The 57,671-nt window shown below is 48.9% G+C and carries 45 protein-coding genes and 9 tRNA genes; 31 read left to right on the top strand and 23 right to left on the bottom strand.

The features are described 5' to 3' along the window. Positions 1-175, bottom strand: a 175-nt coding sequence (locus tag F566_RS32565; RefSeq protein ID WP_033416103.1) for a transposase, incomplete at its 3' end; no start/stop codon positions are given. A 39-nt stretch (positions 176-214) separates the two neighbouring features. On the opposite strand from F566_RS32565, the gene F566_RS32570 reads away from it, so the two are divergent. Then, positions 215-847: an ADP-ribosylglycohydrolase family protein gene (locus F566_RS32570; RefSeq protein WP_083921056.1), complete on the top strand. Its 633-nt coding sequence runs from the start codon at positions 215-217 to the stop codon at positions 845-847. A gap of 24 nt (positions 848-871) precedes the next feature. Here the strand turns inward: F566_RS32570 and F566_RS0110680 are convergent, their stop codons facing one another. Then, positions 872-2,491 (bottom strand): RNA repair transcriptional activator RtcR family protein, encoded by a 1,620-nt coding sequence (locus F566_RS0110680; RefSeq protein ID WP_020406984.1) that lies wholly within the window; start codon positions 2,489-2,491, stop codon positions 872-874. 621 nt (positions 2,492-3,112) lie between these two features. Between F566_RS0110680 and F566_RS0110685 the strand changes: the two genes are divergently transcribed. From F566_RS0110685 to F566_RS0110735, 10 genes are all read left to right on the top strand, one after another. After that, a tRNA-Tyr gene (locus F566_RS0110685) sits at positions 3,113-3,195 on the top strand. 16 nt (positions 3,196-3,211) lie between these two features. Continuing rightward, positions 3,212-3,298 (top strand) — tRNA-Ser (locus tag F566_RS0110690). Positions 3,299-3,313: 15 nt separating this feature from the next. Then, a tRNA-Ile gene (locus tag F566_RS0110695) sits at positions 3,314-3,390 on the top strand. A gap of 9 nt (positions 3,391-3,399) precedes the next feature. Then, positions 3,400-3,475: transfer RNA gene (locus F566_RS0110700), tRNA-Lys, on the top strand. 6 nt (positions 3,476-3,481) lie between these two features. Beyond that, positions 3,482-3,557, top strand: a tRNA-Asn gene (locus F566_RS0110705). Positions 3,558-3,562: 5 nt separating this feature from the next. Further along, positions 3,563-3,638 (top strand) — tRNA-Cys (locus tag F566_RS0110710). Positions 3,639-3,674: 36 nt separating this feature from the next. Continuing rightward, positions 3,675-3,750 (top strand) — tRNA-Arg (locus F566_RS0110715). 13 nt (positions 3,751-3,763) lie between these two features. Further along, positions 3,764-3,840: transfer RNA gene (locus tag F566_RS0110720), tRNA-Leu, on the top strand. 54 nt (positions 3,841-3,894) lie between these two features. Beyond that, positions 3,895-3,970: transfer RNA gene (locus tag F566_RS0110725), tRNA-Gln, on the top strand. Between the two features lie 412 nt (positions 3,971-4,382). Next, positions 4,383-4,937, top strand: coding sequence for an HNH endonuclease (locus F566_RS0110735; protein WP_020406986.1), 555 nt, complete (start codon positions 4,383-4,385; stop codon positions 4,935-4,937). 177 nt (positions 4,938-5,114) lie between these two features. On the opposite strand, the gene F566_RS0110740 is transcribed toward F566_RS0110735, so the two are convergent. The 11 genes from F566_RS0110740 to F566_RS0110790 all read right to left on the bottom strand — a co-directional run bounded on the left by F566_RS0110740 (position 5,115) and on the right by F566_RS0110790 (position 16,011). Continuing rightward, complete coding sequence (locus F566_RS0110740) at positions 5,115-6,530, bottom strand: PepSY-associated TM helix domain-containing protein (protein WP_020406987.1); 1,416 nt, start codon at positions 6,528-6,530, stop codon at positions 5,115-5,117. A gap of 164 nt (positions 6,531-6,694) precedes the next feature. Next, the gene (gene slmA / locus F566_RS0110745) at positions 6,695-7,297 is read right to left on the bottom strand and encodes a nucleoid occlusion factor SlmA (RefSeq protein ID WP_020406988.1); all 603 of its coding nucleotides are present in this window, start codon (positions 7,295-7,297) and stop codon (positions 6,695-6,697) included. A gap of 189 nt (positions 7,298-7,486) precedes the next feature. Continuing rightward, positions 7,487-8,287: a thiazole synthase gene (locus F566_RS0110750; protein ID WP_020406989.1), complete on the bottom strand. Its 801-nt coding sequence runs from the start codon at positions 8,285-8,287 to the stop codon at positions 7,487-7,489. A 53-nt stretch (positions 8,288-8,340) separates the two neighbouring features. Next, complete coding sequence (gene thiS, locus F566_RS0110755; protein ID WP_020406990.1) at positions 8,341-8,544, bottom strand: sulfur carrier protein ThiS; 204 nt, start codon at positions 8,542-8,544, stop codon at positions 8,341-8,343. Positions 8,545-8,654: 110 nt separating this feature from the next. After that, a complete protein-coding gene (locus F566_RS0110760; protein ID WP_020406991.1) occupies positions 8,655-9,098 on the bottom strand; it encodes a DUF423 domain-containing protein in 444 nt (147 codons plus the stop codon). Positions 9,099-9,136: 38 nt separating this feature from the next. Further along, a complete protein-coding gene (locus tag F566_RS0110765) occupies positions 9,137-9,943 on the bottom strand; it encodes a symmetrical bis(5'-nucleosyl)-tetraphosphatase (RefSeq protein WP_020406992.1) in 807 nt (268 codons plus the stop codon). A 12-nt stretch (positions 9,944-9,955) separates the two neighbouring features. Continuing rightward, the gene (gene apaG / locus F566_RS0110770) at positions 9,956-10,342 is read right to left on the bottom strand and encodes a Co2+/Mg2+ efflux protein ApaG (protein WP_020406993.1); all 387 of its coding nucleotides are present in this window, start codon (positions 10,340-10,342) and stop codon (positions 9,956-9,958) included. 9 nt (positions 10,343-10,351) lie between these two features. Continuing rightward, the gene (rsmA, locus tag F566_RS32575; protein WP_020406994.1) at positions 10,352-11,185 is read right to left on the bottom strand and encodes a 16S rRNA (adenine(1518)-N(6)/adenine(1519)-N(6))-dimethyltransferase RsmA; all 834 of its coding nucleotides are present in this window, start codon (positions 11,183-11,185) and stop codon (positions 10,352-10,354) included. After that, positions 11,178-12,206, bottom strand: a complete 1,029-nt coding sequence (gene pdxA / locus F566_RS0110780; protein WP_020406995.1) for a 4-hydroxythreonine-4-phosphate dehydrogenase PdxA — start codon at positions 12,204-12,206, stop codon at positions 11,178-11,180. The genes rsmA and pdxA overlap by 8 nt, the downstream gene beginning before the upstream one ends. A 39-nt stretch (positions 12,207-12,245) precedes the next feature. Further along, positions 12,246-13,610 (bottom strand): peptidylprolyl isomerase, encoded by a 1,365-nt coding sequence (locus F566_RS0110785; RefSeq protein WP_020406996.1) that lies wholly within the window; start codon positions 13,608-13,610, stop codon positions 12,246-12,248. Continuing rightward, on the bottom strand, positions 13,591-16,011 hold the full coding sequence (locus F566_RS0110790; protein WP_033416107.1) for an LPS-assembly protein LptD: 2,421 nt from the start codon (positions 16,009-16,011) through the stop codon (positions 13,591-13,593). The genes F566_RS0110785 and F566_RS0110790 overlap by 20 nt, the downstream gene beginning before the upstream one ends. 410 nt (positions 16,012-16,421) lie before the next feature. On the opposite strand from F566_RS0110790, the gene F566_RS0110800 reads away from it, so the two are divergent. The 6 genes from F566_RS0110800 to hutH all read left to right on the top strand — a co-directional run bounded on the left by F566_RS0110800 (position 16,422) and on the right by hutH (position 24,213). Beyond that, positions 16,422-17,591 carry a patatin-like phospholipase family protein gene (locus F566_RS0110800; RefSeq protein ID WP_051085304.1) on the top strand — a complete coding sequence of 390 codons (1,170 nt, stop codon included), beginning with the start codon at positions 16,422-16,424 and terminating at the stop codon, positions 17,589-17,591. Positions 17,592-17,653: 62 nt separating this feature from the next. After that, positions 17,654-18,361, top strand: a complete 708-nt coding sequence (hutC, locus tag F566_RS0110805; RefSeq protein WP_020407000.1) for a histidine utilization transcriptional repressor HutC — start codon at positions 17,654-17,656, stop codon at positions 18,359-18,361. Between the two features lie 278 nt (positions 18,362-18,639). Beyond that, complete coding sequence (gene hutI, locus F566_RS0110810) at positions 18,640-19,857, top strand: imidazolonepropionase (RefSeq protein ID WP_020407001.1); 1,218 nt, start codon at positions 18,640-18,642, stop codon at positions 19,855-19,857. Continuing rightward, positions 19,847-20,938, top strand: coding sequence for a formimidoylglutamase (hutG, locus tag F566_RS0110815; RefSeq protein ID WP_020407002.1), 1,092 nt, complete (start codon positions 19,847-19,849; stop codon positions 20,936-20,938). Before hutI ends, hutG begins: the two co-directional genes overlap by 11 nt. Before the next feature lie 13 nt (positions 20,939-20,951). After that, positions 20,952-22,673 carry a urocanate hydratase gene (gene hutU, locus F566_RS0110820; protein WP_020407003.1) on the top strand — a complete coding sequence of 574 codons (1,722 nt, stop codon included), beginning with the start codon at positions 20,952-20,954 and terminating at the stop codon, positions 22,671-22,673. Next, a complete protein-coding gene (hutH, locus tag F566_RS0110825) occupies positions 22,666-24,213 on the top strand; it encodes a histidine ammonia-lyase (RefSeq protein ID WP_020407004.1) in 1,548 nt (515 codons plus the stop codon). Before hutU ends, hutH begins: the two co-directional genes overlap by 8 nt. 207 nt (positions 24,214-24,420) lie before the next feature. Here the strand turns inward: hutH and F566_RS0110830 are convergent, their stop codons facing one another. Beyond that, positions 24,421-25,125: a substrate-binding periplasmic protein gene (locus F566_RS0110830; protein ID WP_157496736.1), complete on the bottom strand. Its 705-nt coding sequence runs from the start codon at positions 25,123-25,125 to the stop codon at positions 24,421-24,423. A gap of 434 nt (positions 25,126-25,559) precedes the next feature. On the opposite strand from F566_RS0110830, the gene F566_RS0110835 reads away from it, so the two are divergent. Further along, positions 25,560-26,756, top strand: a complete 1,197-nt coding sequence (locus tag F566_RS0110835; RefSeq protein WP_020407006.1) for a hypothetical protein — start codon at positions 25,560-25,562, stop codon at positions 26,754-26,756. Positions 26,757-26,827: 71 nt separating this feature from the next. Here the strand turns inward: F566_RS0110835 and F566_RS0110840 are convergent, their stop codons facing one another. Continuing rightward, positions 26,828-27,043: a hypothetical protein gene (locus F566_RS0110840; protein ID WP_020407007.1), complete on the bottom strand. Its 216-nt coding sequence runs from the start codon at positions 27,041-27,043 to the stop codon at positions 26,828-26,830. Positions 27,044-27,319: 276 nt separating this feature from the next. Between F566_RS0110840 and nosR the strand changes: the two genes are divergently transcribed. The 6 genes from nosR (at position 27,320) to F566_RS0110870 (ending at position 35,119) form a co-directional block, all read left to right on the top strand. Then, the gene (gene nosR / locus F566_RS0110845) at positions 27,320-29,464 is read left to right on the top strand and encodes a transcriptional regulator NosR (protein ID WP_211210645.1); all 2,145 of its coding nucleotides are present in this window, start codon (positions 27,320-27,322) and stop codon (positions 29,462-29,464) included. 27 nt (positions 29,465-29,491) lie between these two features. Further along, positions 29,492-31,387 (top strand): TAT-dependent nitrous-oxide reductase, encoded by a 1,896-nt coding sequence (nosZ, locus tag F566_RS0110850; protein WP_020407009.1) that lies wholly within the window; start codon positions 29,492-29,494, stop codon positions 31,385-31,387. 2 nt (positions 31,388-31,389) lie between these two features. Beyond that, a complete protein-coding gene (locus F566_RS0110855; protein ID WP_020407010.1) occupies positions 31,390-32,736 on the top strand; it encodes a nitrous oxide reductase family maturation protein NosD in 1,347 nt (448 codons plus the stop codon). Between the two features lies 1 nt (position 32,737). After that, on the top strand, positions 32,738-33,721 hold the full coding sequence (locus F566_RS32580) for an ABC transporter ATP-binding protein (protein ID WP_020407011.1): 984 nt from the start codon (positions 32,738-32,740) through the stop codon (positions 33,719-33,721). Beyond that, entirely contained in the window at positions 33,718-34,545 is an 828-nt protein-coding gene (locus F566_RS0110865; protein ID WP_020407012.1) for an ABC transporter permease, read from the top strand. Before F566_RS32580 ends, F566_RS0110865 begins: the two co-directional genes overlap by 4 nt. A 64-nt stretch (positions 34,546-34,609) precedes the next feature. Further along, positions 34,610-35,119, top strand: coding sequence for a nitrous oxide reductase accessory protein NosL (locus F566_RS0110870; protein WP_026179918.1), 510 nt, complete (start codon positions 34,610-34,612; stop codon positions 35,117-35,119). A gap of 399 nt (positions 35,120-35,518) precedes the next feature. Here the strand turns inward: F566_RS0110870 and F566_RS0110875 are convergent, their stop codons facing one another. After that, the gene (locus F566_RS0110875) at positions 35,519-36,919 is read right to left on the bottom strand and encodes a S28 family serine protease (RefSeq protein WP_245555221.1); all 1,401 of its coding nucleotides are present in this window, start codon (positions 36,917-36,919) and stop codon (positions 35,519-35,521) included. 703 nt (positions 36,920-37,622) lie between these two features. On the opposite strand from F566_RS0110875, the gene F566_RS0110880 reads away from it, so the two are divergent. Then, the gene (locus tag F566_RS0110880; RefSeq protein ID WP_020407015.1) at positions 37,623-38,546 is read left to right on the top strand and encodes a leukocidin family pore-forming toxin; all 924 of its coding nucleotides are present in this window, start codon (positions 37,623-37,625) and stop codon (positions 38,544-38,546) included. A gap of 70 nt (positions 38,547-38,616) precedes the next feature. Next, on the top strand, positions 38,617-39,249 hold the full coding sequence (locus F566_RS0110885) for a hypothetical protein (protein WP_020407016.1): 633 nt from the start codon (positions 38,617-38,619) through the stop codon (positions 39,247-39,249). Between the two features lie 123 nt (positions 39,250-39,372). Here the strand turns inward: F566_RS0110885 and F566_RS0110890 are convergent, their stop codons facing one another. Then, complete coding sequence (locus tag F566_RS0110890) at positions 39,373-39,834, bottom strand: MarR family winged helix-turn-helix transcriptional regulator (RefSeq protein ID WP_020407017.1); 462 nt, start codon at positions 39,832-39,834, stop codon at positions 39,373-39,375. A gap of 186 nt (positions 39,835-40,020) precedes the next feature. Between F566_RS0110890 and F566_RS0110895 the strand changes: the two genes are divergently transcribed. The 5 genes from F566_RS0110895 (at position 40,021) to F566_RS0110915 (ending at position 45,656) form a co-directional block, all read left to right on the top strand. Continuing rightward, positions 40,021-40,854, top strand: coding sequence for an enoyl-CoA hydratase/isomerase family protein (locus F566_RS0110895; RefSeq protein WP_020407018.1), 834 nt, complete (start codon positions 40,021-40,023; stop codon positions 40,852-40,854). A 334-nt stretch (positions 40,855-41,188) separates the two neighbouring features. Then, positions 41,189-42,751 carry a M20/M25/M40 family metallo-hydrolase gene (locus tag F566_RS0110900; protein ID WP_020407019.1) on the top strand — a complete coding sequence of 521 codons (1,563 nt, stop codon included), beginning with the start codon at positions 41,189-41,191 and terminating at the stop codon, positions 42,749-42,751. 357 nt (positions 42,752-43,108) lie between these two features. After that, positions 43,109-43,942: a carbohydrate-binding protein gene (locus F566_RS0110905; protein WP_020407020.1), complete on the top strand. Its 834-nt coding sequence runs from the start codon at positions 43,109-43,111 to the stop codon at positions 43,940-43,942. Positions 43,943-44,231: 289 nt separating this feature from the next. Continuing rightward, entirely contained in the window at positions 44,232-44,609 is a 378-nt protein-coding gene (locus F566_RS0110910) for a hypothetical protein (RefSeq protein WP_020407022.1), read from the top strand. Positions 44,610-44,885: 276 nt separating this feature from the next. Beyond that, positions 44,886-45,656, top strand: a complete 771-nt coding sequence (locus F566_RS0110915) for a hypothetical protein (protein ID WP_020407023.1) — start codon at positions 44,886-44,888, stop codon at positions 45,654-45,656. Here F566_RS0110915 and F566_RS0110920 read toward each other — a convergent pair. The 6 genes from F566_RS0110920 to F566_RS0110945 all read right to left on the bottom strand — a co-directional run bounded on the left by F566_RS0110920 (position 45,653) and on the right by F566_RS0110945 (position 56,771). Then, positions 45,653-46,936 carry a glycosyltransferase gene (locus F566_RS0110920; RefSeq protein ID WP_020407024.1) on the bottom strand — a complete coding sequence of 428 codons (1,284 nt, stop codon included), beginning with the start codon at positions 46,934-46,936 and terminating at the stop codon, positions 45,653-45,655. The genes F566_RS0110915 and F566_RS0110920 overlap by 4 nt on opposite strands. Before the next feature lie 68 nt (positions 46,937-47,004). Further along, positions 47,005-48,141, bottom strand: a complete 1,137-nt coding sequence (locus F566_RS0110925; protein ID WP_083921058.1) for a twitch domain-containing radical SAM protein — start codon at positions 48,139-48,141, stop codon at positions 47,005-47,007. A 72-nt stretch (positions 48,142-48,213) separates the two neighbouring features. Further along, on the bottom strand, positions 48,214-49,293 hold the full coding sequence (locus F566_RS0110930) for a methyltransferase domain-containing protein (RefSeq protein ID WP_157496737.1): 1,080 nt from the start codon (positions 49,291-49,293) through the stop codon (positions 48,214-48,216). Positions 49,294-49,625: 332 nt separating this feature from the next. Beyond that, entirely contained in the window at positions 49,626-49,985 is a 360-nt protein-coding gene (locus tag F566_RS0110935; protein WP_020407027.1) for a hypothetical protein, read from the bottom strand. 12 nt (positions 49,986-49,997) lie between these two features. Next, entirely contained in the window at positions 49,998-52,688 is a 2,691-nt protein-coding gene (locus tag F566_RS35400) for a LysM peptidoglycan-binding domain-containing protein (RefSeq protein ID WP_157496738.1), read from the bottom strand. A 126-nt stretch (positions 52,689-52,814) separates the two neighbouring features. Further along, entirely contained in the window at positions 52,815-56,771 is a 3,957-nt protein-coding gene (locus tag F566_RS0110945; protein ID WP_083921059.1) for an RHS repeat protein, read from the bottom strand. Between the last annotated feature and the right edge of the window lie 900 nt (positions 56,772-57,671).

Genomic DNA, 57,671 nt, shown 5'->3' on the forward strand with positions numbered 1-57,671 from the left:
CATTGCCTCGAAAAGCCTGGCCGTCATCTCTGCGATGTTCCCTTATCCAGCGGCCCAGCATATTGGGGGTAATCCCAAGGCTTCGAGCAGCATCGGTTTGACTGTAGCCTTGATCCAGAACCAGGCTGATGGCATCCAATTTAAATTCTTTTGAGTACTTCTTTCGTGTGGTCAATTTCTTCATCTCCAGTTAGGGGTATTATCCTTAACTGGGTTGGTCTGTTCTATTAGGCCACGTCATAAGGATCCTAAAGCGACAATAGCGTCCCTGGCAATTGCACAGGCCGCGTATATGGCAGCCCAGGGTGAGGTTGTAACAATCCAGAACTATCGTAATCAATTAGCGGCACTGATTAACGATGAAGATAACAATTCTGTCAGAGAGTTCCACTCACTTATTGATTTGATCAATCAAAATTTATCTCTGAATGAAACAGAGTTTGCCAAAATATTGAAACAAGAGAATGGTATTAGCGGGTACATATACCACACCGTGCCAATGGTCTTATTTATCTGGTTAAGACACCAAAGAGACTTTGAAGGCGCGATGACCTCAATGATTCGATTAGGAGGGGACACTGATACTACCGCTGCCATCCTAGGCGGCGTGGTTGGAGCAGGCACCGACAAATCCGACATTCCAAGGGACTGGTTGGATAACATCATGGACTGGCCCATATCTGTTAACTATGTCAAAGCTTTGTCGGCGCAACTGGTACAGTGTAAACAATCCAATACCAAAGCTTCCGTAGCCCTCCTGCCCGGGCCATTGATTTTTTTACGCAACATGATCTTTTTAGTGATTGTACTATTGCATGGTTTTAGGAGATTGCTGCCTCCTTATTAACACTCTCCATAACATTTTCCCAGGCTATGGCTTTCCCTTTAGCGGTATATCCTTCAGCTCAATATCAAATCGCTGCAACCAGGACTTAATTCGATGCGTATCATTCATCTGTTTACGGCGTAGCCGGGACTTCTCGAAAAGTTTTCGGCTGGCTTCCGCATAGGAAGATGATTGCCTAATGGTATCAACGACCAACTTCAAGGCATGCAGATCGATTGAATCCATATGACCAAGGATGTCTCGGCCGAGACAATCCAAAGAATCCTTTTCAGATGAGTCTTTCCACTCTCCAACATCCCCATACCATATGGCTTTCAGCCTGGAAATTTCCCTCTCTACATCATCCGTTCGAATCACGCCACCATCAGACAATGTGGTCATTCGCCTGACACTGGCGATCAAATCCCGAAAATTTCCAGTCCATAAGGATTCAGGCCGAGAAGCAAATTCGACAAAGCGTTTCCGTGCATCAGGAGCAATTCGAAATCGTTGCTCAAGCGTCCGGCTAACCTGATCGAGCTCATAATCCAGGTTAGGTTCCAAGTCTTCCAGTCGCTCCTTTAATCCTGGCAACGTGAAAGTCCATAAATTGATCCTCGCCAGCAAATCTTCCCTAAATACGCCTTGTCGACATGACTCACGAAGGTCACGATTAGTCCCCGCAATCAACTGGAAACGACTCTCCTGTAACCGGTCACTCCCCATAGGATAAAACGACTGATTTTCGATCGCAGACAGCAGCATGGCCTGCTCCTCCAAACCTAATTCCCCTATTTCATCCAGAAACAGCAGTCCATTATCCGCTCTCTGCAGTAACCCTTCCCGGCTTTCCAAAGCTCCGGTAAATGCCCCCTTCCTATGCCCAAACAATGCTGACATAGCATTGTCCCCCATCAGGGTGGCGCAATTGACTTCTACATAGTCGCCGCTGATTTGCGCAGTTTTGTGTTTTAACGCATAAATTCGCCGGGCAAGGTCTGATTTTCCTGCACCAGTGGGCCCCATTAGCAAAATGGGATAAGGGCTACGCCGGCTGATAATCTCCAATTCCTCGATCATCTGATTAAACTTCAGATTTAGCGTTGGAATTCCCCTTTTAAGATCGTTTTCTTCTGCTTCTTTCTGCCGACGTACCCGTTCTGCAACGGCATCGTATTTGGAAAGATCCAGATCAATCACCTGAAACCTGGCCACCCCGCCTTTTTCCCCCGGCGCGGTTTGAAGAATTTTTCCCGGAAAATAACGTCCTTCCACCAACTTATAGATACAGATCTGCTGAATATGCGTGCCAGTGGTGATGTGGAACAGATATTCATAGTCCGATCTGAAGGTTGCGGCTTCCTTCTCAACGAAATCCACCAGCGTCAAATGTACCTCGGCCAGCTCCCAGGGATCTCCGAACTTCACCTGATGAAGGCTGACACTGATATCGCTATTCAATTGCTCTATATCCTCTTTGACTTCCTCCGCCAGCAACTGCTCGTTGTCATAAAGAAGATGAATCTGTGTAACCCCAGCCATCTGCGCCAGCGACACCGTTGGCCGCCAACGTCGTTCAAACCGCTTCTCATAAGCTCCGCGACGCTTGGAAGCTCGATCCAGTCGCTGACCGACAATCGAATAGATAACTTTGGGGAATGTCATTGAAATTTACACCTGCAGATAAACAGTTATCGAAAATTTGTCCCATTAATCACACATGACAGATTTCAGCATGATACTCATCCAATTAAAAACTATCAAAATATATAGTGAAAACCATTAATTCTATTTAAAAAGATAAATAACTTTGCTTTCGTATTATAAAATCATCCGCCAATCTCTTTTATTTAGACGTTTCCACAAAGCTGGCACGGTGCATGCATACTTATATAACAACTAATACAGAAAGGCTGCTATTCAGCAAAGAGATATAGCCGACTGTTTTTCATTATTTTGGGATTCAACATGAGACACGATCTTTCTACAACATATTGGCCAGCAGACAATAAAGGTGAACATCGCCTCTATGCCTACGGCCTGCGTGCGCTCAATAAGAGCACCGAACAATCGTGTCATCTGAACCTCATTGCCAACCATGGCATACAGAGCAAATTTATAGGACCTTCCTGAATTAACGTCTGGAGGGTCAACATGCCCTCCAGGATATCTGCATATAACCGGAAACCTGGTGGGCTTTAACAGACACCAGGTTTTTTTGTGCCCGAACAACCGTGATAGGAAGGTCACGGATTTGGGCACACCCCGAATAACTAAACTAGATTTGGATGGGCTGTCGATGGTGAGACAAGCAGACTGTAAATCTGTGGCCGAAAACTGCGGCGGTTCGAATCCGCCCCCATCCACCAAATAAATGATGCACAAGGTAGGTTGACAGAGTGGTAATGCACCGGATTGCTAATCCGGCGTCTTATAGGAGGCGCGTTGGTTCGAATCCAACACCTACCGCCAAAATTGATTAATCGTGGTCCTGTCGCTTAACAGGTTAAAGCACCGGCCTCATAAGCCGGCAGATGCAGGTTCGAATCCCGCCGGGACCACCAACAATTTTTGGGTCGATAGCTCAAATGGCAGAGCAAGGGCCTTTTAAGCCCGAGGTTGAGGGTTCAATCCCCTCTCGACCCACCAGATTGTTCCGGAATAGCTCAGTAGGTAGAGCGGACGGCTGTTAACCGCCAGGTCACAGGTTCGACCCCTGTTTCCGGAGCCAGAATCGAGGGTTTGGCCGAAAGGTGAAGGCGCAAGACTGCAACTCTTGTATTTGCCAGTTCGAATCTGGCAACCCTCTCCAATTTTTATTGGAGCAAGTGTAAAGAACCAAGGATTTACCCGTGTAGCTCAGCGAACAGAGCGTAGGTCTACGAAACCTGAGGTCGATGGTTTGAATCCATCCATGGGTACCAGATTGATATTAACGCGCAAGTGACGGAACAGGCATACGTACTGGTCTTAGAAACCAGGTTTTAAGGGTTCGACTCCCTTCTTGCGCACCATTTTAAAAACAGTAACGCTTTTAACTATACAAGAAAGTTTACAAAAGTGTTTATTGGCCGCTGGCGCAATTGGCAGCGCATCTGACTTTGACTCAGAGGGTTTCCGGTTCAAATCCGGAGCGGCCAGCCATTAAGTGGTGATCATTAGGGCCTGCTGACACTTCGTGTGACGATCATGTTGAGCCTGAGAATAGGTCAATCGCGGCACAAGGAGAGACGTTTAGTTATTCTAAACGAACGACGAGTAACAAAGAGTGCCCTATTCTCAGGCTCAACCCGCAGGGCTGGGCCTCATTTTGCCCTCTACGGCATTGTCGGTCGCTTATGTAGATGACTACACCGCGCTCCCTCCTCTTTGCAGAAGGTAAAATGAGACTCCAGCATGATTGTCACACGAAGTGTCAGCAGGCCCGTGGCAGAGCGCCAGGTTGTGGCCCTGGAGATACGAGTTCGATCCTCGTTGATCACCCCAAATTTTATTTTCCATCAACTAACACGATTCACTTATATACTTATAGAAACAGCCATTCGAGGGCTTGGCTATGATGATGAAACACCCCTTAATTTTAAAAATCACTGCTGGAGGGCAACCTCAGAGCTGGCTGACCGTCCATCAAGCGGCACAGCATCTGGTTGCCGGTAGGGTCGCCTGGTCATTTGGCGACACCGGCATCATTCTGAAAGGGGGCTTCAATAAAGTCGGCCTTCAATCCAGCCTGGGCATACCCGCCATACTGGCCAGTAAAAGTGACCACGCCCGTATCGCTCACTCAGTGCCATTCACCCGGCAAAACCTGTTCGCCAGGGACCGCTTTACCTGCATGTATTGTGGAAATAAACCATCTGAACGAGCTTTAACGATCGACCATATCATCCCGACCAGCCGGGGTGGTCGGCACTCCTGGATGAACACTTGCGCCTGTTGTTTTGGCTGTAACCAGCGTAAGGCTGCATTAACACCAGAAGAGGCTGGAATGGCATTATTGTCGGTGCCTTATGTGCCTAACAGGTACGAATACATGTACCTGCGCAATAGATATGTTCTGACAGATCAGATGGATTACTTATCCAAGGGTTTTCGAAACTTCGTTGCCTGACCATCAACACTTGCAAGACCAACAACATTTGCAAAACCAGCAATATCAGTAAAACCAAACCAGTAAGTGACAAAGTCTTCCTTGAATCTTACTGGCTTTCCATTTTCTCGGCTTACTGAAAAAATTCAATCGCCTGTTGCCCCCCCTTCTATCGAGAGACCTTCCGCTTAGAGCAGATTACGAAAACGCCTTTTTCAACACGGGAATATTCTGGAGGACCAAAACGTCAAGTGCCAACAGTATGAGCAAAGCGACTCCAACAAGGGGAAACGCCAGACATAATGCCAGCCCAATACAAATAGCCCCTTTCCACAGTGGCATATCTACCGGGGCTGGTGGTGCAACCAACCTTCCCGCCTTGGCCGGACGGCGCATCCACCACATAATCACACCACTGACCGAGACAAATATCACCGACAGGCAAAAGATCGTATTTAAAGCAATATTCCATATCCCCATATCACCTTCATGAAAGGCAATAGACACTGCCATCGCCTTCCCTCCCAGCGAATAGTCTTCATATTTCACATCTGCCAGTATTTTACCGGTGTGCTGATCAACATGTACGGTCCGATCTGAAGTGGGGCTTGTCGTGTCATTACTCATCGAGTCCTGAGACAATGTCCAGACACCTTCCTTTCCCTGAGGCAGGTTCACCTGAAAGCGGCGATCTCCCATACCCAGTGCATAACCAAAGGCGACAACCGTATCAATATTGATTGGCGTCCCCGGAGCGAGTCCAGTAATACCAGCATCAGATCCGGATTCCGGCATGGCAGTCTGCTCCAGAGCCCAGGGAACATCTTTCATTGCACCATGATTCATGGAGGCATGGATATCATCAGACAATGGAACCTTATCCCACTTTTCCGCAGGAAAAGTACTCCAGGCCTGAATAAAGCGTTCTCCCCATATCCCCGACCATGATAAGCCGGATAAGAAAAAAATAATCAACAGAGCGGAAATATAGAAGCCGATACTTTGGTGCAGAGATTTCCAGAGCGGCCGGCCACTTAATCGCAAATTCGGTATCAGAACATCTGCTAATCGCGTACTGCTCCGGGGCCACCATAGATACAGACCTGTCACAATCAACACCATTCCCAGCCCGGCCGCAATTTCAATCAGACGATCACCGGCATCGCCGATCAGCAGAGTGCCATGAATATCGTTAGCCAGGTCATACCAACCAGCCCTCCGAGACCAGGAGCCTAGTACACTTGCGTCATATGGATTAACGGCAACCATAAGCGCCTCACCTTGAAGATCTACCCGAAACAGTGCCGCACCATCAGAGCCTAATGGACCAATATATTGCTTCAACACCCCACCAGGGATAGAAAACAAGGCAGCATCTGCCTGGTTTGATATCGGGACAGCCCCGCCTGCAGGTGCAACAGTATAAGCCTTTTCACCCTCACGCCCGTCGATGACACCAGCCCAAAGCATAATAAGGCCAGTTACAGCCAGCATGCACAGGAACGGAATTACATAAAGGCCTGCATAAAAATGCCAGCGCCAGACTGCTCGGTAAAATTTTTCGCTTAACTTGAGATCTTTGGAAGGTAAAGATGAGTCATAATCCATTGCCATTTTTATTTTCCATTCAATGAAAAGTCATTATGAAAGCCAACTGACTTTGAGCTGGAGAATAATAAGCAACCTTATCTGGCAAGACCAGAGCCCCTTTGGCTTATGCGTGACTCATCTTAACCGCTGGATCAAGCAGGCCAAATGACCTGCTTGAAAAAGAAGGATCAGGCCATTCCCTGTCCGTTAACTATCCCGCCCCACAATAGGTCCCACTGCACCGGCCATGCGGAAGTTGGGTCGTAGCGGAACTGAGACCGGACAAACCGTTGCAGAGTTCCCTCGATAACACTGACTAACAACTGCGCAGCGACGGTACTGGATACTTTCAGAGTCACCTCATTCTGGATTTCCGCATTTCGCATCAATGAGCGCAGTTCGGTCTCCAGCCTTTCAGTCAATGCCCTGGCACGCTGCTGAGTCCTGGGGTTTTCACCTACCAGTGCTTCACCATTCAACAGACACCCCAACCCAGGATTACGCTTGGCAAAAGTTAACCAAAGCATCGCCACTTTATTGACCTTATCTCGCAGTTCTTCTTGTTCTCCTGCAATAGTTTTAATGCGACTGAACAGCGCATCTTCCATAAATTCCAACAACGCTTCGAACATTTTCGCCTTACTGGGAAAATGACGGTAAAGCGCTGCTTCTGATACTCCGACTGCCTCGGCTAACTTGGCTGTCGTTATCCTGGCTCCACTTTGTTCCTGTAGCATTATTGCCAGGCATTCAAGTATCTGCTGTTTTCGCTGACCACGTTCGGCTTTCACTATATTCTCCAGATATACTGCTTCGAGAGAGGGGTTTATTCATTATTAATTCGGGCCCCTGAATAACGTCATAAAAAACTGCCAGCACAAAAAAATGCTGGCGATCAAATGTAACTTATTCTGAGTAAGTCATCATTTTAAGCCAACATTTCATTGCGCCATGGCGACGCTGATAGTTTTTTGAATCCCTTAAAAGAAGGTTCCATCTATCGGCGACGATGCACTGGCGTACAACTTACGAGGCATCCTTCCCGCCAGGTAAGCATCGCGACCGCTTTCCACTGCAAGACGCATCGCCCGGGCCATTCTCACGGGATCCTGTGCAGCGGCAATTGCTGTATTCATCAATACGCCGTCACAACCCATTTCCATAGCAACAGTGGCATCTGATGCCGTACCCACTCCGGCATCCACCAGTATCGGCACCTTTGCATTTTCCAGAATGATACGGATGTTGTAGGGGTTTCGAATCCCCAACCCGGAGCCAATCGGCGCTCCCAGAGGCATAACGGCGATGCATCCAATCTCTTCCAGTTGGCGGGCAACCAGAGGGTCATCACTAGTGTAGACCATGACCTGAAATTCTTCTTTAACCAATTGTTCCGCCGCCTTAAGCGTTTGCACGACATCCGGGTAAAGTGTCTTCTGATCCCCCAGCACTTCCAGCTTTACCAGGTTATGACCATCCAAAAGCTCTCTCGCCAAACGGCAAGTTCGAACAGCATCATCGGCCGTGTAACAGCCAGCCGTATTTGGGAGTAGCGTATACCGCTCAGGCGAGATAACGTCCAACAAGTTAGGCTCGTCTGGATTCTGTCCCAGGTTAGTGCGACGAACCGCCATCGTCACAATATCCGCACCACTGGCCTCTATGGCTCTGGCGGTTTCATCAAGATCTTTGTACTTTCCGGTACCGACCAACAATCTCGAGCTGTAGGTCTTACCGGCAATAATGAGTGGTTTGTCTTGTCCAGGTGTGTTTTGTGTCATGAGATGTACGCTCGTTTTATTATTGAGGAAAGTAGTGGAATCAGAGGAAAAACTCAGCCTCCCCCTACAGCGCCCACCACTTCAATAATGTCTCCATCGTTCAACATCGTCGTGGCATGCAGACTTTTCGGAAGAATTTCTTTATTGAGCTCTACTGCCAGTCGCTTTCCGGTAAATCCCAAGCGATCCAGTAGCTCAGTCACAGAAACAGAACCTTCCAGTTCCCGGCGCTCGCCGTTCAATTGGATATTCAGCATAGTGGAGTCTACCAACTAATTGTTATTTGAATGTTACCAGCGGTCTTTAGTAAGTTGCCGTCTAAAGCATCGTGATGGTGTCGCTTGGCGTTAGTGGCGGTTGTCGCTGCTCAGGAATCATCAGTAGGGTCGCGATAACCCATAGCCCCCCAGATCACTCCACTCCCCCAGAGAATCCAGCCGAGAATAAGGCTGATTCCCCCCAGAGGAACCCAAGGCCCTGATGCGCTTATGATCCCGAAAGACTTAAGATAAAGCAGGCCACAGAACATCAACAGACCCGCGATAAAACAACCTGTCACCACAACGATTACGCGTCTATGGCATAAAGAGGCAAGCAGGCAAAGCAATACTACTCCAATACCATGCAAAGTATGGTAACGAAGTGCAATTGCAAATGTCGATGCGCCTTCCGGATAATGCTGTTGGACAATATGACTCCCCACCGCCCCCATGGCGACAGCAGTACCTGTCAATATCAACCCCAGTCCAAGCCCGATTCTCTGTCCGGGAGACAAGGATGCAATAAAGGCGGTTGCCCCAACACTATTCATGCCCCAGTCATCCCCCTGTGCTTACAGTCATTTCCGTATTAGTCACGGCTTTCCACTTCAATATACTCACCTGTATCCACATTCATGGCCCGCAGATTCCCCCCCCATACACAACCGGTATCCAGAGCATGAAACCGGGTAACTCCGGTGACTCCCTGAATAGCGGCCCAATGACCGAACAGAATTTTCAGATCATCGTTCCTCGGGTACTGAAACCATGCTTTGAAGCCTTCCGGTGCGGTCTCCAGCCCCTGTTTATGAGTTAATTCCAGGCAACCCTGCTCGTCGAGAAAACGCATTCGGGTCAGATAATTGGTAATAACCCGCAACCTTTCCATACCTTGAAGGCTTTCATTCCAGCAGTGAGGCAGATTACCGTACATTTCACAGAAAAAATCATGCGCATGAGATCCGCGCACGACCTGTTCAACTTCTGCAGCCAAACTCAGAGTTTGCGCCACACTCCAATGATGCGGAACCCCCGCATGCACCACCATAAGATGACGCTCTTCATCGTAATGAGCCAGCGGACACTCTCTTAACCACTCCAGCAATACCTCCGCATCTTCTGCATCATACAGCGCAGAAAGCGTATCCTTCTTCTTGCTCCTCTGTCTTCCGAAGTAGACCGCCAGGGCATGAAGGTCATGATTTCCCAAAACAGACATCACTGAATGCCGCAGAGAATATATCAGGCGCAAAGTCTGCAGCGATTCCGGGCCACGGTTAATCAAATCACCGGCAAACAGAATCTGATCCGCAGCCGGATCAAATTTAAGCTTTTCTAAAAGGCGTTCCAGAGCCTCACAGCACCCCTGAACATCACCGATAGCATAAACAGACATAAGGTTCCTAGATCAGTGAAGCGTTCTTGGCGTCGAGAGTACGAATCTTGGAATCGGCGCAATAAATTCATGCCCGTCTTCGGCTTTCATGATGTAATGGCCTTCCATAGTACCGACTTCGGTCTCCAAGACACAGCCACTGCTGTACTCATAAATTTTACCCGGCGCAATCACCGGCTGCTGACCAACCACACCATCACCAGTCACCTCCTGCTGACGCTGATCACTATCAGTAATCAGCCAACGCCTGCTTAGCAACTTAGCTGTCTTGGCACCGTGATTGGTAATCGTGATGTGATAGGCAAAAACATAATGATCATTATCCGGGTCAGACTGCGACGAAATATACTGGGTCCGCACCTGTACTTTAATGTCGTAAAGAGGGGATTCTTCGCTCATGGCTCCCGATCAACTTTCGGTCAGTGGATGTTCCAAAACGTAGTCGGCAATATTCACAAAATCGCCAACACTCAATGTTTCCGGCCGCGCCTGAGGGTTTATCCCCAAGCTCTCCAGTCCGTTGGTATCAATCTCCTTTTTCAAGCAGTTTCTCAGTGTCTTACGACGCATGGCAAACGCCTGGCGGACCACCCGGGATAGTACCTTCTCGTCACGACATGGGTATGGCTTCTCCGGATGAGGTACCAGCCTGACAATCGCTGACCAGACCTTAGGAGGCGGATTGAAGGCGCCAGGCCCCACATTGAACAGAGACTCCACCCGGCAATGATATTGAGCCATCACGCTTAGCCTGCCATAGGATCCGTCACCGGGCTTCGCTGCAAGCCTGTCCACCACTTCCTTCTGCAGCATAAAATGCATGTCGCTGACGACAGGGCCCAGCTCCAGCAAATGAAAAATCAGCGGTGTTGAAATGTTGTACGGAAGATTGCCCACCAGCCTGAAAGGCATGCCTTCCTTCACCAGTGTTTGAAAGTTGAACTTCAGGGCATCCGCTTCAATAATGTTGAAATTCGGATAGTTAAAAAACTTTGTGCGCAACACAGGGATCAGATCCCGGTCCAGCTCAACAGCCGTCAGCGCAACTCCTGTATCCAGCAGAGGCTCCGTCATTGCTCCCAATCCAGGACCAATCTCCACCAGCAGCTCTTCAGCGCCTGGGTTAATTGAACGCACAATACGGTCGATGACCGTCATATCATGCAGAAAGTTCTGTCCAAAGCGCTTTCGGGCCTGATGACCTGCTGGCTTTCGAGAACCACGAGAAGAATAATTAGACATCCAGAGACTCCATGGATGAAGATTGTCTGGCCTGACTCGATACCATATCAATGGCACATTGCAAAGCCGTTTTTAAACTGCCGACATCCGCCTGCCCGGTACCGGCGAGATCCAGCGCAGTACCGTGATCGACAGACGTCCGTATCATCGGCAGCCCCAGGGTGATATTGGCCGCTTTGCCAAATCCCTGATATTTCAATACCGGCAATCCCTGGTCATGATACATAGCCAGTACTGCATCAGCATTGTCGAGGTATTTCGGCGTAAACAGGGTGTCAGCAGGTAAAGGACCTGTCAGATTCATGCCCTTTTTCCGTAGCCGTTTAAGACAAGGCTCAATAATATCGATTTCCTCTCGTCCCATGTGTCCGGACTCTCCAGCGTGCGGGTTCAGCCCTGCTACAAGAATATGAGGCCTGGGAATTCCAAATTTCACCTTGAGATCCTGATCCAGTATGGTGAGTACCTGTTCCAGACGTTCATCTGAAATAAGCCCTGACACCTTTGATAAAGGTACATGTGTTGTCGCCAACGCAACCCGCATCACATCAGATGCCAGCATCATCACCACTCTTGGTACCCGGGTCAGTTGCTGCAGAAACTCTGTGTGGCCCGTGAATGAAATGCCCGCGTCATTAATCACACCTTTATGCACAGGAGCCGTCACCAATGCATCAAACTCGCGACTCAGACAACCAGTGATGCTTCTGCGTAGAGTATCCAGGACATATTGAGCATTGGCAGGAGACAAGCGTCCCGGTTCAGGGGAAGATTCGCAGTGTACAGGCAAAACAGTCGCAACACCGGGCTGGGAAGGGAGACCATCTTGCCGCGAGGCAACGAAAGCCTCAGGATTATATAGCTCCACTTTCAGAGGCAACCCGAGTAACTCAGCCCTTTTCTGCAACATATCAGGGTCGCATACCAGCACCAGATGTACAGGCCAGCTCTCCTGAAGCATCTGGACACAGATGTCCGGACCTATGCCCGCGGGCTCACCGGGAGTGACCGCAATGATCATAACCATACCTAAATTGTTGGATAGTTCAGCCTCAGGAGCTTATATTTTCAATTCAACAAACGCTTCGTCGCGAATTTCACCCAGCCAACTCTGTAACTCTTCCTCGTAACGACGGCGATGCAACGTCTGTCTGGCCTGATTCGCCTGCACGCGGTCACCGATATCCGCCGTTCGCCGGTCCTCAACTGTCAGGATATGCCAACCGTAGCCCGATCTGAACGGCTTACTGATCTGCCCGACCTGCGTCTGCCCCATAACACGCTCAAATTCCGGCACCATTTCCCCCGGGCTCACCCATTCCAAAGATCCTCCGGCACTGGCACTTACCGCATCATCAGAGTTTTCCCTGGCAAGTTTGGCAAACTCCTCTCCCGAATTGGCACGATCATACAGACTGTCAATCATAGACTTGGCTGCCGCATCATCGCGTACTTCATTGGGCATGATCAGAATATGGCGAACCTTGGCCTGGGTCACCAACTTGCTTGACCCTCCACGCTTATCAGTGAGTTTGACCAAATGCACACCACCACTGGTTTCAAGTGGTTCAGACACTTGCCCAGGCTGCAACTTGGGAACAACCTCTGTAAACAGCGTTGGTAACTCGTCTCGCTTACGCCACCCCAGGTCACCCCCTTCCAGTGCGGTGGATGAGGAGGAATAGGTCGCCGCCATCTCTGCAAATGAGCCACCTGAATGCAGTTTTTCGATAATTTCTTTCGCCAGCTCAACATTATCACGACCGGAATCGTTACTCAGAAGAATATGGGAGATGCGGTATTCTTCCTGACTATTTGCTTTACCGGTCGCTGACTTCAGAAAGTCTTCCACTTCTTTTTCGGTGATACGAACACGGGGATTGACCCGGCGCTGCTGTAATCGGCCAATCAGCATTTCCCGCTTCACCTGAGCACGCGCGCCCTGATAAGTGACTCCGTCCTGAGCTAACTGCTGCTGAAACTCATCCAAGCTCAGCCCGTTCTGCTGGGCAATACTCTCCATGGTCTGGTTAAGCTGGGAGTCACTGACACGGATCCCCATCTTTTCGGCCATCTGAAGCTGTATCTGCTCCACAACGAGCTGATCCAACAACTTTTCGCGCATGACGTTTTCCGGCGGCAGAGGCGTGCCCTGCGCCAGAAAACGCTGCTTGAACATACCGACCCTATCATCGAGCTCAGACTGCAACACGACACCATCATCGACAATGGCAATCACACGATCCAAAGGCTTGACGTCCGCCATGGCCGGTCCGCCAGACAGCCCTAACAGGCAGATCAGCAGCGTAGAAATAAAAATCTTCTTCAACATAACTAACAGGTTTTCATTCATTGATGTGTTGTTCATAAATATGCACAGGAATTTTCTACCGTTGATCACGCGATCACCATTGATATCGCTCATCGCGATAGTTTTCCCGGGCATTGTAATTCTTTAACCCTGTGGACAAGGCTGACTCATCGCCAGTTCCCAGGCCTCCTAAACCGCGAAGCTGGAATCGAAGGAATATTCCGTGATCCAGCCGACTCTCTTCATTATCCTCATCTTCCAGGTAACTCCGGGCGACCAACTGCACCCGCCAGCAACAATCACTGTATTCTACACCTGCGAGGGTACCGATGGTACGATGCCGGCGCAGATCAAAAAGCCAGCGTCCCAGCAGGCTGACCGAGTCCGTCACCGGAAACAATGTGGATATATCAGTCTGTTCAATGTGATCATTGGGATTATTGCTGGTTATCGAATAACGATGACTCAGGTTCAGCAGCTTGCTGTACTCCGCATCATGGAAGGAAAGCGTGGACGTTCCCTTCTCCGTTCTGGATTCCTGCGCATCCCATAATCCACTGATTTTGATATCCGTATTCTGATTGGGTCGCCACAGCAATTCGCCGGCATAAGGAGATTCACTCTCGGTCACGCCTCCACTGCCATTGAGATCAACTTCACCGTCTTCGTAATAGAATATCTGTCCGATGCTGGCCCGAAAGACCTCTATGCCACTATCCATATCATTAAAGCGGGTTGTCACCCCGGCACTTAACCGGTTGTTGTCGCCAACCCGGTCTCCTCCGACGAAACGGTCTTCCTTGAACAGACGGGAATAACTGAAAGTGGGCACCGAGGTATCAAAGTCTGGAACGTCGTCCTGTTCACTTTCCGGAGAGTAGACATAGAACAGACGTGGTTCCAGGCTCTGGTTATAGTCGTGGTCAAACATCTGGACAGTACGGTCGAAGTAGAGCCCACTGTCGATACGGTAGAAAGGAACCGTCCGACTGATATGACTGTCATTCCCTTCCGGCTCGTCCTCAAGCAGGTAGTCCGTGTGATCCAGTCGAATACCCGGTTTAAAATATCCCCATACCGGACTCAAATCGAGTTCTATATCCGGCTGGGTGCGCCAGCGACTACCATTAGTTCGCCTGATTCCAGTGATATTTTCATTATCCCGCCAGAAATAGGTGTATTCCGATTCCACCCCATAGTTGAACCACTCACTGCGGTCATTCCAGTCCAGCGTTAGCTGTGGCAACTGATAATAGGGGTAATCGCGCTCAGCAATACCGTCATCTATCGTCTGATACCCAGAGACTCTGCTGCGAAAGCTCAGCGTCTCACCTCCGTAGTTCACGTCCCATGATCTTTTGATATGAGAGGTTTCAGCAATCTCGAGAGTGCGGTTGAGATCGTTGAGATACTCGTTATCCCCCACGGCATTGTAATCAATGGTTGAACGCCAGCCATCCGCTATCCGGTATCGGTTCTCGAAGTCGAGCGCCCAACGATTACCATTATTTTCATCCGGAAATTCCTTAAGAAACTCACTATCGTGGTAAAGGTAACCCAGTCTCAATTCCGAATAACTGTCCTTCGTCAGCCAGCGTCCCTCCACCTCGTTCAACAACCCTCGGCCATGGATATAACGGGGCGAGTAGGTTGCATCATAATCTGGTGCAAGGTTGAAATAATAAGGAACCCCCAGGCTGATCCCTCTGCCGGTATTGGAGGTTTCCAGAGTGGGAAACAGAAAACCGCTACGTCGACGGTCGTCTATTGGAAAGGCAAGGTAAGGAAAATACATCACTGGAACATCCAGTATCCGCAAGCGCATATGTTTCGCGTTGCCTTCCCCCTTCTCTCTGTCCAGAACGATCTCGCTGGCAATCAGCGACCAGGCTCGACTATCCGGCGCACAGGTGGTAAAGCTGCCAGTTTGGATCACCACTTCCTGAGTACCCGAGCTGCTCAGGCCATCGGCTTCGCCCCGGGCATGACGGTCATGCAACACATAGGAGGAGTTTTCAAGACTGAAATCGGCGGTGTCGAGATTATAAGAGGCAGATGTACCGTGCACAGCCAGCCCTGGCGCTCGTCCAGTAATATTGCCTTCTATCCAGGCCTTATTGGTTTGTCGGTCCAGCGTGGCTTTATCCGCTTCCAGCCACCACTCCCCCTGTTGCAGCTCGACATTTCCCCAAAGCTCTATCGTACTTTCAGGCTTGGCACTGGCCTTGTCCGCCATGGCTTTAAGCAAAGTGGAGTTCTCTTCTACCCTGTAACCTTCAAATCCATAGGCGGGAGCGACGTATGTCCCATCACAATAGGGTTCAAGATTAGTCAGATGCGCGCCGGATAACTGTTCTCTGGCCACCCAATCCTGGGATGCCGCTGTGACAACCAACTCTTCCGCACCAGCAACTCCAACCGGCAACAGGCATATCCCGGCGCAAGCCTTTAGCAGGGAACGCAGATTACAATAGGTGTCGAGTTCAGATTTAGCCCGGTTATTATGTCGTATCATCCATACTGCCTGGTTCAGCTTGTGTTTTATCATTCAGCCCCAGATTCAATGATGTGGCCCTGCCCAGCCCAAAGAGGCCTGACCGAATAAGAAATTCAAAAAGGAACACATGATACTCATGCACAGGTGCCCAGTACAGCAGCCATATAACAATGACGAGGATTTAACCCGATAGTGGTCAACAACTGCGAGCCATATTCCCTCCACGCCCCCTGACTCATCCTGTCCATCTCTGATATGCTCGGTGCCTTCCTGATTACACGCTCTGGTTAAAGTCAGGCTAAACTCAATAACCATGGCGACAACAATATCCTGGACTGATGATTTTCACATGACCCGGGATCAAGACCTCAGTAACAACAGTCAGTCGTGTGATTTCACAAGGCTCTGAAATCATCACAGGAGATGCCGTGGCAACATCCGACGCCCCTACAAGTTCAAATAAAGCCGCCCTGGTATTAACTGGAGGCGGAGCCAGAGCGGCCTACCAGGTGGGCGTACTGAAAGCCATCTCAGACCAGTTGCCGGATCTTCACTTCCCTTTTCCCATTATCTGCGGCACCTCTGCAGGCGCGATAAATGCGATAGGGATCGCCGCCAGCGGCGACATTTTCCGACACAGCGTCGAGCACCTGGAAGAACTCTGGAGTGAACTAAAGACTGACAAAGTTTACCGATCAGATTTTTGGGGTATGACCAGACGCATGGGGTACTTCATTAAAGCCGCCCTTGGCGGCGAGGAAAGGGAAATGCCGGCATCAATGCTGGATAACAGCCCTCTCCGTGAGTTTCTCAATTCCCATATAGATTTCAACAAGCTCTCCAGCAATATCAGTGATCGCGAAATTGATGCCGTCTGCGTCACCGCCTGCGGTTACCGAAGCGGCCAAAGCATCAGTTTTTTTCAAAGCAAAGACCATATCACGGGCTGGCATCTTGGTCAGCGGGTTGGAGTTAAAACGATCATGAACGTGGATCATCTGCTGGCTTCCTCGGCGATTCCCACAATTTTCCCACCGGTGAGGATCAACCGGGAATACTTCGGGGATGGCGTTGTACGCAATATGGCACCGCTCAGCCCGGCAGTTCACCTGGGAAGTGACCGCATTCTATTGATCGGCGTCAGTGCAAACCGTGTCATGGCCCCCGTACGCAAGAAACAGGAAAAGTTTCCTCCCCTGTCGTATATCATGGAACACATGCTGAATGGCGCGTTTATCGACGTGATTGAAAACGATGTCGACAAAGCCCTGCTGATCAATCAATTGATCAAAGCCATCCCTCAGGAAAACCTGGAAAAGTTCGGCATAGATCTGCGCCCTTTGGAAATTCTGAATATCTCCCCCAGCCAGCCGATCGACGAACTGGCCCTTCAACACATTAAGGAACTCCCTGCCACCGTGCGCAAGTTTGTTGGTCAGAATAATGAGAATCCGGAAGGTGGCGCCAGTCTGGCCAGCTACCTGCTGTTCGAGGGAGGATTCATGCGCGACTTGATCAAACTGGGATATATGGATGCTCAGTCCCACGCCCGACAGATTGAAAACTTCTTTCGGCCAGACCTGTCAGCCGAGATTTGAAGTGACTACAATACGCCCCTGAATCCTATCCATGTATCAATGAATTACAAGGCAGTCCGTCTGTGTCCGGCAAACCCAGATTTCAACAGGTCAAAGATTTCCTACTGAGCGGCATTGAGAATCAGCGCTATCCGGTGGGCAGCCGGATACCAACGGAAATGCAGCTCGCCCAACAATTCAATGTGAGCAGAATGACGGTCCACAAGGCCATTCGCGATCTGGTTAATGATGGCCATCTGGTACGTTACCAGGGACAAGGAACCTTTGTGTGCGAATCCAAGCCGACTTCGTCTTTTGCAGATATTCGCAATATCGCAGAGGAAATTACAGGTCGCGGACATCAGTACAGCAATCGGATTATCAGACTGGAACAGGTGACAGCCTCGTCTCAGATAGCGACCCAGTTGGGCATACGAACGGGCTCTGATGTTTTCCACAGCCGTATTGTCCACCTTGAAAACAATATTCCCATCCAGTTGGAGGAACGCTACGTCAACCCAATCTTTGCTCCGGACTATCTGGCACAGGACTACCAATCAATTACGCCAAACCAATACCTGAGTGAAACCTGCCCAGCCTCTGATGCAGAACACATTATTGAAGCAATTCTCCCCGACGAGCTGAGCTGCGAACTCCTGGAAATCCCAACCAATGAAGCCTGTCTGCGCGTCCACCGGAGAACCTGGAGCCAGCAGCATCTTATCAGCAGCGCTTTCCTGACCTACCCGGGCTCACGCTACCGACTGCAATCGGAAAGTCATTTCCGCTGATCCCACTTTACCCCTGGCGGCCTTGCCTCGTACTTAACTTTCGCCCCTCATATTTGTATATACATTAAAAATTTCAATGTCTCCTCTATGCACTCAATCAGATTCCAGCCTCGTCATCAGACAAAACAACAACCAACCATAACAGACTGATTAAAAACACTTTACTGTCTTTATAATTTGAGTCTATGAAAACCCGCCGCTTTCATAGTTGCAGCACACAGTTTTTTACCGTTAAATGTATATACATTTACAACAAAAGCTCAGGAACCTGTATCAACATGCAATGGTGGATCAACGCAAAACTTGCCACATGCAGCGCGACTCCTCTGCCGGCTGACAGCTATTACGCAATCGGAGTGTCAGAAGGCTACATACAGCAACTTGTCCCAATGTCAGATTGGTCCGAGATAAAGGCCAATCAGACAGAAGCAAGCGTCATGGATGTCAACGGTCGTCTTGTCACCCCCGGGCTGATTGATTGCCACACCCATCTGGTTTTCGCAGGTCATCGTGCAGAAGAGTTTGAAAAGCGGTTAAACGGTGTCAGCTACGCCGAAATTTCCCGGCAGGGAGGCGGAATACTCTCGACGGTACGCGCAACGAGATCGGCCTCTTTCGACGAACTGATGGAAAGTTCCACCCCCAGATTACTCGCTCTGATGTCAGAAGGTGTGACGACGGTCGAAATCAAATCCGGCTACGGACTTAATCTGGAAACTGAGCTGAAGATGCTCAAAGTGGCCCGGGCATTGGGAGATAAGTACCCCGTTCGAGTCAAGACCACTCTACTGGCCGCCCATGCATTGCCGGAGGAGTTCAAAGGTCGGTCAGATGACTATATCGACTGGGTATGCCGGGAAGCCATTCCAGCTGCCGCTGGTGAAGGTCTGGCAGATGCCGTTGATGTTTTCTGTGAAAGCATCGCTTTCTCCCCAGAACAATGCCAAAAGGTTTTTGAAGCAGCCGTTCATTATGGCCTGCCGATCAAAGGCCACATGGAACAGCTCACTCTTACCGGAGGGTCCAAACTGGCTGCATCCTATCAGGCACTTTCGGTAGATCACGTGGAATATCTGGATGAGGAAGGCGTCGCTGCCATCGCGGCTTCAGGTACGGTCGCAACAATATTACCTGGTGCATTCTATTTCCTCCGTGAACGCCAGTTACCCCCGATAGAATTACTGCGCCGTTACGAAGTCCCGATCGCACTGGCCAGTGATCTGAATCCGGGCTCTTCCCCACTGGCTTCTCTACGGCTCATGCTCAATATGAGCTCCACACTATTCGGTCTCACCCCACAGGAGAACCTTGTCGGAGTTACCCGCCACGCGGCCAAAGCGCTGAATGAAGAAAACAGACTTGGGCAGTTGCAGGAAGGATTTGCAGCCGACTTTATCGTCTGGGACCTGCAGCATCCCGCTCAGCTCAGCTACCAGTTTGGCACTCAGGACCTTTATCAACGTGTGATTCATGGAGCGGTCAGCAATGACTTTTAAGTCCAAAACTCAGAACACTCCTTTCAATCAGTCTCTCTGGCAGGGACGAATCGATACCGCTGACGGCGAAAAAGCCCGCCGCTGGCATCAGATGATTCAACCTTTTGCGGGCAATACCGATGCCGGAGTTACCTTGATTGGCTATCCCTGCGACTTGGGTGTTGCTGCCAACAAGGGCCGGACAGGAGCATCCGAGGGCCCTGACCAGCTCCGCCGTGCACTGGCAAAGCTGCCCTGGCATCACACCGGCAAAGTATATGATGCGGGCAATATCCAGGTGCAGGCAGGTTTGGCGGAAACCCAACAGCAGTTGGCAGAATGTGTCGCAGATGTTTTGCACCACCAGTGCCTGCCACTCGTGATTGGTGGCGGTCACGATGTCGCCTGGGGAAGTTTCCAGGGCCTGCGTGCCTTTATTCTGGAGCAAAGCAGAACAGGCAAAGCCGATCTACCAAAAATCGGCATTATCAACTTCGATGCTCATTTCGACCTACGCAGCGACAGTGAGGGCCCCAGCTCAGGCACGCCCTTCTACCAGGTTGCCCGGGACTGTTCAGAACACGGTCTTGAGTTTCACTATGCCGCAGTCGGCATCAGTCGTCTGGCAAACACTCAATCTTTATACGACCGCGCAGACGAATTGAAGGTTACCTGGATTGCGGACACGGACGCAGGCATTCATCAGATTGCGAATGCCGTTGAGCGCATGAAGGAATTTCTCGACCAGATTGATGCCGTTTACATCACGATCGACATGGATGCTTTTCCAGCCTCTGTCGCCCCCGGCGTTAGTGCTCCCGCCCCTCGGGGAATCAGCGTGGAATTGGTGGAGACTCTTCTGCAACAGATCAGAAGCAGCCAGATCCCGGTTCTGCTGGCAGAAATAGCCGAGTTCAACCCGTCGTTCGATATTGATGATCATACCGCTAGGCTGGGTGCCAGATTGGCCGCCCTCCTGACAGACATACTGGAACATTCCAGAGTTCGTGGTTCGCTGTCCGGTCTCATGACCGAACTTAAGCACAGTACAACCACATCCAATAACAACAGCGAAGCTTCTTCGCATACCCAACACGATTGAGGAGGTGACGTTCATGTCCGATGCCAAAAACCAACATACAGCAGACCCCCGACAGGATTCAAGCAGGGTCATCCGTGCACCACATGGTACTGAGCTAAGTGCAAAATCCTGGTTGACTGAAGCTCCACTACGGATGCTGATGAACAATCTGGACCCGGATGTTGCTGAGCATCCCCAATCTCTGGTGGTTTACGGCGGAATCGGCCGGGCCGCCCGGAACTGGGAGTGTTATGACAAGATTGTCGAAGTCCTGAAACGCCTGGAAGAGGATGAAACATTGTTGGTCCAGTCCGGTAAGCCCGTCGGCGTTTTCAAAACCCATCCGGATGCGCCTCGTGTATTGATCGCCAACTCTAACCTGGTTCCTCACTGGGCGAACTGGGATCATTTTAACGAGCTGGATAAAAAAGGCCTGATGATGTACGGCCAGATGACCGCAGGGTCATGGATCTACATAGGCTCCCAGGGCATCGTTCAGGGCACCTACGAAACATTCGGCGCTGTTGCTCGCCAGCATTTCGACGGCAACGCCAAAGGCAAATGGGTCCTGACTGGCGGGCTTGGTGGTATGGGTGGTGCCCAACCTCTCGCGGCAACGATGGCAGGCTTTTCCATGCTCGCAGTGGACTGTGACCAGACCCGTATCGAATTCCGCCTGCGTACCCGTTACCTGGACAAACAAGCCAAAGATCTGGACGAAGCATTGACCATGATTCACCAGGCTCAGGACAACGGGGAGGCGGTCTCCATTGGCTTATGCGCCAACGCTGCGGATATTTTCGCAGAACTGGCCAGCCGTGGAGTAGTACCCGACGTTGTCACAGATCAGACCTCTGCCCACGACCCATTAAACGGTTACCTGCCCCAGGGTTGGACAATGGAGTACGCAGCGGAACAACGCCACAAAAACCCTCAGGCGGTCGTATCTGCCGCAAAAAAATCCATGGCTGTACAGGTTCAAGCCATGCTGGACCTGCAAAAAGCCGGTGCCGCAACACTGGACTATGGTAACAACATTCGCCAGATGGCATTGGAAGAAGGCGTCAGCAATGCCTTTGACTTCCCAGGGTTTGTGCCAGCCTATATTCGTCCGTTGTTCTGCCAGGGTATTGGCCCATTCCGCTGGGCGGCGTTGTCCGGCGACCCTGAAGATATTTATAAGACCGATGCCAAAGTGAAGGAACTGATCCCAGACGACCCTCACCTGCATCAATGGCTGGATATGGCCAAAGAACGTATTGCCTTCCAGGGTCTGCCTGCCCGTATTTGCTGGGTTGGACTGAAAGATCGTGCGCGCCTGGGTCTGGCGTTCAATGAGATGGTGCGTAACGGCGAGCTTAAGGCGCCAGTCGTCATCGGACGCGACCATCTGGATTCAGGCTCCGTCGCCAGCCCCAACCGCGAAACAGAAAGCATGTTGGACGGTTCTGACGCTGTATCCGACTGGCCACTTCTAAATGCCATGCTGAACGTTGCCGGTGGTGCAACCTGGGTGTCCCTCCACCATGGCGGTGGTGTTGGCATGGGCTTCAGTCAGCACTCTGGTGTGGTCATTGTCTGTGACGGTACTGACGCGGCTGAACAACGTATTGCCCGCGTACTGAGAAACGATCCGGGCACTGGCGTCATGCGTCATGCAGATGCCGGTTATGATATCGCCTGGGATTGCGCCAAAGAAAACAGTCTTGACCTTCCTATGCTGGACACAGCTGATGACAAAGCAGGAGATGTCTGAAATGAGTTACCCTATTGAATTGAATCCCGGGCAACTGACCCTGGCCGACCTGCGCCGTATCAGTCGTGAACCAGTCACCTTGTCATTGTCTGATGACACCTATGCCAACATGGAAAAGTCGGCTGACACCGTCAGCCGCGTGATGAAAGAAGGTCGCGTGGTCTACGGTATCAATACCGGCTTCGGACTACTCGCCAATACCCGAATAGCCGAGGATGAACTGGAAACGCTGCAACGCTCCATTGTGTTGTCACATGCTGCCGGTACCGGTGAGTTCATGAATGACAATACAGTCCGTCTGATGATGGCACTAAAGATTAATGGCCTGGCACGCGGTTTCTCGGGTGTCCGCCGGGTGGTGGTCGACGCCCTGATCGCACTGGTCAACAAAGGGGTCTATCCGATTGTTCCCAAGAAGGGTTCTGTTGGTGCTTCAGGAGACCTGGCACCTTTGGCTCATATGAGCTGCGTCCTTCTGGGTGAAGGGCAAGCCCGCTACGAAGGCGACATTATCGATGCCCATACGGCCCTTGATATTGCGGGCCTGCAGCCTTTAACTCTGGCCCCCAAAGAGGGACTGGCATTGCTTAACGGCACACAGGCCTCAACGGCATTTGCTCTTGAAGGTCTTTTCCACGCCGAAGATCTATTCGCCGCAGGTGCGGTTACAGGAGCATTGACCGTTGAAGCGGCACTTGGCAGCCGAGTGCCGTTTGACGCAAGAATTCACGAAGTGAGAGGACAGCCTGGTCAGATTCAGGTGGCCGCTCTTTACCGCCACCTGCTGGAAGACACGTCAGAGATTGCCCGTAGCCACACCAACTGCGGCAAGGTACAGGATCCTTACTCACTCCGCTGCCAACCTCAGGTGATGGGCGCCTGTCTCGATCAAATCAAGCACGCCGCTGGTGTTCTGGAGATTGAAGCCAACGCGGTATCAGACAACCCACTGGTATTCGCGGATGAGAATGAAATCCTGTCCGGAGGTAATTTCCATGCTGAACCGGTGGCCATGGTCGCAGACAATCTGGCACTGGCCATTGCAGAAATCGGCTCCTTGTCTGAACGCCGTATGGCACTGCTGATCGACAGTAACATGTCGAAGCTTCCACCATTTCTGGTAGAGAATGGCGGCGTCAATTCAGGCTTCATGATTGCACAGGTCACCAGCGCGGCACTGGCCAGTGAAAACAAGAGTCTGGCTCATCCCGCCAGCGTCGACAGTCTGCCCACATCCGCCAACCAGGAAGACCATGTCTCCATGGCAACCTATGCCGGAAGACGTCTGCATGATATGGCTGACAACACCCGTGGCATCCTGGCTATCGAGATCCTGGCTGCAGCACAGGGACTGGATTTCCGTAACCCTCTGAAATCATCACCACTGGTTGAGCAGGCCCGGAAAGCTGTACGTGGCGTTGTCCCGTTCTATGATCATGACCGTTATTTTGGTCCTGACATCGAGAGAGCCAAAGAGTTGCTGGCATCCGCCCATCTGAACAGCTGGATGCCCAAAGAGCTTTTACCAAGTTCTCGCTAACTGAACTGGTCAGAGCTGAAAGCAGCTTGGATTGATACGACCGCGAAAGGGTGAGTCTTTGATTCGCCCTTTTTTTTACTTCCACTCACAGAAATCTGTCAAATGGTAGGTCTCTATCACCCGTCGTAGCCCCGTAACCTGATCGGCTTATAATTCAGACCACAATTATTTCAAGCCACTATTAATTCAAACCACTATTCGCACAGCTCAGTCGGATGTGTTCCATGGCAATATTCCTGTATAGAGCTCCTTAAGCCTGCCGCTACTTCTCAGTTGTTGCATGCCCTGATCAAATTTCTTTTTCAGGTTGGCACTGTCTGGGTATTTCTTTGAAAACAACAAATAGAGGAAATCCCGCCGCAACATTTCTGGGTGATACTTAATCCGCTTCCTTTCCTCCGGAGAAAAATGCTTGTTCAACATGTGTCTTCCAACGACAACATCCATAGGAAACAAATCTATACGGCGATTCAACAGCAAGCTCAGGTTAGCTTCATCAGAAGGGCTTCGATATATATTGAACACACCTTGCTTTTCCGCTCGGGAAAAACGTTTACCGTAGTTATATCCCAGAGTAACGCCTATCAAGAGTTTTTCTTCCCGTTCCTGTTGCCAGACTTCATCGGGCATAACGGGGTTTTCCACGGAATAAAAAAATACCAGGCGTTCTTCAATAATAGGCTTCTCACTGAACAGGAAATCTTTTTCCCGGTCGGTAGTTTTTTCCCAACCAATCGTCGATTCGATTGCCCCTGCTCGGGTTGACTCCAGACTTCTATTCCAGGGGTAGAATTGATATTCCACTTCAAGCCCTGCCTGTGCAAAGGCTTCTGTCACAATTCTTGAAGCAACACCATAGTCAGGAAGCTCCTGAGAAAAATAGGGCGGCCATTCACCAGATGCGATATGCACCACGTCTCTGTCTTTCGCAGACCCTAAGCAGCTAATCGCGCCTAACCATAAACAAATCAATATTCGATATAACATGTCGGTAAAACAGATTCCTCTAGAATCGTGACTATCAGTCAAATATTAGACCAAAACGGACCCGTTATTTTTATTTAGGTGAAGTTAGATTTTCTCATGCACTCGCTCCCCTCTCATTGCCTGAGCGGCGAATTCAGCCTCTCTGCATCATTTCTTTCATTACCATATCGAACTCGAGCTTGCCTCAACTTTTGAGGATCAATAAAATCTCCTATTTAATCAATATCAATGGACCGATTATTATGAGGATGTGGTTGCCGCTTTTGGGAAGCCTGCTTCTATCAGCTTGCGGCGGAGGCGGGGAAGGCGCTCACGGGGACGGCATACCACGCGGACTCGTATCCTCAGGGAAACATACCATGGAACTGACGATGAAGAGCGTCAACCTCTGTGGTGTTGAATCTCCTTATCAAAACTATCAACTGGCCATCTACGACGATCAAGGAAGAATCGAAAACCAATACACGCCTGATACTGATGGTCATATTGAAACCGAAATAAATAGAAAAACGGCTGATATCGGAATATTTACCCGGAGCACGAATAAGACCAGCGAAGATACTGAGGTTCTTATCTTGTCTAACTTTCCGATCAGCGACCTTGGAACCCTCTATGTTTCGTCCTTTGACAGTACCGACTGTCTCTGCGAAACCGCCGATGTTATCGTCAGCCCTTCCAGCGGTTCTTCCGAAAAAATCAGCGCACCTTATCGCAGTTTGATTAACTCCAGTCCGGAAAATACCAACACATACCAGAAGACTCAATTGTGTGCCAAGCAAGGCGAGAAGACGATTCCTCTGATGGTTGCCCACGCTGATTCAAATTCAGGAAAAGTCCTCTATAAACTGATGCCTAATCCTTATTCACGTGTTTTCGCCGGTGAACTCGTTGTTGATATGCAGGGAGAAGGCTCGCCAGGCAGAGAGTTACCTATCACCGGAAAAGGAGGTGATTCTGCCAGGGCTTTATATTCAGTAGACAGTGTGCACAGCCTATCCGTAGAGTCAGCAGGTATGCCTTATATCAGTGTTCTGGACGATGAAGATGGCCATGTAAAGAAGCTTAGTGTCACCGTTAGCCATCAGGAAGCTCCCTCTTCAGACGCTTTTCCTTTCCAACATTGGCACCAGATCATTCCACTTGATAACTCAACCGATGCCATTCAATACTCAAAGCCTGCACTTGATCCAGCGACGCTGGCCAATAACATGGAGCTGTCAGATACCGAGTATGACACTCATCAACTTAACGGCAGCTTCCTTCAGGTATTGCAGTTATATACAGTCACCGATAAAAGAACGGATGCATGGCATTACTTTTTGCCACTGGATGGGCATAAGCCTAAGCATTATGAGGTTCCCCTGGGCTTTTCGACAGCATCTGGTCACTACCCCAAAAGCCCTGGGCTACAGGAATTTGATGTCAGATCAATCAATGATGTGGAACACTTGAAAGAGCTTTATACATCTGAGTGGCTATCTGTTTTCATCAGAAAATCCCCTACGCCGATAAGACCCCCCGCAGCATACAGCACCGTCAACATTGCCACGATGTAGGCTCGTAGTGCAGCCTGTCGGAACCTTGTCAGCCGGATCAGGAATTAAACCTTTCTGAAGTCTGATCTGACTCAATCAGGGACGTAGTTGCCTGTCAGCCTTCTCAATATTGTCTGCAGTTCATCAACACTCATGTCAATGTGCTCCACAACCCTGCCATATAGCATCGGCGTGGGCACATTGCGTCCGTTCCTCTCCTGCTGTATCTGGTTCAGGCAGTAAAGGACAATACGCTCTTTTTTCGTGAGCCCGTCACGAGCGTCCGGAATATTATCGTAGCTCTCCACAGACAACGATCCCCTCTAAGTGTCAATGAGATACATCATTGTCCATGTTTTCAGAAATACAACAAGGCTTCAGAGCCAACCTCCGTGAGGGCTGATTACAGTGTATATAACGGCATAGGTGCATACCCCTAATGAGGTATCACCACGCTTTATCATATACCACCGAATACGTACGCCCCCCCTCTTTCCGGGCAGCATTGACATGCGTCAATTCATCCCACTTACAGCTCGCTTAGGCTCCCTTACAACAAACTCATAGCCTAAAGGAAGTTTCAGGTGACTGTTTTCTTGCGTAGAGATCACCTATGCCGATGGATATGTTTATTCCTGTTGTCCCTTATTTGTGGGCACACCGTTGCACAGGGGGATAAAGGTCTTCAACGCATCGCTACGGTTTTTCCGGGCTATGATCAGCTTATCCCCAGCACTTCCCTCTCCTCTGTCAATCAGATCAGTCAAAACGACAAGGTTCTGGGTTACGTATACCAGACCCATGATATCGTCAAAATCCCAGCTTACTCCGGAAAGCCGGTTAATATTCAGGTTATTCTGGATACAGAAGGCAAAATAAAAGATGCATTTGTTCTGGAACATCACGAACCCATTCTTCTCGTAGGTATTCCCGAGCAAAAGCTGTTTGATTTTGCTGCGGCATACAAGGACATCAATGCCGCGCAAAGAGTCGTCGTGGGTCACTCCACAGATCCTTCCAGCATATCCGTCGATGCCATCACCGGCGCAACAGTGACCGTTATGGTAGTAAATGAATCCATTATGCGCTCAGCCCACAAGGTGGCGGCATCCCTGGGGTTAATCGACAATCGCTATGCGGATCGCAAAGGCAATAAGCGAGCCCGGATACGTGCTGGTAAATTTATCCCATCGAACTGGACCGAGCTGACCGGAGACGGTTCTATCCGCCGTCTTCACCTGACCAAAGGGCAAATCGATAAGGCATTCCAGGGTACCGAAGCGGAAGGGATTGGAGAGGCATCGAGCGATGCGAAGAACGACACCTTTATAGATCTCTACTATGCCTACCTCAATGCTCCCACAATCGGTCAAAACCTGTTGGGAGAGAAACAGTTCCAATGGTTAAAAGAAGAACTGAAGCCGGGTGAACATGCTATCGCGGTCATGGCTCGCGGGGAATATTCATTCAAGGGTTCAGGCTATGTCAGAGGAGGCATCTTTGACCGGGTGCAGCTGCGTCAGCATGGCGATTTGGTGAGTTTCCGGGATCTGGACTACCAACGGCTCAGCGACGTCTATGCTGAAGGTATGCCGGATCTCCGGGAAATGGCAATTTTTATCATACGCTCCCAATATGAATTTGACCCCGGCAGTCCCTGGGATCTGGAGCTGCTGGTACGTCGCCAAACAGGACCAATCGATGGAGTCTTCACCAGTTTTTCAGGTTCCTACAAAATACCGGAAAGTTTCATTGAACGCCCCACCCCGATCGTATCCGCCCCGCCGCAAGATGAACCTGTCTGGGTATCAATTTGGCGTAACAAAAGCCTGCAGATAGGCATAGTGATTACCAGCCTGGCAATTCTGATGACGATACTGTTCCTGCAGGATTATTTCGTCCGCTTCCCACGACTTTTACATAATCTGCGTCGTTTCTATCTGATATATACCGTCGTATTCCTTGGCTGGTATGCATTGGGCCAGCTGTCCATCGTCAATGTGCTGACCTTTGTACACGCTGTTATGCAGGACTTTCATTGGGAGCTGTTCCTGATTGATCCGGTGATTTTTATTCTCTGGACCTTTACTGCAGCCACCATCCTGCTTTGGGGACGGGGAGTCTTCTGTGGTTGGTTGTGCCCATTCGGAGCCCTGCAGGAACTGATCAACGAAGCAGCCCGCAAACTCAGAATTCCTCAATTTGATTTACCTTTCGGCCTCCATGAACGCCTGTGGGCATTGAAATACATCGTCCTTCTCGTGCTGTTTGGTATCTCACTGGAATCCATGGCCACAGCAGAGAAGTATGCCGAAGTAGAGCCTTTTAAGACTTCAATCACTCTCATGTTCCAACGTGAATGGTGGTTTGTGTCCTATGCCGCACTGCTTCTCTTCATTAACGTGTTCACCCGCAAGTTCTACTGCCGCTACGTTTGCCCGTTGGGCGCGGCACTCGCGATCCCGACCAAATTCCGGTTATTTGACTGGCTGAAAAGACGTAAGGAGTGCGGTAACCCCTGCCAACTCTGCGCCGTGGAATGCGAGATACAAGCCATTCACCCAGACGGACGAATCAATGCCAATGAATGCCATCACTGCCTGGATTGCCAGATGACCTATCACAACGACCAGAAATGTCCGCCCCTGGTGTTGAAACAAAAACGGCGGCGCAAGAAAGCAGCTTCACAAGACCACGAAATGATTCCTGTAGCACAGCTTGATGACTGACTACGAAACCCGACAGGAGTAATAGGTATGAAAAAAGAAGACAACGCGCACCCCGATCAAGAAGCCCCCTCAGGCCTAAGCCGACGCAAATTTCTAGGCGCTACAGCAGTAACAGGCGTTACCGCAATGACGGGATTAGGCTCCTCAGTGATGACACCGGAATCCTGGGCTGCTGCGGTTAAATCCGCACAGCAGAATGCCATGGTGGAACCGGGCGAGCTTGATGAATATTACGGCTTCTGGAGCGGCGGACATTCAGGTGAAGTCAGGGTCCTTGGGATTCCCTCAATGCGGGAACTGATGCGGATTCCGGTATTTAATGTAGACTCCGCCAGCGGTTGGGGGCTGACAAATGAAAGTAAGCAGATACTGGGAGATTCCTCCAAATACTCCAACGGCGACTGCCATCACCCTCACGTAACGATGACTGACGGCAAATATGATGGGAAATATCTTTTCATCAATGACAAGGCCAATACCCGTGTCGCCCGTATCCGGCTCGATATCATGAAGTGTGACCGGATCACCACCATCCCCAATGTTCAGGCTATCCATGGCCTGCGCCTGCAGAAAGTGCCCCGTACCAAGTATGTTTTCTGTAATGCAGAGTTCGTCATTCCACAGCCTAATGACGGCACCGACATGGAAAAACTGGACAACCATTACACCATGTTCAACGCCGTGGACGCAGACACCATGGAAGTGGCCTGGCAGGTCATTGTAGATGGTAACCTGGATAACACAGACGCAGACTACTCTGGTAAATATGTCGCTTCCACCTGTTACAACTCTGAAAAGGGATTGTTACTGGCGGATACCATGCGTAATGAAAGAGATTGGGTGGTCGTCTTCAACGTTCCCAGAATTGAGGCTGCAGTAAAAGCCGGAAAATTCAAAACGATCGGAGATTCAAAGGTTCCGGTCGTTGACGGTCGACACGGATCTGAATTGACCCGCTACATACCGGTTCCCAAAAACCCACACGGCCTCAACACCTCTCCGGACGGCAAATATTTCGTTGCCAACGGTAAGTTATCCCCTACCGTCTCCATCATCGCCATCGACAAACTTGACGACCTCTTTGACGGGAAACTGAAGAGCGAACGCGATGTCATCGCCGCCGAGCCGGAACTCGGTCTGGGGCCACTGCATACCACTTTTGATGGTCGTGGTTTTGCCTACACCACTCTATTCATCGACAGTCAGATCGCTAAGTGGAACATTGCCGAAGCCATCCGTGCCTACAACGGTGAGAAGATCAACTACATCAAGCAAAAACTGGATGTGCAGTATCAACCCGGGCATAACCATGCCAGCCTGGCAGAGTCCCGGGATGCTGACGGTAAATGGCTGGTGGCCCTGTGCAAATTCTCCAAAGACCGTTTCCTCCCAGCCGGACCACTACATCCTGAAAACGATCAGTTGATCGATATTTCCGGCGATGAAATGGTGCTGGTACATGACGGTCCGACGTATGCCGAACCCCACGATTGTATTCTGGTGAGACGGGATCAAATCCGTCCCAGTAAAATCTGGCAACGGGACGATCCCTTCTTTGCCTCAGCGGTAGCCCAAGCCAAACAGGACGGGGTTAATCTGGATGCCGACAACAAAATTATCCGCGACGGCAACAAGGTCCGTGTTTATATGACCTCCGTGGCCCCGACCTATGGCATCACTGAGTTTCGTGTGAAGCAGGGTGATGAAGTCACCGTATACGTTACCAATCAGGACATGGTGGAAGATGTCTCCCATGGTTTCTGTATGGTAAATCACGGCGTCAGTATGGAGATCAGCCCACAGCAAACCTCTTCGGTAACCTTTGTGGCCGACAAGCCCGGTGTGCACTGGTACTACTGCAACTGGTTCTGCCACGCACTGCATATGGAAATGCGTGGCCGAATGATCGTAGAGAAGGCCTGAGTATGACAACGGCTTTCCTGACAGATCCATCCCGGTACCGGTCGGTGCTCAGACAAACCGCCCTGTACATCCGTAACGGGATGATCCTGCTGCAATGGCTGAGCCTTGTGCCCGTCGTAGCAGCAGCGGATCTGCGGGAACTGCCGTTGCAGCAGAACAACGAAGGGGATTGGTATTTGCCGGCGGGTCAGTATGCCGGCAATTTCATGGTTTCCCGCAGTGTGGATTTTTATTGTGAAACCGGTGCCATTATCGATGCCAATGGAGAAGGTCATGCTGTTCGCATCAAGGCACCGGAAACCACTATCAGCGACTGCAACGTACAAAATTGGGGACGCAACCTGACCGACCTCAATGCCGGGATATTTACCGAACGTCAGGCTGACAAAACCGTTGTACAAAATACGCAACTGGATGGTGCCGGATTTGGTATCTGGGTGGACGCAACGCCCAATGTCACCTTGACCGGGAACCGCATTCATGGAGACGAATCTGTCCGGTCCCAGGATCGGGGTAATGGAATTCACCTGTTCGCCGTCACTGGAGCCCTAGTCATCGGCAATGAGGTCTGGCATACCCGGGATGGGATTTATATCGACACCTCAAACGGCAATACACTAAAAGAGAACTTCCTGCACGACCTGCGGTACGGCGTGCACTACATGTATTCGCATGATAATGAGGTCATCGGGAACCGCACACTACGAACCCGAACCGGATACGCACTCATGCAAAGCCGCAAACTGACCGTCATAGGCAATCAGTCTGAGCACGACCAGAACTACGGCATCCTGATGAATTACATTACTTACTCCATACTCCGAGGAAATCGCATTACCGGAGTCAAACAGGGTACCGTGGGTGGATCCGCCATAGACGGCGCGGAAGGCAAAGCCCTCTTTGTTTACAACTCTCCGTTTAATGTGTTTGAAAATAATCTCTTCGAAGACAGCGACATCGGCGTTCATCTCACTGCCGGCTCAGAAGACAATCAGATAAACGGCAACGCCTTCATAAACAACCAACGCCAGGTTAAGTATGTGGCCACCCGTCTTCAGGAATGGTCCTACCAGGGGCGTGGAAACTTCTGGAGCGATTATCTCGGCTGGGATCGCAATGGAGATAATCTCGGCGATATACCCTATGAACCAAACGACAACGTTGACAGGCTGCTTTGGACTTACCCCCAGGCCCGACTACTGATGAACAGCCCAGCGGTTGATGTCCTGAGATGGGCACAACAAGCTTTCCCAGTGGTGAAGTCACCAGGAGTCAGAGACAGCGCCCCTCTAATGCAACAACCCGATCTTGGATTCATATCAACCAAGACAGCGGACAGAGGTAACTGATGTGATACATCTGGAAAATGTCACCAAGTACATGGATATGCCTTCAGGCAAGCCGGTAGTCGATCGTCTCAGTCTGACCCTGGCCGAAGGCGAAATTCTCGGACTCTTCGGACACAATGGTGCAGGGAAAACCACCACCATCAAAATGATCCTGGGTATTCTGTCGGCAGATTCCGGCCACATAAGGGTTCTAGGCAATACACCACATGACACTCAGGTTCGCCGTAAAGTGGGCTATCTTCCGGAAAACGTTATGTTTTATCCACAGCTGACAGGAAGAGAAACGCTAAGTTACTTCGCCAGGTTAAAGCAGGCCAGTCAGTCACAGGTAGAACAATTGTTACAGCAGGTCGGCTTGTCAGACGCCGCCAACAGAAAGGTGAAGACCTATTCCAAAGGAATGCGCCAGCGCCTTGGTCTAGCCCAGGCACTTCTTGGAGAACCACAACTGTTGTTGCTGGACGAACCTACCGTCGGCCTGGACCCCATTGCCACCGGAGAACTGTACACACTAGTGGAACAATTACGCCAGACTGGTACCAGTGTCATTCTATGCTCACATGTGCTTCCGGGTGTTGAATCCCTGATAGACCGCGCAGCCATTATGTCCCGGGGACAACTGTTGGCAACAGGAACATTGGCAGAATTAAGAGACGGAGCCAGGCTCCCTGTTCGTATTCGCATCCAGGGCATTTCCCATAAGGATTCATGGTTTGAAAAATGGCAGGAATTCACAGGGCGTCCTCATCAGTTAAATGACCTTACGACGGAGATCAGCATCAGCCCCGAACACAAGATGCCAATACTCAAAGACTTGATGGAGCATGCCCAAATAACCGATGTGGATCTTCATCTACCAGGATTGGAGGATATCTATCAGCATTTTATGTCAGGGCGACCATCGGCGACCGAGATGAGTGATGACCGATCTCACTCTGCTCCACTGCCCCTGAACACCTCCTGTTCCACGGAGAAAGTCGCATGAACACCATCTGGTTTATCGCCCAAAAAGAATTCAGTGACGGCCTGCGTAACCGGTGGATATTGGCCGTTACTCTGGTATTCGCCCTGCTCTCTCTCGGCATCACCTGGTTTGGAGCCGCAGCATCCGGTCATATTGGTTTCACCTCTATTCCGGCGACTATCGCCAGCCTGACCAGCCTGGCCAGCTTCCTGATTCCGTTGATCGCTCTGCTGATTGCTTATGATGCCATCGTGGGTGAAGAAGAAGGTGGCACATTACTCCTATTGCTGGCTTATCCATTATCCAGGAGACAACTGCTATTGGGTAAGTTCTGTGGACATGCTCTGATACTGGGATTGGCCGCTCTGGCAGGATTCGGTTCTGCAGCATTGGCTATCGGCCTGTTTGCAGAAGAAGTAGATCTATTGGAAATGGCAGTCGCGTTTGGTCGTTTCGTTCTTTCCTCCACTCTACTCGGCTGGGTATTCCTGGCAATGGGTTATATTGCCAGCGCAAATGTCACAGAAAAGTCCCGCGCGGCAGGATTAGCACTGGCACTCTGGTTTCTATTCGTGCTGGTTTTCGACTTGTCATTACTGGCATTTCTGACCATTAGCCAGGGAAGACTGAGTCCAGAGATTCTCCCCTGGCTATTGTTGCTCAACCCCACCGACATTTACCGCCTGGTAAACCTCAGTGCAATGGCAGGATTTGGCGGTATAAGCGGTGTCTTGGCACTGGGGACGGACTTGCCGATCAGTGGAGGTCTCTGGATAGTATTAATCAGCTGGATTGCCATGCCATTAGCCTTGGCCAGTTGGTTGTTCAGCCGCAGAAATATCTAAGTTGTTTAAGGCAAGCTTTCTAACACGACACTTAATCACATATCTAATTTCAGTAGGAGCCAACATGTATCAGAGGAGCATTAGCTTACATCAACTTTTCTTAGCCCTGACAGTAGCGCTTTTTTTAATGCTAGGCGGCTGCTCGCCATCTGAAGCAACGGGACAATCTTCTACCATTGAGCCCGTCCGGATAGAAGCCGGTGATGAATGTCATATCTGCGGTATGGTGATTTCCCGTCAGCCAGGCCCCAAAGGCGAATTTGTCGGAAAAGATCGCCGCACCTATAAATTCTGCTCCACTCACGAGCTCTTTTTCTGGCTTCTTCAGCCGGAAAACCAGCATTTACAGGGCCGGGTATTTGTCCACGACATGGCCAGGGCCGATTGGAACAGCCCTGATGACTCCCATTTGACTGACGCGCGAACTGCCTGGTATGTCATCGGGTCATCAGCCAAATCCGGCATGGGCCCCACCATCGCTTCATTCAAATTTGCTGAAGATGCCCAAAAGTTCATCGAAAAATATCGCGGTAGGCTTGTGTCATTTGAACAAATCACTCTGAACGAACTATAAACGAATACATCCGTATTCTAATAAACAGGACGGGCGGTTAAACAACACCTTTAACGGTTCAACGTTACAGGGATGATGCCTGGATACGATGCAGTTGTAGCTTCGTCCATTTTTTATTCGATGAATGAGTAACCGTTCACCATCTCCATTCCCCACCAGAATGCAGGCTCGCCGCTTATGGCTCATGGTTTTTTCAGCTTTCGAGGACCTCCAAGCAACCGCTGAAAAGCTGCCTGAGCTGCCATTGCCTCCTCAATGTTTTTCGGAGGTTCCCTAATACTCGAAGTGGCACACAACCCCACAGGAAGGAACAATCAACAGAAGCGGATGTCATGTAAGAGAGGGATAAATAATCCAGTCGCAGCGATGCTGCCTGCGACTGGATTTTATTTTTAAGAGTTATAGAGGCCGACGCTGCATGCTTTCCTCTTCCAGCATTGCATTGTCATCCATACCAAAGCCTCTCAGCATCATGGGCGGATCCTGAGGCGTCACACCAGTCCAGTTTTCAAGCATCTGATAGGCGTCTCTTTTGTCTTTCCAGTTCAGAGTGAGAATGTTCGCTCCGTGGTTGCCCCCTTTCACCATAAAGGTGTGGGTGCCACGAGCACTGGAATTAGGCATATAAAATGCCGCTGCCGTCCAGGGATCAATATCGCCATAAATCATCATGACATTCTCGCTTCTGACCGCTGTAAACCAGGCTATATCAGTCATCGGTCTGTAATCGAAGCGTTCGGTTGGCCACGAACTCACATAGGCACTGTAATCATTCGGATCATACATCAGAAGGTCTTCCAAATGCTCAGTCAGCAACCGAGGATAGCCCAGTTGGGTAATCGCCTGGTAGAAGTAAGCCTCATATTGCTCCAGGCCAGTATCCGTCACAAAGGTGAGAGGGCCCCAGCTCAGCATAAAGTTGAACAGCTCCTGATCACTGGCAGTATCGGAGGGAATATCATCGCAATAAGCAAGATCACCATACTGGAAGAATTGGAAGTAAAGCTCACCAACCGTCAGGTCCAGAACACGATCCAGTCCCCCAGGCAAATTAAACTCCAGGCCATTCTGTGCGGCATAGGTCTGGATATAGGCTTTCATAGTCTCGCGACGCTCCAGCACGTTACGCTGATACTGTTTCAGGTCGTCGCGACAGGCTTTGGTACCCACCTGCTCCAGGAATCTGACATAGCGAGGGTCGAGTCGTCCATAGCTTAGAGGTGCAACGAGTGCGACGGTAGCATCGACATCATCCGGGAAGAAACGACGATGATACATGGCCGTCATTCCACCCTTACTGGCGCCACGGGAAACCCATTTACCAGTGTAGAAAGGCCGGATTGCCTGAACAATACGGTGATGATCGTTAGCTGCCTGCTTGATGGTCAGATACTGCCAGTCCATTGGATCCGGTCTCGATTCGGCAAAATACCGGTGCTCGATTTTCAACTGACTGGCATCCAATATCCGCGTCAGGTTGTATCTGTAGGTGCTGACGGAAATATCGTATCCGTTGGTCGCCAATACCATTGGCGCTTCGACAGACTTGTGCAACAACACCATCCGCTGACTGAATGTCCCCATCATTGGATTTTCATGATCAATGGGTTGCTCGTAGCGGATCAGAATATAACGATAGCCACTGGGAGGATTATCCAGCTCTTCAGCTTCCATGCCCGGCACTGCATTCAGATAATCCATAATATCCGGGGTTGGAAAAGGGTCAGCGTGGCTGATACTGCAAAACAGCAGGGCAAACAAAAACGATAACACTATAGGGAAATGTGATTTAGATTGCATATCCATAGTTGCCTATTTTATGAAGTTCCTTTTTTCCAGGCTTAGAGCGGCTGCAGGGACAACCAGCTCAGGCAATGAATCTAACGATAAAGTGAACCGTCATATGCAAGAGTAGCTTTTATTATTCTTAAACTAAGAATCCTCAGCCGATCCATGCCCGGGATTTATTATATATTTACATATACAGATAAGTGACTATCAGTTATGAAAATCCCTCCTTCTGTATGAAGAACAGCCATTATAGACAGGAAGTAACATCCAGTTAAAGATAGGCCTATTCCCTATCGACCACATGGATTAGTCCCAGCAAAAAATCAACTCAACCTTTTATCTTAAAACGCCACTCTTTTACCCGTTAGCGCCATTACTACCGATAGTCATCTTGTAGATCAAAAATCATACTTATACATTGCAGGTTCTCATGCTTTTACAGACATGATGTCTGCGGGCGTGAGGCTAGGGTTTGTTGACGTTTCATATGATGCTCATGCTGGAGCCACATTTCGTTCTCTGCAAAGCGTAGAGAGTGCAGTGTAGTCACTCTACGTAAGCGATCAACAATGCCGCAAGGGGGCAAAATGAAGCCCAGCCTTGCTGGCTGGTGCCCCTTTTGAGGTTCAACATGTGCATCATATGAAACGTCAACAGACTCTGGGCTACCTATAAAAATAATTTACTTAATTCAAACCGAGGTAGAACCATTATGAAAACAGCCAAGGAATACTCCAAAGTACTTATTGGCCTTTGTCTTACAGCCGGTATGGCTCATGCGGGAGATACGATTAAATCCTACACCAGTACGCTATATGAGCTAGATAACAGCGATGCGAGGAGCAAGAGAATCCGGCTGGTGTATACCGTTCAGAATGCATGGAATCAAACCCATTACCCTGAAGGCATCAAAGAAGTGAAGTTGGTGCTCAATGGCGGTTCCGGATTTGATATGTCCAATGTCCCCTCCCGACAAACCCTTTACGAATCAGGAACCAGTGCAGACTACCGTTATACGATTCCGACCGCTTTCCAGCTGAAAGTCGGTTATCAGGGTGGCTCCAGTTTGCGTCACTTGACCCACGCTCCTGAGAATACCATCTCAAGTGCCCAGGTTAGCGAATCAACTGAGTTCAATCTGGGTTTCACATTGAATGAAGAGTCTCCCAGCATTAACGGTGGCGTGTCCTGGAGCACTCGGGTGACCTATAACCAGGAAGAATTCAAGACCGTCACTGACTTCAGTCAGTCGAATGAAGGTGTTACCTGGAATATTGTTAACCAAACTATCAAACATCGTACTCCTCCCAAAGACAACCTCCTCTACGCGTGGACGTATCTGTTCTGGGGCTGCAGCATCAACAACCTGATCCCCACAAGCGAACTGCCAACGGTTATGACCGCAGACTTCAAACCAGAAGCCGCCATTCTGTATCGTAAAAGGGACTTGAATGACGGACAGAATTCGTCTCAGTTGAAACTGGAGGCGAACTGGCAGAAAACCCATTATCACTTCGCACGTGACTGGTGCAGTTTCTACTCTGATTTCAGCTGGAAAGGATATAACGACTACAGCGAGTGGACCAACGCCAGCCGGGTTGTCACCATTTCCTGGAACGACAGTCTTTATCACTAATTACGACTTGATTTGATTGACGCTATCGGGGGCCGCCCCCGATAGCGCTCTCAAGAATCAGGAGGTATATATGCCCTTAAAAAAACTGGCACTGTTGGCAGTACCCGCTTGTCTAATGCTCACCGGCATTTACTTTTTCCAAACGGAGGAAGGCGCGGCCGACACCTCTCACGCCAGCCATTCCGCCGATTCCATTGCCATCGAAGACAGTTCTTCAAAGCTCTCAGTTACAAACGCTTCGACAGATCAGGAAGCCAAGGTAGTGGTTGAGGAAGACGTTGTCCCGCAGGATACCGGCCCCTGGATATCACAGGCCTCGACCGAGCTAAGCTCAGAGTTATATGACTATATTGAGTCAGAGCAACTGAAATACATTGATATCAGCACCTATCCGTTTGATCTGCAGACCGAGAAGGTTCTACGCAGTTTGTCGCAGTCCGGTGAAATACTGCTCTTTGATAATACTGAAGCCGACCGGCTCAGCGGTATTGCAGAGAAACCGGAAGACATTATTGCGGACTATTTTGGCACCGCCAGCGCGGCAGATGCGGTTGTCGCCACCAGTATAAGAACCAGCGGAGGGGGTACTCACTTTATGGTACTTCCCGTACCGGGTAATACTGAGCAAGGAGTCCTGGCCGAGGACATTAAAGCTGCTGTCGCTTTGCTTAAAGAGGAAAAGGAGAAAAAAGCAACGCTTTAAGCACTTACTCAAAGAAACCAAACTTCTCCCTGCCGGCGTCTGGGTTCAATTCCTTCAGGCACCGACAGGGTAGATTTCTTGGCTGATACCATTAACCTCTAGAAGCTCAAGTCGAGACGGTTGTCATTTGACCTCAATATGCTCCACCCCTGCACGAACTTTGGCCAGCAACCTGGCAAGTTCCTTTCTCTCGGATGCCGTCAGATCTTTCAGAACCTGCTCTGTCAATTCCTCACCAATATCCCTGGCTTTACCAAGCTTGGGCTGCAGTGGCGCACGTAAATAGATCCAGGTTTTTCGTCTATCTGTTTCATCAACTTCCCGACGAATATACTGCAGGTTTTCCAGTTTCTTCAAAAGCACCGTCATGGTTGATTTGGTAACACCGAGAAATTCTCGAAGCTCAGTGACGGTCGCCTGACGGTACAGATTCAGATACATCAGAATGTCCGCATGACTGACGGATAAATTGGCATCCAGTTCAGACTTGAGCTGCCGCTCCAGCAACCTCTGCACCGCCTTGTTGATCACCGAGATCTGAAAAAATAACGCTTTGTCGTCCAAAGAACTTTCACCCTGCTTCATTGTTTTGGCATCAGAACAGCTTTTTCACACCGGAACAATTGTTTTCACCCAGAACATAAGCATTGCAAATTCAGCCCAATCAAACCAGTGATCAGTTGCTCGAGACATATTAGTACGATACAGTACCATTATAGTACGTCATCGTACCATGTTGACGTCTATCCAAACAATAACGGAGAAAAGCACATGAGCACGTATACCTACCATGATCTGGTCAATCGATTTTCAGAAACGGAATCCCAATATGTGAAACTGAGCATCAGAGGCCATTATGCACTGATCACGATGAACGACCCTGATCGTCTGAATTGCCTGAGCGGCCCCATGACTGTTCAGTTATTGGAGAAATTGACACAGGCATCCACCAATAACGATGTCCGGGCGATTATCCTGACCGGATCGGATCCGGCGTTCAGCGCAGGAGGCGATATGGAACTCATGCATATGGCACACGACAGTATCGGCCAACAGTCACCTGAAGGGGTGACGATCATGCGGAACTGGATACGTTATCAGTTCGGAGGGATCGCCAGATTGATCAAGCATTCCGAAAAAACCGTTATTTCAGCCATCAATGGTGCGGCGGCAGGTGTTGGGCTTTCCTTTGCCTTTGCATCGGATATCCTGCTCGGTTCAGAGAAAGCCCGGATTGTTCCTGCGTTTGGAAAGATAGGATTGACACCGGAGGTTGGTACCAGTTGGTACCTGACCCGCAAACTGGGCTATCAACGAGCCATGGAATACTATTTGGAAGGTCGGGAAATATCCGCCGATCAGGCCTTGGATCTCGGTATACTGAATCAGGTAGTCGCACATGATGACTTGATCGATGCTGCAATCGCCTACGCCGATAAAATCAATCAACTCCCCTCCAGTGTCGTCGGCATGACCAAAACCTTATTAAGAAGAGCTGCCGATATTACCTGGGATCAGGCCATTGAACTGGAAGAGTTTATAGAGCCGACATGTTTCACCACTCAATATCACCAGGAGGCCGTCAGCCGATTTCTGGAACGCTGATACCAGGATCTAACAACAGAAGTAACAATAGGACACCTTGTAGATGCGATAAAAAGCTGTGTATATCCTAACGCCATAGGTGACATATCATCCCAAAAGTAATAAAACCTGATTTAGATTTAAAATCCTATTGTGAAAATTGCTTCGCTTTATTAGAGTGCTTTTTGACCAGCACGGTTCACTCCAATAATAATCGTTGGCTGGCACAAGGGAACGGACACAATCTGTCCCCCTACCCTAGCAAGGCACAATAATATATTGCCTTTCCTTGCAGCACACCACTGACCGTGGACGACTGTAGAGGTAGGAATGGCTTCTATGGAAGGAGATACCAATGAACAAGTACCTACGACTGACCGTTCCAGCGTTGCTGGCGGCGTCGCAACTGGCGCAGGCAGAAGATGTCTGGATCACAACTGATACCGACGGTTTCAGTGCCATCCAACGCCACTTCCCCGAAATGGTAGAACAAGCCACAGCCCGGACTTTCACCGCCAATGGAGTGTCCGCCTTTAAAGTCAGCGAAGATCAGATACCTGCCATCTCTGCCATGATGCACCGCGAGCTGAACCGCTGCGGTGGTTTTATCGCCCATGAATCCCAGGAGCTTGCACAAAGCGCTGCGCTATTCGGATCAATGATGGCCTCCGCTGCCGAAGTACAGCCACCGGATTACAGCATTGATAACGCTGAAGTGGTTATGGCCATGCAGAACGAGGTGAAGGAGCCCGATATCCGCTCCACTATCCAGAGTCTGGCGAATTTCACCAATCGCTATTACACCACGTCCGGTGGATTACAGGGCGCTCAATGGATCAAAAACAAGTGGGAAACCCTGGCCGGCTCACGGGATGACATTTCGGTTGAGTTCTTCAACCACAGTTGGCAACAGCCATCCGTTATTATGACGATTGAAGGCAAAACCGATCCTGATGAAATTGTCGTACTCGGCGGACACCAGGACTCCATTGCCGGTTCCATCACGGGCGAGAATACTCGTGCGCCAGGGGCAGATGATGACGCTTCCGGCATCGCCACCCTGACTTCCGTCATCACCGCGATGACCGAAACCGGGTACAAGCCCGACAAAACGGTCATGCTGATGGCTTATGCGGCAGAAGAGGTCGGCCTTCGAGGCTCTCAAAAAATCGCGCAGTCTTTCAGTAATCAGGGCAAAAATGTCATTGGGGTTCTGCAACTGGATATGACCAACTACAAGGGGTCCAGTGGCGATATCTACCTGATGCAGGATTACACCAACTCCTCCCAGAACCAATTCCTGGCAGATCTTGCCAGCACCTATCAACCCTCCGTCACGGTGGGCTACAGTGAATGTGGCTACGGATGCTCTGACCATGCCTCCTGGCACAACCAGGGATACGTTGCTTCATTCCCGTTTGAGTCTACCTTTAACGGCCACAACCCTCATATTCATACTGCCCAGGACACTCTGGACAAAAGCGGTAATAACGCCGATCACGCGCTTAACTTCGGAAAACTGGCCGCCGCTTATGTGGCAGAGCTGGCCAAGGGTGACTTCACTGACGACCCAGGCCCTGATCCCGATCCAGACCCGGATCCAGGCGATGAGACTATCGAAAACTTCGAAGGTAACGTCAGCAGAGGCGCTGAAGACCAGCTTGGTCCATTTAAAGTCGCCGAGGGCACAGACTTCAGTGCCGTTATGACGGGTACCAATGATGCCGATCTTTATGTTCGGGTAGGTGCAGCCCCAACGACAACCTACTATGATTGCCGTCCCTATCTGAATGGTTCCTCTGAAACTTGCGAACTCAAGGTACCGACGGGTGAAGACGAGGTCTATGTAATGGTCAGAGGCTATAGCTGGTCATCTTCCAGCTATGAGCTCGAAGTGACTTACACTCAGATTCAATAGCATCAATGGATACTACCCACGGAGCCTATGAGCTCCGTGGGTTTATCACTCATTCAGCCCAAGGTATATCAATCAAACACACCGTCTTAACTGAGCATTTGTTTCAACCTGTTCATACCCAAAAAACCAGATAGTCTGCACATTGGTAATGTGCATTGCACTTGCACCTATGTCCCCCTTCATCAAAAAGCACTTCCCCTCTATAGTGATCCCCGGTAATCGTAGTCGAGGCGATACTCATCAGGTTTAATTGGAAATACATCCGGTTAATCTCCCTCAACCATGCAGCTGGCAGGCATAAGCATAAAAAATCGATGCTATGCGAGTGGGAACTTCATTTATGTAAAGGATTAAACAGTGAAAAGCTCAATATCATTGCTGCAATGCATTATGGCTCTTTTTCTAACACTCAGCGTCACCGTAACTTCGGCACAGGAAGTCGAACTGTTGAAAGCCGACTCCCGCATTCACGGGAAATATGGTTTTACCTGGCAGACCTACACCATGGATATCCTGGTGGACAATCTTGCCTACGAAAAGAAAGTCTCTATCAGTTACCTCGATGATGATGGGCAATGGAAAGAGCTTGAGGCATCTTTCAGCCATATGGTCAGCCCGGAAAAAGAAGTATGGCAACTGTCCAGGACACGCATGCTTCATCACCCGAATGAGCCGGCACAACAGCCACTAAACCTGATATTCAGGATAAAATACGAGGCTGATGGCAACGTCTACTTGGATGACAATCAACAGCGGAACTATTTTATTTCGGCCGGGTCAGGCGAATATATCCGCCCCACTATACTGGTAGATTATGCTGGTGCCGTTGCCCCTTATGACACCAACTACGGGGATAACAACACACACTTCGATGGCCGGTTCAGTGTCGGTGTACTGTTGAAAAACCTGGGCTACACCAAGGATGTCAAAGTCCACTATACAACCGATGACTGGGAGACCACCCATATCAGTAACCTGTCTTTCCAACACGGCCGTATGCTGGGATATAGCTGGATTACTTACCCCAATCCCCACGGTGTTGAGTATTGGAGTATGACCACAACTGGCCCTGAAATGCAGGATATCTCCGTCGATCAGATTGAGTTTGTCATCTCTTATGAGGTTAACGGTCAAACTTACTGGGATAATAATTTCGGACAGAATTACCAGGTATCAGTGTTGCATCACTAATTAGTGATTCTGGCCCGTCCTGACAATATTTGTCGGGGTGGGCCTTTACGAATCCAATAAAATAAACTTACTTCAAGCTACTCGACAATAAACTCGCGTTCGTCTTGATCTGCCAGTTCAATAAAAATTCGTTGTCATCATATTTCCACATAATTCCTACCAGAAAAGTCATTAATCAGCATCAAGATGCCAGGTAATTGCATCATGCTGTCGGACGCTAAGATCTCAATGATCATCGGCCGACAACCTGAATCAAATAGCCCAATAGCCTGGACAAGGAATCTCATCAATGAAATCAAAGCTTGAAGTCTACACACTGACGGTGTGTTTTTCCTGTGTGATTTGTCTACTCATCACCCTCTCCAGTGGAGGGTATTCGATGATCAAAATACTGTCACCTGAAACTACACTGAACACCTACCAATTCACCCGTTATCAATCCAACAATCTCTATTGGGACAGACACCAATCTGACAAAGAAGAGGTCAAGAAACCATCAGAAAGTGAACTAACCAGCATGCGGCAGGAAGAGTTTGCACTCACTCTTGAATCAGAGTCCAGAGAAGGAAAACAGTCTCTGATTCAGTACCTGATATTTATAATAGTCAGTAGTGCTTTGCTCGGTGTTCATTGGACAATTCTCCGCAGACTGCAAGCTGCGGAGTAATGTTTATTGCACACTTACCAGCGGGAATTATTTGCTCTTCTTACCTGTTTCAAAAGGCTGGAAGGTTCCAAAACCTCAATGACAAGGAACGAAGTTTCATACGATATCTGGTCCCAGGATAGAATATAGGACACGAAACTATAAAAATGCTCATTTGGCCCTCGTGAGGGCCTGATATGATATATAGTATCTTTCCAGGTAACCCTTGTTTTTCTTATAATAACGCTCACTAAATCCATGCATTGTCGTTATTTAATTTAACCTAGGTTACTTCGATTGACTTCCAATACCAAAGTCACGGCCATTCTTCTCAGCTATCTGCGCCCCGATAATATTCAAAGGATATTTGATGCATTAGCGGCTTCTGAGCACATTTCAAAAGTCATTGTTTCAAACAACAATCCTGACATTGACCTTAGAGAATACTTGAAGGACCACCCAAAGCTTTCTCTCAGGCAGCAGATAGTTCACTATCCGCCATGGATCAGGTTTGAGTTTGCAGTCCACGACGATGCGGAATATTTTATCTCAGTCGATGACGATTTATTTTTGACAACTGAGCAGGTTGATAGCTTGATTCAATCTCTATTTAACAATCCATCATCTCCTCACGGAGTTTGGGGCCAAAGAATTGTGAAGACCAATATTGGATTACAGGTCAGGGACAATATTTTTGGTGAAGATGGCCGCGTCGACGTTCTTAATCGAGCCTACGCCTGCACTAAAGAGCATGCTATTAATTCCTTTACCTTACTGAAACACCTGGGAATTAATCATGCTCGGAAAATAGGCATGTTTGAAGATGTGTTGCTAAGCTTCAGCTCCCCGGACAAGCCGATCATTCATAATCTTGGCGAACTGGCGGATTGCAACTCTTCTGCCGATCCGCGTAAAGCATTGCACCTGAAACCAGGTTTTTTTGGTCTGAGACAACAGATAGTATTGGATATTATTACAATTAAAGGCAACATCCCCTGGTTCTCTCCAGAAAGATGCGATCCAACTGAAACCATTCCACACTACCGAAAAAAAGTAGACTTCACTTAATAGTAATATCCACTATCTATTAATAGGTTTTTTACCGTATTGCGTTGCCACTCACTGGTCATATGCATATAGTTAATATTATTTTGAGTATTTGATTGAAATTGCCCTATAGCGTTTAGTAAATTTCGTAATACCGATTTAACCCGGTCGACATCCTGGGAGTTAAGATGCACGGCCATACCACTAGCTTCAGCCCTATCAGCAGTAACTTGTTGTTCATGATGGTTTGGAAACAACAACTGCGCTCTACCCGCCAACACACTCTGACCAGTCAAAGAATTTCCTCCGTGATGAACAACCAAATCACACCATGCTAGTGCTTCTTCGATAACAAATGGCGAATCGGATACTGTAAACCCTGGTCGCAGATAATTTTGAACTTGGTGGTGCTTAACCCCCGGCACAAATGCAATCACTTCAATATCAAGAGACGAAAGTGCGTCCATTGCAGTATCAAAAAACACAGATTCTGTTTTCAAATAAACAAAGATCCTAGGTGCTGAGTTTCTATCAGTTTTCTCAATCCCGCGACAACTCTGAATACCATTAATTGGCCCCAAGTAATGAGCGTTTAACCTATAACCGTAGGCATCTAATTCTGGAATACTGGTAATTATCGTCTGATCGGTCAGAAATAGTTCATTCAGGGTTTCCAATGTTGGGCTTCCGAGCCTCGCCAGAGCTCGGTTCAAGTTATCCAGCACACTCAACTGATAATCCTTAGGAATAGGATCAGGATACCTTTCTCTGAATTCCATCAAAGTTTTATTAGGGTCAGGCTCAGCGAAGCTACTTCCGATACTCACGCGCTTTATTGATGACCCTACTGAGGCTGCAAGAAGTCCGGGGGCAAACTCAGACACGATCAGTGAGGGGTTATGACTATCGATAATGGCTTTCCATCCACTGATACAACGTTGCAAGCAATTCAGATCAGTAAATCCAATATTATAGAGAATTCCAGCAATATCGTGTGGCTGCAAAAACTTTGCCCGCTCACGACGAGACCAAGGTGGAGCTTGTATGATTTTAATGAGAGGGTTATTGATCACAGTCCATGCAGCCTTTTTATTCCTTACAGCAATGGCAATTTCAAAGCCCTCTTCCAGAAGAGTTTCTGCAACAAAGTTCAGGTTGTTCAGATGGCCCAACCCTTCGCCCCACTCCCAACCTAGCAATGCAGTAGGCTTTTGCGCTCTGGAAGTTTCACTTTTATCCATTTCGATCCCCCCACTCAGCACTAACGCACTAGAGTCATATAGGTCAACTTTATCTGCCATCTTTCCTAATTCAGGAAACAGCTTTCGAAAGTTCTGCTCTCGAGACTGGTCCAATATCCCCGTGTTTTCTAAAAACTGGCCCCTAAATCAGCACACCTTTCTTCCCTTCCCATATATTGAATGATTCCATGTAAAGCCTTTTTAAGTGAGCTACATGGACGACTAGTTTCGATGTACTCGTAAAGGCGATTCTTCGCTTCTGTTTTCAAGTCTGAGGGTAAAACCTGGATATCAAGATAGGGTGGCCAATCGAGGCAGGTGAAACCTATAGGATAGTTTCCATTTTCATCCGAGCAAATAATATTAAGCCGTATAATTTCAGAGGTATGGAATGCTAAATCTAGAATATTGAAAACAGAAACGACGAAGTGAATATCTCTTCTAACATGAGTTAGAAGTTGTCTAACCTTTTGCACGTTGGCTAACCATCTTTCCCAATCCAGCCCCTGGCGTATGTATTCTCCTTTTTCCCCAACGCCATCCAGACTCAGATGCAAATTCTCGTTTTCGAACTGTTGCCACAACTCCAGCACATTCCAATGCTTATAGTTCAAACGACTCAAATTGGTTGTATAGCTTAATATTATATCAGTTCGCCCCATCTGAATAAGGCGTTCTAAAAACTTGTACTGAGCCTCAATCAATAATGGCTCACCACCTGCGAAACTTATCTCTTTTAATCCCGAGAGATCGCTATCGGATATGCACTGGTTCAGAGATTCATATTTTTCTAATAAATCGATATCCAGATTGAGAACTTTCGAGTCAACGGGAAAATCAGGGTAGATGAGATTATGCTCATCTCTCCATGCACTTGAGCTAAAGCCATTGCATGATCGACATTTCAAGTTACAAGTGTTGGAAAAGCGAAGGTCGACAGACCGTAAAGTGACGAAATACTCTGACGGATTACGTCTAGGTGAGTCAAATTCTTCTTTAAACAATTGATTGCTGCCCAGTCTGAACGAGGCTAATCCAAGTTCCTCAGATTTCTTACAAGGCAAACATTGCTCAGGCCATTGTCCTTTCAACATTTGGCGACGAATGGAATGCATACTTGGATGATGTAAAAACTCTGAAGGAGTAGTTTCCGAAAGCTTTTTTTGGGGAATCTGCGGAATGCAGCATGACTGGAGACTACCGCTAACTCCAACATACACATGGAGCCACGGAAGGATACACAAAGAACTATACGTCTCAGACATATACAGAACATCTCAACCCGACATCAACAATCAGGCTATTTATCAATTAATAGATCAACAAAAATAGAAGTGCTATTTTATGGCAATAAAGCATGTAGCGACAGGATATTCGGGATGTGTTGCATCCAACTCATTGGCTGTTAACTCTTTAGCCGCAACCCCCATAAAACTCGCAACAACAGTTTGGGGATTTCCATATACATCCAGCTCCAGTTGACTGAATTCTTTAAATAAATGCCGAACGCCATCAGGTAGTGGCCGCCAGTAGTCACCGGGAAAATTATGCAGCCTTTGCGCATTGGGAACCATGCCGAAACACTTTCCACCTTCCTTTAGCCAGTATCGAATATTCTCAGCCACTTGCCATGGCGAATGGCAATGCTCAAGAACATTAAAAATAATAAGACTGTCTACACTTTCAGGTGCCAAGATTGAGCGATCATGGATATCCCCGACAATATTGACGCCCTCACCCGGCTCAATATCAACAGTTTGAAAGGATGTCACCCTTTCAAGACCATAGTTTTGCAGATTATCCGATACACCTCCAATTTCAATAGTCACCCCCTTAACTTGGTGACGAATGCAACTGACAAATTTATCGAGGTAGTATCGATCAATTGGTGTTCCACGAGAAAAACCGAATGAGTGGCAAAAGGGTGACTTTCTGTTGAAATCCCCCCAATCGAGATGGCCAACCACAGGAGAAAGTAAGCCAAGATCCGTCAGCTCTCCTACCCATTTCTTGAACTGGTCGAGCGAGAGGGGGGTAGTCCAAACTTGATCAAAAGACTTTTTGTAGAAAAGGCTGGTGAGTACTTGGCACGACTCTCTGCTTGAATCTGTAAGATCAAAATAATCTTCACCCTTTTTGACAAGAAGCTGGCCGTCCCCTAAACAGATATGAAGTGAAGTAAGTTCCTCTGAAAGCCTTAACATCTCCAAAGAACTTTCCGTTGGGTTGCAGTTGCGCAGGCGGCGCAGACTTAGAAATGCCTTTTCCAGAGAACGTTCATGAATAAATGACTCGAGAACGCTCAAATATGCGGGATTGTTGATCGGGGCGAAGTTTTCACTATCAGCATCAACCACTATGCAAGGCTTCGTATCTTTTAATATAAGCCCTCCTGTGAGGGAGAGATATTTATTCATAATGTTACTTCAGGAGGCTTTATTTCCTTCGCGATTGTATACAGGATCGTTAGAGAAAATTGACAAAGTATGCGGATAACAATATTTCAACGACTATAGTTTCCTATCCGATTGCTTTTCTTGTATTACTCATCCATGACCCCTTTCAAGCAAACACAACGGGCAACACAATGGTAGTAACGAGTATCGGGGAGGGAAATGAGTTCCTTTCTGGCACGGGTCATCCTTGAACCTTAATACTGGATATTTAAATAGACAAAGGACTACAAGTTGAGTACAGCGTAGTCAATTGGTTTGTGGATGTCCTTTTTCTGTTTTGAACACCCTCAGAATCACCGATTAAAATAATTGTGTACTAACCAAAGACTATCAAATATGGTTTTCTTTTCTTTTTCTCGGTCTGCTCTTATCTTCATTTCAATTTCTTTGTCAGATAGATCTTCATAATAATCAGCTTTGTATATTCCACTCGAAAAGCAAATCAAATCATCTTCATTCTTAGATGGAGACTTAACAGCTTCTTTCATATCTTCCTTTATTTCATCTGACAATACCTCCATTACTTTGTTAATATTTTCTTCAGTGCAAAGCCTAATCAAGCTATCCACACTACTCTGCTTCGAGCCAGTTTCATACAAAGTCTTATAAACTTCAACTGCCTCAATCAGGACCTCATCGACAACTTTAGTCATAACCAAGTCTCATCAAAAACCATTACTCATCATTTTGTAAACAAGTTTGTCTGAACGCGCCACGGCTGAATCATGAAGCTCATCTATGTGCTTTTGAATAGAAGCAATTTGCATGCCTGATCTCATCTTCTTGAACAATCCGTTTAATTCATGAAACTCATGTCCTAAGACAGCAGTTATAGCCCTATCACTTTCAAAAATTGACTTCCTAACTTGAACAGTTACTGTTTTCCCACCGAAGAAGCTTTCGAACGTTTCTTTTTTGTTTATATTAAACCCTGGTGCTTTCGGATCATACTTTTTCCCTGGCAAATAATATGCGTCCTTATCTTTATGCTCAATGTCGAATACTTTGTCTGAAATAGAAACAAATCTTATATTCAATCCATCATGTGTTTGCAACTCAACAATGTCCTCTCTAATTTTTTCAACATCGTCCAATGCATCACCAAAACCACCATGTCTTTCTGCAGTCCAAATTGCATCTTCTAGCGAACGAGAGCCATCAACATTTTTAGTCCAATAGCCTAACAATTGGGTAACATGCCCTCTTTCCCCAGAAGCCCCGATAAACTGTCTGAAACTTTGGAAATTTGCTCTACTGTTTCCGTTTAACACCTTTGCGGTAGTCACAGATACTACCGCTGCCGTCATTAAAGGTGCCAACTCAGCAGCTCCCCAATCAGATATTTCCTCTTTCGCCAATCCAATTTCTTTCGCTAAAATTTTTTGTGCTCGTTTATCAGTAACAGCAAGATATGTCATGAGTTTGGTCTCTACCGACATCATATCTTTTGCAATCACATACTCTTCAGGGTTTGATATATAAGCTTTTAAGTCTCGCTCAACTGTTGAGAAATATTTTCCATCTTCACCAAGCTCGTAACCAACTAATCCAACAGCCATATTCCATAATTCGCCAAAGAAACCAAGTTCTTCGACATTCTTTTCATAAGAGGAAAGCGTCTTACCAATCGATGAAGCATACATCTCAAATCTTTCATATGCCTCATCTGATAGACCTGTAGATTGCCTCATCGAATGTCCAATAACTGAATCCTGTTCTAAGCTTTGTGAAGTCTTTCTCCCCCCAGCAATCCCCGCCAAGGCCAGCGATCCAATCGTATTCCCCAGCACACCCGCCATCATGCCAACGTAGTCCGGGCGATAATCTTTACTATCAAAGACAGCCGTTCGTACGCCTTCACTAACAGTCCCTGCTAGCAACCCATGAATAGATTCATGTGCTATCTTCGAGCTTCCCGCTAAAGAAGAGACGTAGGAATTAGCGGCGCCCCCGATTCCCTTATCTACCAATGTATTACCGGTATTCGAACCAAGTCCTGAATATGCTGTGCTGGTCAAGAAGGAAGTAGCCACATCCCGCCAACGGAACGTTTTCGCCGTGTCAGTGATACTGCCAGCAGCATAGTTAGCTCCGGCAGCTACCGCCGCACTTCCAATATTGGTGGCTAACTGAGGTAAGTTATTAATTAGGGCGTAGGTGCCGAAACCGGCTGTCGCACCCGCTGTGATCCCACTCCGCACAACGTTTCTCAGCGAGAAGTGATCTTGTATTCCCATTCCCTTCGCTGCCACTTGCGACACGGCACTACCGACCATTGCACCTGCCGCATAGCCTGCGGCGGTCGCAAAAGTGCTCCCCGCTGCAGACAGCACCGTTGTGGAAGTGGCCATAGCCCCAAGACCGAATCCTCCCGCTGTGGTCCCTGCGGTCCCCAAGGCAGTCATTGCATTGCCGATGGCAGTAGCTGCATATGGCGCAACAATCGCTGTCACCGCAACAGCAATGATGGTCACTATAATCCCAGCCCCACCACACTTACCACCTTTAGGCGGTGGAGGGGGCTCTGGCAATGTCGGCGTGGTATCCCCAATCGCCAGCCCCGGATCATAGGGCCGGAAAGTCCCCGCATTGTTGTGAACGTTGGTCACCACATTCGGGATCACCAGATTCAAGCCGGCTGTCAGCGTCTCGGCACCGGAGAATCCATTCGCATCGGCCAGTAAGTACCACAGGCTGCTGTCTCCCCACTGGCTGGCGGCAATTGCCTGGAGGGTGTCTCCCTCTGCGGTGGTGTAATAGCTAGAAGCTTTGCCAGGGTACTCGGGGTTAATGGGCTGAAAGTTCTGATCGAAGTCCGCCGAAGTCACCGGTACGACCCGCTTCATATTGGAGTAGCCGATCCTTTCTTTGACATCAACTTCATAGCTGTGTATCCGTGGCTTATCGCCATTACCACCTCTCCAATACCGAGTTTGCTGCCCTATTACTTGGTTTTTATCGCCTGTATTGGCCAGATGCTGGACATAGTCTGTCCGGGAGGCAACATCATCGTTACCAATATCACCACGTACAATCCCGTCAAGATAGAAGAACTTACGCCGGATAGGTTTCTCTTCACCTCGCGCTTCCCAGTCGATCTCATCCCGTTGGATAATCTGGCCGCGATGGTTATTAATGTAAGTCAGAGACCTGTCCTCAACATGGTCAAACACAAAGAGATTATGGCCGTTGGCGTTGTAGGCATAATAAGAAGTCCCTTTACCGACGTTGTCTCCTATGGCATCGATTTCTACGCGGCTTTCCTTATAGCTGTCAAAGCGGTCCCGGGCGTTATAGAAGTAATTGGTTTGTACATCCAGTTCTTCTCCTGCCCCCTTATAGAAGGTGCTCTTCACCGTCGAGCCGTCATTCAGGTAGGTGTAGGTCAGTGTCCGGGTTTTGTCGTCGCCTTTTTTCGAGCGAGTATAATCATGGACCACTCGATTATCGGCGTTGTAGTCATACTCATTACGACTCCAGGTCTACTGATGAATCACCTCATTGTCATCGGTATAATGAATATACTGATAGTGATTGACTGTACGTCCGAGTGCATCATTGTCGCGGTAGGCAATCTGACGGAAGCCATTCCCCATATCCACACTGCCGTTGTAACGGATACCTGTACCGGATTTGTTCTCGTACTCCGCATCGTGGAGCCAGACGGACTCCACCCGGCTGTTGTCATCATAGACATACTTCTCATTGACCACAACTGGCCGTCCATCACTGTTCTTCAGGGCGCTGTAGCTGCTGGTTCGACGCCCCATGGCATCATAGGTCAACTGGTAACCGGTATTGCCGGCCCGAATCTCACCACTGCTGTTGAGAGCCCCCATGGTCACCGTAAAGCGGTTTTCTTTATCGTAGAGATAATAGAAATCCTGAGTCTGTATATTCGCGCCCACACTATTCTCGGACACGATATAGTTATCGTAGACGGTTTTCACTCTGCGCCGGTTACCTACCGCATCGTAGAAGTATTCCAAATTGTACTGACCAGAGTCTTCGATGGATTCGACCCGCCCCAAGGAATCGACAATGGTCTTCACTCGCCCTAACGCATCATACGTTGCATTGACACTTTGATAGGGGACTCCAGTATCAGGAACTGAGGTATCATCAATGCTACTAAAGCCGTTATCTAGATAAGTTTCACTTATTACATTTCCATTGGCGTCATACCTAAAATCTGCATAGCTATTAACTCCATCATCATGCACACGCCGGAGGCGGCCGTTAGCGTAATATTCGTAGCGAATATTCTGATCTCTACGAGTTCGCAAATTGCTCTGAATTCCTGTGGAATCTTCAATCACGTTAGAGTCGTAATAAGTATTTGTGCTTCCGGTTTGTGAGGATAGCCACCCCGCCTGATTGTAATTGTAGGTAAACAGGTGACCGCCCAAGTCCCGGTGTTCACGAATCCGGCCGAAGTAATCCACTTTATCCAACAGGGTGTGGGCCGCCTTGAAGTTGGCATCACTCTCAGAGTTCAGACCGTTGACCGTTTCTTTGGTAAAACCGCCCAGCCCATTGCCGATGGTCGCATCGTAGCCATAGTAATAACTCGTCTCACGAGCTTCCCAGCGTGCGGCATTGTTATTGACATTACCGTCATCAAAACTGGTGTGCTGTATGACGCGGCCTTCACCGTCGTAGCGGTATTTCTCCACATAGCTCAGGGCATTGGTATGGGTGATCCTGTTGCCTTGCTCATCATAGCCATAGGCATCGAAGGAATAGGCCGCCGACCGGGTACCCGTGCTGTAGGACGACAGGGACGCAAAATTCCGGGTTTCCGTTAACCGGTTTGCCTTATCGAAGTTGTACTGATGGTACTGACCGAGTTCATCGATCATCACCCGGCGATTCTCTAACGCGTCGTATTGATATGTTTTGCTGCCACCGGCAGCATCCCGCTCAGAGATCACTCTGCCACCGCTGAAGCTTTGGGTGCGGTAGTATGCGCCTTGGTCCTGCTCCACGGAATAGCCTTCATCTCTGGCATTCAGGTAGCTGTTGGCATCGTCGGTCGCGACCATCTGACCCTGGGCATTGTAGTAATAACGGGTGACCGGGTGTGCTTCCAGGGTTTTCAGTTCGCCATTGGCGACATGATCCTGGGCCACTTCCACTTTTGGGTCGATTTTGTGGGTTAAACGCCCCTGGGCGTCGTAGAAGGAATTGGTCTGGTTACCATTGCCATCGACTTCCGCAATCACCTCACCAAAGGCGTTATATCGCTGACGTTTGTGGATCTGGTAACTGCTGTGATCCCCCAGAATCCAACTGGCGCGATAATTTTGAGCAACAGTCCTCTGTTGATTATTTTCCAGTGTCCAGTTTTCCAGGTTATCCTCAATGACAGCTGTATTATTTAGACCTGCGAATCCCTGCTTGTGTGTAATTACCTGTTTTTGGATCTTATATTTATAGTTACCCGCAGATCCTGACGAGTTAGCTATGCTAACATCAGCCTTCGCCTCATTTAATACTGTGCTCCCGTTCTTGGTAACATACTCCAAGGCATAGTTGCCAGTAGTGGCTACAGGAATATAAATAAGTTTACTGTTTGCACTAGGATTTATGCCGTTAACAATAGTACCGTTTAACTTAGCGGATACAGTCGCACTCCCTGAATCATTGGGCTCACTTATTCTTATATAACCCGTCGTATTTGTGCCACTGATAGTGGTTGCTATGTCAGAAGTAGCCCCTCCAATAGTATAGCTTTTCTGGAATAACAGCCGATTCCCCAAATCAGGCGCATGAATTTTTATAGTATGGGTATATGTACTTGATGCCTTTAAATGCGACTTACTGTGGGTTAATGTAGTTCCATTTACTGAAGAAATCAGAGAACTCCCGCTAGCCTTAGTACTTCCCACCCACAGCGAAGCATACAACTTAACACCCAAGTTTATTAATTGACTGGGAGGATTAACTTTGTAATTCGCAGTAAAAGAAATCTCCGTGGCTTGACCGTACAGGTAGTTTGTTCCCCATCTATCGATATTAACATTGACCGATGTTGAGCCTTTTCCGAAAGCTTTCACACTTCCTTTTTCATATTCTTTTATATAATTCGTAGTTGTCCTATTCTGAAAATATGCCCTGGCCATTTTGTGACTTATATCGCGATGTCCAGTAACCAAAAACTCCCCACCTCGGTTCAAAGTCAAATTTACTACATAGTTTCCGTCATTAGAATCAAATACAGCTTCAGTTAGCTCTTCTTCACTTACATTAAAAGTTTCGTCAAAAAGATAACGTTGTGTTTCTATATCCCGATAGATATAGTTATGCGTTACATCATTACTGTCAGCCTCAGTAAATTTCCAAACCATTACAATTGTTTTAGTAAATGTATGATTGCCATTTTCATCGAGACCATTGTCTACAATAGCCTCTCTCTTCCAAGCAGAATCATAACTATAGTTGTATGAAGTCAGATTTATATTTTCGTAAGACGATCCAACAATTACTAATGCATTAGACAACTCCATATCTTTGTCTATGCCACCTTTAACATCTGATAAATTAGAGCCTACACCAACCTGAGCTATTACTGCTGGATCAGCCCCCGGGAGACTAGAGTAATATGTTGGCAGATCAACAGTGACATCAGATGTTTTTTCATTCTTGAATTGGATATTATCGGAGTCAGTAAATATGGGCTGACCTAATTCATTGAAGGTCATGCCTCCTACATCAGCCGTGCTTAACTGCCAATCGTCAGGATTAATGCCAGACGTCCAACCACTGTCGACGAGATCCTCATGCAGTTGTGTTGTCAGCTCCTGATATTCGTGCGGCGCTTCAAAAGTATCCGTCAGGCGATTACGTTCATCAAACACACTCACCATCATCTGGGTCTGCAGTACTGACAGGGCCTGCAGTTGCGCGGGGGTATCGATCTCCGCCAGGTTCAGCAGGTCACCCGCTTCGTTGGTCAGGTTGTCATCCACCAGAATAAATTCCGCCGTGGCATTGCCGTTCCGGTCATACAAATACAGCTGTGGAGCTCCGGTTTCCTTGTTGGTGCTGAACAGGCGACCGACCTTGTCGTATTTGTACTGTTCCTGGTACTGGCCATTGACCCCTTTGGCCTCGATATCCCCATAACCGTTATAACGGGTTTCGTGGCTCAGCCCCGTGGTATCCACATGTTTGACTTCCCGGTTCTGGGCGTCATACCAGTACTGGTAGTGATAGGATTTGGTACTGTTGTCCGCCTGGGTCTGGGTCCACTGTTTCTGTACGCTGTTACCGAAGATGTCGGTCTTGTAGTGGGTCACCGCACCGGTGGCATCTTCTTCGGACTGCACATAGCCCAGCAGGTTGTACACCACTTTCTGGGTCTGGTCTTCGGCATCCACCGAGCCGTGGCGAGTGGTGCTGACCCAGCTCCATGGAGGCCCGGCCCAGTTCGTCATAGCGGATTTCGGTAGTACGCCCCATTACTCCGCCATCCCCCGGGGCAATGGTGGTGCGCAGGCGATCCAGGTCATCATAGGTGTATTCGGTGGTCCGGGTGGACGCACCGGTCTTCACCGGGGCATTACCACTCAGGCTGTAGTCTGTCACGTTGTAGACGATATCCCGAATCTTACGACCCAGTTGATCATAATCCGCCACACTGCGACGATCCGCCTGTACCTGGCTGGCCAGGACATCTTCGTTGGCCAGATCGGCCAGGTCCTGACCCGCCAGTGCTGCTGCTTGAGTTTCTGCCGCCGAGCGCTGGGTTGCAATATTCGCCTTCAGTTCATCCAAAGTGGCGTACATCGCCGGATCTTTCGCCTCATAGGCATAACGGTATTCTTCGGTGATCTGCCCAAAACCATTCACCTTCCAGGTGGTGAGCGCATGATGGCGACTGACATTTAACGAACCCGCCGAGTCTTTGTCATAATGGATGACCCCGGCCTCCAGCTGAGCGGTTTTCTCGCCCCTTGAGTCGTAGACGTAACGGGTGGTATTGCCACGGCCATCGGTCTGGGCAACCAATTGGCCATTCCGGTCATACAGGTTGAAGGTCCGGATGGCACCGCTACTGTAGCCGTCATCATACAGACCACCAGCACTGCCACCCTGGGCCAGGGCGGCGATATCTTCTGCCTTGAGGGCCAGATCAAAATGGGTCTCAGAGCGGGTGCGGGTTTCCACCACCCGGTTATTCAGGTCATAGACCGAGGTCAATTCCCGATAGTCGTCGGTCTCCTGACTTAAGAAGTCGGCCAACAAATTGGTGCTGACGCTGGCGAGTTCTTCTCCGTACTGACGTTCCAGGATACGGTTGCCCTGATCGTCATAGGCATAGGTGGTCACTCCAC

The organism is Hahella ganghwensis DSM 17046, assembly GCF_000376785.1.
Taxonomy (GTDB): Bacteria; Pseudomonadota; Gammaproteobacteria; order Pseudomonadales; family Oleiphilaceae; genus Hahella; species Hahella ganghwensis.

Bases quoted from the DNA above. Each gene is read 5' to 3' on its own strand.
- F566_RS0110790 (WP_033416107.1), bottom strand. From the start codon at position 16,011: ATGATACGACATAATAACCGGGCTAAATCTGAACTCGACACCTATTGT.
- F566_RS0110935 (WP_020407027.1), bottom strand. From the start codon at position 49,985: ATGACTAAAGTTGTCGATGAGGTCCTGATTGAGGCAGTTGAAGTTTAT.
- F566_RS0110865 (WP_020407012.1), top strand. From the start codon at position 33,718: ATGAACACCATCTGGTTTATCGCCCAAAAAGAATTCAGTGACGGCCTG.
- F566_RS0110680 (WP_020406984.1), bottom strand. From the start codon at position 2,491: ATGACATTCCCCAAAGTTATCTATTCGATTGTCGGTCAGCGACTGGAT.
- F566_RS0110875 (WP_245555221.1), bottom strand. From the start codon at position 36,919: ATGCAATCTAAATCACATTTCCCTATAGTGTTATCGTTTTTGTTTGCC.
- apaG (WP_020406993.1), bottom strand. From the start codon at position 10,342: ATGAGCGAAGAATCCCCTCTTTACGACATTAAAGTACAGGTGCGGACC.
- pdxA (WP_020406995.1), bottom strand. From the start codon at position 12,206: ATGATCATTGCGGTCACTCCCGGTGAGCCCGCGGGCATAGGTCCGGAC.
- F566_RS0110925 (WP_083921058.1), bottom strand. From the start codon at position 48,141: ATGTCTGAGACGTATAGTTCTTTGTGTATCCTTCCGTGGCTCCATGTG.
- F566_RS0110760 (WP_020406991.1), bottom strand. From the start codon at position 9,098: ATGAATAGTGTTGGGGCAACCGCCTTTATTGCATCCTTGTCTCCCGGA.
- F566_RS0110900 (WP_020407019.1), top strand. From the start codon at position 41,189: ATGAACAAGTACCTACGACTGACCGTTCCAGCGTTGCTGGCGGCGTCG.
- F566_RS0110765 (WP_020406992.1), bottom strand. From the start codon at position 9,943: ATGTCTGTTTATGCTATCGGTGATGTTCAGGGGTGCTGTGAGGCTCTG.
- thiS (WP_020406990.1), bottom strand. From the start codon at position 8,544: ATGCTGAATATCCAATTGAACGGCGAGCGCCGGGAACTGGAAGGTTCT.
- hutG (WP_020407002.1), top strand. From the start codon at position 19,847: ATGACTTTTAAGTCCAAAACTCAGAACACTCCTTTCAATCAGTCTCTC.
- F566_RS0110735 (WP_020406986.1), top strand. From the start codon at position 4,383: ATGATGATGAAACACCCCTTAATTTTAAAAATCACTGCTGGAGGGCAA.
- nosZ (WP_020407009.1), top strand. From the start codon at position 29,492: ATGAAAAAAGAAGACAACGCGCACCCCGATCAAGAAGCCCCCTCAGGC.
- F566_RS0110885 (WP_020407016.1), top strand. From the start codon at position 38,617: ATGCCCTTAAAAAAACTGGCACTGTTGGCAGTACCCGCTTGTCTAATG.
- F566_RS0110895 (WP_020407018.1), top strand. From the start codon at position 40,021: ATGAGCACGTATACCTACCATGATCTGGTCAATCGATTTTCAGAAACG.
- F566_RS0110930 (WP_157496737.1), bottom strand. From the start codon at position 49,293: ATGAATAAATATCTCTCCCTCACAGGAGGGCTTATATTAAAAGATACG.
- F566_RS0110835 (WP_020407006.1), top strand. From the start codon at position 25,560: ATGGAACTGACGATGAAGAGCGTCAACCTCTGTGGTGTTGAATCTCCT.
- F566_RS0110750 (WP_020406989.1), bottom strand. From the start codon at position 8,287: ATGACACAAAACACACCTGGACAAGACAAACCACTCATTATTGCCGGT.
- F566_RS0110910 (WP_020407022.1), top strand. From the start codon at position 44,232: ATGAAATCAAAGCTTGAAGTCTACACACTGACGGTGTGTTTTTCCTGT.
- F566_RS0110945 (WP_083921059.1), bottom strand. From the start codon at position 56,771: ATGACGAACTGGGCCGGGCCTCCATGGAGCTGGGTCAGCACCACTCGC.
- F566_RS0110870 (WP_026179918.1), top strand. From the start codon at position 34,610: ATGTATCAGAGGAGCATTAGCTTACATCAACTTTTCTTAGCCCTGACA.
- hutH (WP_020407004.1), top strand. From the start codon at position 22,666: ATGTCTGAAATGAGTTACCCTATTGAATTGAATCCCGGGCAACTGACC.
- F566_RS0110880 (WP_020407015.1), top strand. From the start codon at position 37,623: ATGAAAACAGCCAAGGAATACTCCAAAGTACTTATTGGCCTTTGTCTT.
- F566_RS0110855 (WP_020407010.1), top strand. From the start codon at position 31,390: ATGACAACGGCTTTCCTGACAGATCCATCCCGGTACCGGTCGGTGCTC.
- F566_RS0110785 (WP_020406996.1), bottom strand. From the start codon at position 13,610: ATGAGCGATATCAATGGTGATCGCGTGATCAACGGTAGAAAATTCCTG.
- F566_RS0110740 (WP_020406987.1), bottom strand. From the start codon at position 6,530: ATGGCAATGGATTATGACTCATCTTTACCTTCCAAAGATCTCAAGTTA.
- F566_RS0110890 (WP_020407017.1), bottom strand. From the start codon at position 39,834: ATGAAGCAGGGTGAAAGTTCTTTGGACGACAAAGCGTTATTTTTTCAG.
- rsmA (WP_020406994.1), bottom strand. From the start codon at position 11,185: ATGTCTAATTATTCTTCTCGTGGTTCTCGAAAGCCAGCAGGTCATCAG.
- hutU (WP_020407003.1), top strand. From the start codon at position 20,952: ATGTCCGATGCCAAAAACCAACATACAGCAGACCCCCGACAGGATTCA.
- F566_RS0110920 (WP_020407024.1), bottom strand. From the start codon at position 46,936: ATGGCAGATAAAGTTGACCTATATGACTCTAGTGCGTTAGTGCTGAGT.
- hutI (WP_020407001.1), top strand. From the start codon at position 18,640: ATGCAATGGTGGATCAACGCAAAACTTGCCACATGCAGCGCGACTCCT.